Source organism: Microcoleus sp. LAD1_D3 (assembly GCF_036702135.1).
GTDB lineage: Bacteria > Cyanobacteriota > Cyanobacteriia > Cyanobacteriales > Microcoleaceae > Microcoleus.
In genome coordinates this window covers 1-57671 of record NZ_JAUBSB010000032.1, presented here as the reverse complement: position 1 = coordinate 57671, position 57671 = coordinate 1, and the positions used below count along the sequence as shown (strand labels likewise).

47 protein-coding genes and 3 pseudogenes are annotated in these 57671 nt (G+C 46.2%); 23 read left to right on the top strand and 27 right to left on the bottom strand.

What is annotated here, in order from left to right; all coding sequences use genetic code 11:
* The first annotated feature begins 90 nt into the window (after positions 1–90).
* The 5 genes and pseudogenes from QUA74_RS18340 to QUA74_RS18320 all read left to right on the top strand — a co-directional run.
* A complete protein-coding gene (locus tag QUA74_RS18340; RefSeq protein ID WP_333331915.1) occupies positions 91–5583 on the top strand; it encodes an AAA family ATPase in 5493 nt (1830 codons plus the stop codon).
* Between the two features lie 148 nt (positions 5584–5731).
* Entirely contained in the window at positions 5732–7852 is a 2121-nt protein-coding gene (locus tag QUA74_RS18335; RefSeq protein ID WP_333331912.1) for a phosphodiester glycosidase family protein, read from the top strand.
* Between the two features lie 121 nt (positions 7853–7973).
* Positions 7974–8294: pseudogene (locus QUA74_RS18330) on the top strand (IS1 family transposase); the annotation flags it as partial.
* Between the two features lie 222 nt (positions 8295–8516).
* Positions 8517–9389 (top strand): MBL fold metallo-hydrolase, encoded by an 873-nt coding sequence (locus QUA74_RS18325; RefSeq protein WP_333331909.1) that lies wholly within the window; start codon positions 8517–8519, stop codon positions 9387–9389.
* A 120-nt stretch (positions 9390–9509) separates the two neighbouring features.
* A pseudogene (locus tag QUA74_RS18320) lies at positions 9510–9764 on the top strand (IS1 family transposase); the annotation flags it as partial.
* Positions 9765–10000: 236 nt separating this feature from the next.
* Here the strand turns inward: QUA74_RS18320 and QUA74_RS18315 are convergent.
* Positions 10001–11239 carry an HhoA/HhoB/HtrA family serine endopeptidase gene (locus QUA74_RS18315; RefSeq protein WP_445302154.1) on the bottom strand — a complete coding sequence of 413 codons (1239 nt, stop codon included), beginning with the start codon at positions 11237–11239 and terminating at the stop codon, positions 10001–10003.
* A 130-nt stretch (positions 11240–11369) separates the two neighbouring features.
* Here QUA74_RS18315 and QUA74_RS18310 point away from each other — a divergent pair, with 130 nt between their 5' ends.
* The gene (locus QUA74_RS18310) at positions 11370–11498 is read left to right on the top strand and encodes a hypothetical protein (RefSeq protein WP_333331903.1); all 129 of its coding nucleotides are present in this window, start codon (positions 11370–11372) and stop codon (positions 11496–11498) included.
* Between the two features lie 448 nt (positions 11499–11946).
* On the opposite strand, the gene QUA74_RS18305 is transcribed toward QUA74_RS18310, so the two are convergent.
* From QUA74_RS18305 to nfi, 9 genes are all read right to left on the bottom strand, one after another.
* Positions 11947–13029 carry an AI-2E family transporter gene (locus QUA74_RS18305; RefSeq protein ID WP_333331900.1) on the bottom strand — a complete coding sequence of 361 codons (1083 nt, stop codon included), beginning with the start codon at positions 13027–13029 and terminating at the stop codon, positions 11947–11949.
* A gap of 261 nt (positions 13030–13290) precedes the next feature.
* Complete coding sequence (locus tag QUA74_RS18300; protein WP_333331897.1) at positions 13291–14361, bottom strand: D-alanine--D-alanine ligase family protein; 1071 nt, start codon at positions 14359–14361, stop codon at positions 13291–13293.
* 201 nt (positions 14362–14562) lie between these two features.
* Entirely contained in the window at positions 14563–15903 is a 1341-nt protein-coding gene (miaB, locus tag QUA74_RS18295; protein WP_333331894.1) for a tRNA (N6-isopentenyl adenosine(37)-C2)-methylthiotransferase MiaB, read from the bottom strand.
* Between the two features lie 193 nt (positions 15904–16096).
* Positions 16097–17248: a DNA cytosine methyltransferase gene (locus tag QUA74_RS18290; protein ID WP_333331889.1), complete on the bottom strand. Its 1152-nt coding sequence runs from the start codon at positions 17246–17248 to the stop codon at positions 16097–16099.
* Positions 17249–17366: 118 nt separating this feature from the next.
* Positions 17367–17795, bottom strand: a complete 429-nt coding sequence (locus QUA74_RS18285; RefSeq protein ID WP_333331886.1) for a hypothetical protein — start codon at positions 17793–17795, stop codon at positions 17367–17369.
* Positions 17796–17854: 59 nt separating this feature from the next.
* The gene (locus QUA74_RS18280; RefSeq protein ID WP_333331883.1) at positions 17855–19858 is read right to left on the bottom strand and encodes an FHA domain-containing protein; all 2004 of its coding nucleotides are present in this window, start codon (positions 19856–19858) and stop codon (positions 17855–17857) included.
* 104 nt (positions 19859–19962) lie between these two features.
* The gene (locus QUA74_RS18275) at positions 19963–20493 is read right to left on the bottom strand and encodes an FHA domain-containing protein (protein WP_333331880.1); all 531 of its coding nucleotides are present in this window, start codon (positions 20491–20493) and stop codon (positions 19963–19965) included.
* 477 nt (positions 20494–20970) lie between these two features.
* The gene (locus QUA74_RS18270) at positions 20971–21201 is read right to left on the bottom strand and encodes a KGG domain-containing protein (RefSeq protein ID WP_006631632.1); all 231 of its coding nucleotides are present in this window, start codon (positions 21199–21201) and stop codon (positions 20971–20973) included.
* A gap of 451 nt (positions 21202–21652) precedes the next feature.
* Entirely contained in the window at positions 21653–22306 is a 654-nt protein-coding gene (gene nfi / locus QUA74_RS18265; protein WP_333331877.1) for a deoxyribonuclease V, read from the bottom strand.
* A 663-nt stretch (positions 22307–22969) separates the two neighbouring features.
* Between nfi and QUA74_RS18260 the strand changes: the two genes are divergently transcribed.
* The 4 genes from QUA74_RS18260 to QUA74_RS18245 all read left to right on the top strand — a co-directional run bounded on the left by QUA74_RS18260 (position 22970) and on the right by QUA74_RS18245 (position 27926).
* Positions 22970–23125 (top strand): hypothetical protein, encoded by a 156-nt coding sequence (locus QUA74_RS18260; RefSeq protein WP_333331874.1) that lies wholly within the window; start codon positions 22970–22972, stop codon positions 23123–23125.
* Positions 23112–23795 (top strand): prohibitin family protein, encoded by a 684-nt coding sequence (locus QUA74_RS18255; protein ID WP_333331872.1) that lies wholly within the window; start codon positions 23112–23114, stop codon positions 23793–23795. Before QUA74_RS18260 ends, QUA74_RS18255 begins: the two co-directional genes overlap by 14 nt.
* Before the next feature lie 269 nt (positions 23796–24064).
* Positions 24065–27076: an EAL domain-containing protein gene (locus QUA74_RS18250; RefSeq protein WP_333331869.1), complete on the top strand. Its 3012-nt coding sequence runs from the start codon at positions 24065–24067 to the stop codon at positions 27074–27076.
* Between the two features lie 133 nt (positions 27077–27209).
* Entirely contained in the window at positions 27210–27926 is a 717-nt protein-coding gene (locus tag QUA74_RS18245; protein WP_333331866.1) for a Uma2 family endonuclease, read from the top strand.
* A 59-nt stretch (positions 27927–27985) separates the two neighbouring features.
* Here the strand turns inward: QUA74_RS18245 and QUA74_RS18240 are convergent, their stop codons facing one another.
* The 3 genes from QUA74_RS18240 to QUA74_RS18230 are packed head-to-tail and all read right to left on the bottom strand — an operon-like array spanning position 27986 to position 32185.
* Positions 27986–29443 carry a DUF1802 family protein gene (locus QUA74_RS18240; RefSeq protein ID WP_333331863.1) on the bottom strand — a complete coding sequence of 486 codons (1458 nt, stop codon included), beginning with the start codon at positions 29441–29443 and terminating at the stop codon, positions 27986–27988.
* Positions 29444–29485: 42 nt separating this feature from the next.
* Positions 29486–31414, bottom strand: a complete 1929-nt coding sequence (locus tag QUA74_RS18235) for a P-loop NTPase fold protein (protein ID WP_333331860.1) — start codon at positions 31412–31414, stop codon at positions 29486–29488.
* Between the two features lie 48 nt (positions 31415–31462).
* Positions 31463–32185, bottom strand: a complete 723-nt coding sequence (locus QUA74_RS18230) for a hypothetical protein (RefSeq protein WP_333331857.1) — start codon at positions 32183–32185, stop codon at positions 31463–31465.
* Between the two features lie 378 nt (positions 32186–32563).
* Here QUA74_RS18230 and QUA74_RS18225 point away from each other — a divergent pair, with 378 nt between their 5' ends.
* Positions 32564–33076, top strand: a complete 513-nt coding sequence (locus QUA74_RS18225) for a rhodanese-like domain-containing protein (protein ID WP_333331853.1) — start codon at positions 32564–32566, stop codon at positions 33074–33076.
* 260 nt (positions 33077–33336) lie between these two features.
* Here the strand turns inward: QUA74_RS18225 and QUA74_RS18220 are convergent, their stop codons facing one another.
* The 4 genes from QUA74_RS18220 to gpmI form a co-directional block, all read right to left on the bottom strand.
* On the bottom strand, positions 33337–33804 hold the full coding sequence (locus QUA74_RS18220; RefSeq protein WP_333331852.1) for an NUDIX domain-containing protein: 468 nt from the start codon (positions 33802–33804) through the stop codon (positions 33337–33339).
* 89 nt (positions 33805–33893) lie between these two features.
* Positions 33894–34625 carry a peptidase gene (locus tag QUA74_RS18215; RefSeq protein ID WP_333331850.1) on the bottom strand — a complete coding sequence of 244 codons (732 nt, stop codon included), beginning with the start codon at positions 34623–34625 and terminating at the stop codon, positions 33894–33896.
* A 126-nt stretch (positions 34626–34751) separates the two neighbouring features.
* Entirely contained in the window at positions 34752–34991 is a 240-nt protein-coding gene (gene secG / locus QUA74_RS18210; RefSeq protein ID WP_190659521.1) for a preprotein translocase subunit SecG, read from the bottom strand.
* 328 nt (positions 34992–35319) lie between these two features.
* Positions 35320–36918, bottom strand: a complete 1599-nt coding sequence (gene gpmI, locus QUA74_RS18205) for a 2,3-bisphosphoglycerate-independent phosphoglycerate mutase (RefSeq protein WP_333331847.1) — start codon at positions 36916–36918, stop codon at positions 35320–35322.
* A gap of 107 nt (positions 36919–37025) precedes the next feature.
* On the opposite strand from gpmI, the gene QUA74_RS18200 reads away from it, so the two are divergent.
* Entirely contained in the window at positions 37026–37190 is a 165-nt protein-coding gene (locus tag QUA74_RS18200; RefSeq protein ID WP_333331844.1) for a hypothetical protein, read from the top strand.
* A 157-nt stretch (positions 37191–37347) separates the two neighbouring features.
* Here the strand turns inward: QUA74_RS18200 and QUA74_RS18195 are convergent, their stop codons facing one another.
* Both QUA74_RS18195 and QUA74_RS18190 read right to left on the bottom strand, forming a co-directional pair.
* Positions 37348–38019, bottom strand: a complete 672-nt coding sequence (locus QUA74_RS18195; RefSeq protein WP_333331841.1) for a retropepsin-like aspartic protease — start codon at positions 38017–38019, stop codon at positions 37348–37350.
* Between the two features lie 172 nt (positions 38020–38191).
* The gene (locus tag QUA74_RS18190) at positions 38192–39382 is read right to left on the bottom strand and encodes a transposase (protein WP_333331838.1); all 1191 of its coding nucleotides are present in this window, start codon (positions 39380–39382) and stop codon (positions 38192–38194) included.
* 197 nt (positions 39383–39579) lie between these two features.
* Between QUA74_RS18190 and QUA74_RS18185 the strand changes: the two genes are divergently transcribed.
* The 4 genes from QUA74_RS18185 (at position 39580) to QUA74_RS18170 (ending at position 43488) form a co-directional block, all read left to right on the top strand.
* A complete protein-coding gene (locus QUA74_RS18185) occupies positions 39580–40938 on the top strand; it encodes a hypothetical protein (RefSeq protein ID WP_333331835.1) in 1359 nt (452 codons plus the stop codon).
* Positions 40939–41121: 183 nt separating this feature from the next.
* Entirely contained in the window at positions 41122–41874 is a 753-nt protein-coding gene (locus QUA74_RS18180; RefSeq protein WP_333331832.1) for an MORN motif-containing protein, read from the top strand.
* A 102-nt stretch (positions 41875–41976) separates the two neighbouring features.
* Positions 41977–42690 carry an MORN motif-containing protein gene (locus QUA74_RS18175; RefSeq protein WP_333331829.1) on the top strand — a complete coding sequence of 238 codons (714 nt, stop codon included), beginning with the start codon at positions 41977–41979 and terminating at the stop codon, positions 42688–42690.
* Between the two features lie 177 nt (positions 42691–42867).
* Positions 42868–43488 carry a DUF6391 domain-containing protein gene (locus tag QUA74_RS18170; RefSeq protein WP_333331827.1) on the top strand — a complete coding sequence of 207 codons (621 nt, stop codon included), beginning with the start codon at positions 42868–42870 and terminating at the stop codon, positions 43486–43488.
* Between the two features lie 84 nt (positions 43489–43572).
* Here QUA74_RS18170 and QUA74_RS18165 read toward each other — a convergent pair whose 3' ends face one another.
* Positions 43573–44343, bottom strand: a complete 771-nt coding sequence (locus QUA74_RS18165) for a Uma2 family endonuclease (protein ID WP_333331824.1) — start codon at positions 44341–44343, stop codon at positions 43573–43575.
* 194 nt (positions 44344–44537) lie between these two features.
* Between QUA74_RS18165 and cax the strand changes: the two genes are divergently transcribed.
* The gene (cax, locus tag QUA74_RS18160; RefSeq protein WP_333331949.1) at positions 44538–45638 is read left to right on the top strand and encodes a calcium/proton exchanger; all 1101 of its coding nucleotides are present in this window, start codon (positions 44538–44540) and stop codon (positions 45636–45638) included.
* A gap of 103 nt (positions 45639–45741) precedes the next feature.
* On the opposite strand, the gene QUA74_RS18155 is transcribed toward cax, so the two are convergent.
* A complete protein-coding gene (locus QUA74_RS18155; protein ID WP_333331821.1) occupies positions 45742–46458 on the bottom strand; it encodes a Uma2 family endonuclease in 717 nt (238 codons plus the stop codon).
* A gap of 99 nt (positions 46459–46557) precedes the next feature.
* A complete protein-coding gene (locus QUA74_RS18150; protein WP_333331819.1) occupies positions 46558–48222 on the bottom strand; it encodes a DUF655 domain-containing protein in 1665 nt (554 codons plus the stop codon).
* A 191-nt stretch (positions 48223–48413) separates the two neighbouring features.
* On the opposite strand from QUA74_RS18150, the gene QUA74_RS18145 reads away from it, so the two are divergent.
* The 3 genes from QUA74_RS18145 to QUA74_RS18135 all read left to right on the top strand — a co-directional run bounded on the left by QUA74_RS18145 (position 48414) and on the right by QUA74_RS18135 (position 50963).
* A complete protein-coding gene (locus QUA74_RS18145) occupies positions 48414–48815 on the top strand; it encodes a DUF7682 family zinc-binding protein (RefSeq protein WP_333331816.1) in 402 nt (133 codons plus the stop codon).
* A gap of 54 nt (positions 48816–48869) precedes the next feature.
* Complete coding sequence (locus QUA74_RS18140; RefSeq protein ID WP_333331813.1) at positions 48870–50060, top strand: cysteine desulfurase family protein; 1191 nt, start codon at positions 48870–48872, stop codon at positions 50058–50060.
* A gap of 246 nt (positions 50061–50306) precedes the next feature.
* A complete protein-coding gene (locus QUA74_RS18135; RefSeq protein ID WP_333331810.1) occupies positions 50307–50963 on the top strand; it encodes a hypothetical protein in 657 nt (218 codons plus the stop codon).
* A gap of 214 nt (positions 50964–51177) precedes the next feature.
* Here QUA74_RS18135 and thiL read toward each other — a convergent pair whose 3' ends face one another.
* From thiL to QUA74_RS18120, 3 genes are all read right to left on the bottom strand, one after another.
* Positions 51178–52173, bottom strand: a complete 996-nt coding sequence (gene thiL, locus QUA74_RS18130; protein ID WP_333331808.1) for a thiamine-phosphate kinase — start codon at positions 52171–52173, stop codon at positions 51178–51180.
* A gap of 32 nt (positions 52174–52205) precedes the next feature.
* Positions 52206–52520 carry a hypothetical protein gene (locus tag QUA74_RS18125; protein WP_333331805.1) on the bottom strand — a complete coding sequence of 105 codons (315 nt, stop codon included), beginning with the start codon at positions 52518–52520 and terminating at the stop codon, positions 52206–52208.
* Positions 52521–52758: 238 nt separating this feature from the next.
* The gene (locus QUA74_RS18120; RefSeq protein WP_333331802.1) at positions 52759–53883 is read right to left on the bottom strand and encodes a peptidylprolyl isomerase; all 1125 of its coding nucleotides are present in this window, start codon (positions 53881–53883) and stop codon (positions 52759–52761) included.
* Positions 53884–54267: 384 nt separating this feature from the next.
* Between QUA74_RS18120 and efp the strand changes: the two genes are divergently transcribed.
* The 3 genes from efp to QUA74_RS18105 all read left to right on the top strand — a co-directional run bounded on the left by efp (position 54268) and on the right by QUA74_RS18105 (position 56005).
* Positions 54268–54825, top strand: a complete 558-nt coding sequence (gene efp, locus QUA74_RS18115) for an elongation factor P (RefSeq protein WP_242718109.1) — start codon at positions 54268–54270, stop codon at positions 54823–54825.
* Between the two features lie 199 nt (positions 54826–55024).
* Positions 55025–55582 carry an acetyl-CoA carboxylase biotin carboxyl carrier protein gene (gene accB, locus QUA74_RS18110; RefSeq protein WP_333331796.1) on the top strand — a complete coding sequence of 186 codons (558 nt, stop codon included), beginning with the start codon at positions 55025–55027 and terminating at the stop codon, positions 55580–55582.
* A gap of 30 nt (positions 55583–55612) precedes the next feature.
* A complete protein-coding gene (locus QUA74_RS18105) occupies positions 55613–56005 on the top strand; it encodes an ArsR/SmtB family transcription factor (protein WP_006631662.1) in 393 nt (130 codons plus the stop codon).
* Positions 56006–56120: 115 nt separating this feature from the next.
* Here QUA74_RS18105 and QUA74_RS18100 read toward each other — a convergent pair whose 3' ends face one another.
* Both QUA74_RS18100 and QUA74_RS18095 read right to left on the bottom strand, forming a co-directional pair.
* Positions 56121–56861, bottom strand: coding sequence for a GerMN domain-containing protein (locus tag QUA74_RS18100; RefSeq protein ID WP_333331793.1), 741 nt, complete (start codon positions 56859–56861; stop codon positions 56121–56123).
* 438 nt (positions 56862–57299) lie between these two features.
* A pseudogene (locus QUA74_RS18095) lies at positions 57300–57671 on the bottom strand (photosystem II q(b) protein); the annotation flags it as partial.

Here is a 57671-nt window from a genome sequence, read left to right as displayed (position 1 = left end):
GTTAATCAATAGCACGGCCGATAGAGCGAAAATAGTGGATAGTAACTCTAAAAAGCTTCAGCTAGACAGAAGCAGTAGGAATACGTAAGTATGGCTAGTATAACAAATATTTTTCTCGGATATCATATTAACGAACAAATATACGCAGGTAATCGAACTCTAGTTTATCGTGGCCTTCGCTCGGACGATCAGCAGCCAGTCGTGATTAAACTGCTGCGAAATGACTTTCCTCGCTTCAACGAACTGGTTCATTTCCGCAACCAGTACGTCATTGCTAAAAACTTAGAGATCCCCGGCACTGTCAAGGCATACAGCCTGGAGACTTACAATAACCACTATGCTCTGGTGATGGAAGACTTTGGGGGAATTTCCTTAAGTAGCTACCTCGCTAGTTTAGTGTTCGCGAGCAACGAACCCCTCAAAGGCTTGCCTATTAACGAGTTTCTTCCCATTGCCATTCAAATTGCTAACTCGCTCGACGGACTTTATCGCCACCACGTCATCCATAAAGACCTCAAACCTGCCAACATTCTAATTAACCCCGCCAGCAAACAAGTTAAGCTGATTGACTTTAGCATCGCTTCCCTGTTGCCGCGCCAAACCCAAGAAATTCAAAATCCCAACGTCCTCGAAGGCACTTTACCTTACATATCTCCAGAACAAACTGGGCGAATGAACCGAGGCATTGACTACCGAACGGATTTCTACTCTCTGGGAGTCACATTCTACGAACTGCTCACCAGACAGTTGCCTTTCCAAAGCGACGATCCGATAGAGTTAGTACACTGTCACCTTGCCAAGCAGCCTATCCCAGTTCATCACCTCAACAATAGCGTTCCATTGGTGCTGTCGGAAATTGTTAGCAAACTGATGGCGAAGAATGCTGAAGATAGGTATCAAAGTGCGATCGGACTCAAGTACGATTTGGAAACTTGTTTGTACCAGTGGCAAAAAACTGGAGAAATCGCCTCTTTTAAACTAGGGCAGCGAGATTTGTGCGATCGCTTCATCATTCCCGAAAAATTATATGGTAGAGAGAACGAAGTATTCTCCCTACTGGCAGCCTTCGATCGCGTGAGTGCAGGAAGCGCCGAAATGATGCTGGTGGCTGGCTTCTCAGGCATTGGCAAAACCGCCGTAGTCAACGAAGTTCACAAACCGATTGTCGCAGCTAGAGGCTACTTCATCAAAGGCAAATTCGACCAATTTGGGCGCAGCCAACCCTTCTCAGCTTTTGTACAAGCTTTTCGCGATTTAATGAAGCAATTGCTGAGCGAAACAGATGCTAAAGTTGAGCAGTGGAAGACTCAAATCCTGGCAGCATTGGGCGAGAATGCTCAGGTAATCGTTGAGGTAATTCCCGAACTAGAGCGGATTATCGGCGAGCAACCACCGGCACCAGAACTCGTCGGCAGTGCTGCCCAAAATCGCTTCAATCGGTTATTAGAGAAGTTCATTCAACTCTTCACAACCAAAGAACATCCCCTCGTCATCTTCTTAGATGACTTGCAATGGGCGGACTCAGCCTCATTGAACTTGATTCAACTTCTGACGAGCGATCGCGATCGGCGCTATCTCTTATTAATTGGAGCGTATCGAGATAACGAAGTCAGTCCCGTACACCCTTTGGTGCTGACATTATCCGACATTCAACAAACGGGAGCTACGGTAAACACCATTACCCTCGCGCCGCTCGATTGCTTCAATTTAAATTGTTTGATTGCCGATACTTTAGTTTGTTCTAGAGCGTTGGCTCGGCCCTTAACAGAACTGGTCGATCAAAAAACTCAAGGCAATCCATTTTTTAGCACGCAATTTCTCAAATCTTTGCATGAAGATGGGTTAATTACCTTTAATTTTGAGGCGCGGTATTGGCAGTGCGATATTGCCACAGTACGAACCTTAGCCCTAACAGATGATGTTGTCGAGTTCATGGCGCTTCAATTGCAAAAGTTGCCATCCCAGACGCAAGAAGTTTTAAAGTTAGCTGCCTGCATTGGCAACGAATTCGATTTAGCAACGCTGGCGGTAGTTTGTGAAAAATCTTCGTCAGAGACGGCAGCCAACTTGTGGCCTGCTTTGCAAGCAGGGTTGATTCTCCCACTAACTGAAGTTTATAAATTTTTCACTTCAGAGGAGTTTGAATTCATAAATCAGAATTCAGAAGGAGAAAGCAATACTTCTGACTCGTGGTTCCAGAATCCCGACTCGTGTTATTACAAATTTCTGCACGATCGCGTACAGCAAGCAGCTTACGTTTTGATTCCCGAATCCCAGAAACAATCCACTCACCTCAATATTGGTCAACTTTTGTTGATTAATACTCCGAGAACAGAAAGGGAAGAGCAAATTTTTAATATAGTCAACCAGTTGAATTATGGTGTTGATTTAATTGCCGAACCCACCCAGCGTTACGAACTGGCTGAGTTGAATTTGATCGCGGGACGCAAGGCGAAGACTGCTACTGCTTATGCTGCTGCACGCAAATATTTAAGTTTTGGCAGGCAAATCCTAGCTCCCCATAGCTGGCAAACTCACTATGAAACAGCCCTCGATCTCCACGTATTAGGGGCAGAAACTGCATACCTGAGCTATGATTTTCAGGACATGGAGGAATTAGCCGATTTAGTCCTGCACAATGCCAGAACGCTGCTCGATAAGGTGAAAGTGTATGAAATCGAGCTATCTGCCTGTACGGCGCAAGTCAAACCCAAACAAGCCGTTGAAATGGGGTTAGCAGTTCTCAAACTCTTGGGAATCTGCTTCCCAGAAAATCCAACTCCGGCAGATATTCAGCAGGGACTAGAACAAACCGCGTCACTTTTTGCGGGTAAAAAAATCGCGGAGTTTATTGATTTGCCAGAAATGGAAAATCTCCAAAAGCAAGCAGCCTTGCGGATTCTCTCAGCTTTAGTTTCTCCAGCCTACATCACGGCTCCACTTCTCCTGCCGTTGGTTATTGTGGAAATGGTTAATTTATCGGTTAGTTATGGGAATGCTCCCTTATCAGCATTTGCTTACGGCTTGTATGGATTGGTATTAAGCGGTGTAGTTCAAGACATTGAAACAGGGTGTGAATTTGGGCAATTGGCGTTAAATATTGTGGAGCTATTTAATGCCAATTACCTCAAAACCAAAGTCTTTTATACAGTCGGCGTTCACATCATACATGGTAAACATCATGTCAAAGAAACTATCCCTCTTTTAAAAGAGGGTTACGCGATAGGACTGGAAACGGGAGAACTTGAATTGGGATATTCAGCCAAAGAAATCTCTCAATATTCATATTTAATCGGTCGAGAAATCGCGGGGCTAGAAGAGGAAGTAGCGACCTACTGCCATGCGCTGGTTCAATTCAAACAAGAAGCAGCGTTAAATTATACTCAAATCGTTCATCAGGCTTTATTAAATCTGCTCGGGCGATCGGAAAATCCATGTCAATTTGTGGGAGATGCCTACAATGAAGAAACAATGCTCCCCTTTCACATCCAAGCAAACGATCGCAACGGACTCCACTATTTTTACTTTCATAAAATGCTTGTGTGTTACCTGTTTGGAGAAACCGAGCAAGCTTTAGAAAATGCTCGGCAAGCCGAACAGTATTTAGACGCGGTGACGGGTATGCTCAACGTGCCGATGTTCTACTTTTATGACTCTCTAGCACGGCTGGGAGTTTGTAGGGAGGAGGGTTCCTGCGAAGAGAAACAAGAACATCTGGAAAAAGTGAAAAGCAACCAAGAAACCCTTCATAAATGGGCGCATCACGCCCCCATGAATTTCTCGCACAAATTTTCCCTAGTGGAAGCCGAACTGTTCCGAGCGCTGGGTGAAAATGTGTCGGCGATGGAGACTTACGATCGCGCCATTTTTCTTGCTAAAGAAAACGATTATCTCAACGAAGAAGCTCTGGCGAATGAATTGGCTGCTAAATTTTACTTGGCATGGGGGAAAGAAAAAGTGGGCCAGGTATATCTAATAGATGCTTACTATGCTTATGCTCGTTGGGGAGCGAAAGCAAAAATCGACGATCTAGAACAACGCTATCCCCAACTTCTGGCCCCTATCTTACAACAGGAAAAAGCTCGTTCCTTCGGGGAAGGTACTACCTCCAATCAGACTTCATTCATTTCTACTAATCACAAAACAATTACTGGGAGTACCAGCATCGCAGTCCTAGATTTACCCACGGTTATCAAAGCTTATCAAGCTCTGTCTAGCGAAATAAAGCTTGAACAATTGCTCACTACCCTGATGGAAGTGGCGATTCAAAATGCAGGCGCTCAAACAGGAGTATTGATTTTGAAAGAAGAGGACGACTGGAAAATTGCTGTCCACTGTAGCGATCGCCAAGGCTGTCTTCTGCAAGAAACTATTGGGATCGAGGAGAGCCAATCAATTCCCCAGACTGTGATTAATTACGTTAAACGCACCCATAAAACCCTAGTTTTCGATGATGTCAAGACTGAATTAATATTTACTGCTGACCCCTATATCAAGCAGCACCAACCTAAGAGCATCCTCTGTACTCCGATTATCCATCAAGGCAAAATGATGGCAATTCTGTATTTGGAAAATAATCTGACGACAGGGGCATTCACTGGCGATCGCGTCGCCCTCCTCAACATCCTCTGCTCCCAAGCTGCCATCTCGCTGGAAAACGCGCGCTTGTATCAGCAATCTCAACAGCTTTATCAACAATCTCAGGATTACAGTCAAAAACTAGAGCACTCTATCCAGGATCTTAAACAGATGCAGTTGCAATTGGTGCAGGGTGAGAAGATGTCTGCTCTGGGAAATTTAGTCGCAGGGGTAGCCCACGAAATTAACAATCCCGTAGGCTTTATCGCCGGCAACTTGCAACCAGCTCAAGAATACGTGGGGGATTTATTCAATTTGATTGATTTGTATCAAGAAAAGTTTCCTAATCCGGGAGGGGAAATTGAAACAGAAATTAAGGATATGGACTTGGAGTATTTGCGAGAAGATTTGCCCAAATTGATTGGCTCGATGAAAGAGGGGGTCGAGCGCATTCGCAATATCAGTACGAGTCTGAGAACGTTTTCGAGGGCAGATAGCGATCGACCAGTTTCTTTCAATATTCATGATGGACTCGACAGCACTCTGCTGATTCTCAAGCACCGTTTAAAAGCCAGCGAGTTCCGCCCTGCGATTGAAGTTGTGAAAGAGTATGGTAACTTGCCCCTAGTGAAATGCTTTCCCGGACAGTTGAACCAGGTATTTATGAATGTGCTGGCTAATGCCATTGACGCTCTGGAAGAGTCAAATAAGGGGCGGAGTTTTAGTGAAATTAAAGCCCTACCTAATCAAATCACGGTTCAGACTGTTCTAAGCGAATCCAAAAATCAGGTTTTGATTCGCATTAAGGATAATGGAGTGGGGATGTCGGCCCAAGTCAAGGAAAACATCTTTAACCACTTATTCACAACCAAGGCTGTGGGTCAAGGAACCGGATTAGGATTGTCGATCGCCCACCAAATTGTTGTGGAAAAACATGGAGGTACGTTACTCGTGAATTCTTCTGTTGGGCAGGGTTCGGAGTTTGTGATTTCTATTCCGAGGTGAGCATTTCGTAGTACGGCTTTAGCGCCATTAGCGCCGTTTAGTAAGAAGAAACATACGGATATTCCGAGTTTCTAGATACCCATGCGTTTAGGAATGAAATTGTGAGTTGTAAGCTGTGAAATGTAATTTGTCCTGTTGGCGTTCAATATTGTCAGTTTCGATTTTACCCGTACTGGCGATCGCCCCGTCTTTGCTCTGGAATCCACCCGGAAGAGCACAACAGGGGGAGAGGGCTGGGCTGATTCATGCTTCGATCTCCCGCCAGGGAATGAATTCCCTGGCTGATAGCGAAAGTCGGTTGAAACCGACTGAAATATTGAGCGATAGTTCTCTTGAGAAAACTTTAACTATGAGACAGGGGTTGAAACCCCTGTCGGACTCTAGGCTTTTGGCTCAATCTGTACCGGCATCTTCGATAATTAGACAAGGCCGCCAAGTTTCTCTAAACGGCCGCATTCTGCCCCTAGCTTGGACTCAGCAGCCGACAAACAGCACTTCTGCGAATTTCCGAACTTGGATTGCTGATGTTGGATTGATGCAAAGTGCGGGAGTGGATTTGCTCAGCAGCGCCGACAGTGCCAAACAACCAGTGCAGTGGTTTTCCGTATCTTTAATCGGCGCTCAAAGCTTAGCAGCGCGGGCAACAGGCTCGTATCGTTACTTAGATGTTACCGATTTTGCTAGACTTGCGGGCTGGGAGATATCTGCTGATGGGAATATTTTAAAAATTACTTCTCAAACTGCAAGTGTTACCGGAATTCGGCAAGCAGAAATAGAATCGGGCGATCGCATTGTAGTAGATCTCGATCGACCAACTCCCTGGCAAGTCCACTTTGTCGATAAACCAAGCCCGTCGCCGACACCCACACCCAACCCCCCCGACGACCCCACAAAGCCCGCTATCTCACCGAGAACCCCCGCAGCGCCAAACCTTGAAACACCAGACGACCCGACCAAACCCACTCTCCCGCTGCAAATAACGCCATTACAGCCGATCGCCGGTCAAGAATGGTCGATCGCGATCGATGCCAAAGTCGCTCCCGCTTTACTTCAGGGCACTTTTCAAACCAGCAAACAATTGCTATCACTAAAAGTCGAACCTGACGGCGCTCAAACCAAAGTCAAAGTGAAGATTCCTTTAGGTTGGCGGCCACAAGTTTTCAGCCTGGGAAATCCCTATCGATTAGTTATCGACATTCGGCCAGATTCGTTAGTAGAAAAAAACATTGTTTGGGCGCCCGGTGTGCAGTGGCGGCAGCAGTATCAAAATTTAGGAACTGCTCGTTTTCCAGTAGTTTGTTTAGAAGTTAATCCGCGTCAACCCGGTGTAAAGATTCGACCAATTCTCAGCAATCCGCCTGCCGAGCAAGGCACTGCACCTTTATTGCAAACAGCAGAAGTTTCGGGTGCGGTTGCTGCGATTAATGCAGGTTTTTTCAATCGAATTAATCGCTTAGCTTTAGGGGCAATTCGGCGGGACAATAAATGGCTTTCCGGGCCGATATTGAACCGGGGGGCGATCGCCTGGAACGATGGCGGAGAATTTGCGATCGATCGTTTAACTTTGCAAGAAACTTTGATCACTCCGACCAATCAACCTTTGCCCGTTTCTCATCTCAATAGTGCCTACGTACAACCGGGAATAGGTCGCTACACTCCTGATTGGGGAACAACTTATACTCCGTTGTCTGGCAATGAAATAGTTGTGACAGTTGCGGGCGATTCCCTACGGGATAGCTTCGCTTCACGAGTTGTCAGCCAATCCCCCGGAGGTGCGCCAGGAACAACAACTTTTCCCATTCCAGCTAACGGTTATATTTTGGTTTTACGTTCGGATTTTTCTCCTGTACCTCAACTTTCGATCGGCACTTTATTGCGTTTAGAAACTAACACTTTTCCTGATGATTTTAACCGTTTCCCTTACATTCTCGGCGGCGGGCCGGTGTTAGTTCAAAACAGTCGAGTTGTGCTGGATGCGAAGGCGGAAGGGTTTAGTGATGCCTATGTTCGACAGACAGCAATTAGAAGTGCGATCGGGCGAAATGCTGCGGGGAATTTGCTGATTGTAGCGGTGCATAATCGTGCGGGCGGGGCGGGGCCAAATTTCGCAGAACTGGCGCAGATATTGCAGCAAATGGGTGCTGTGGAGGCTTTAAATTTGGATGGGGGAAGTTCGACGAGTTTGTATTTGGGAGGTAGTTTGCTCGATCGACCTCCGTCAACTGCTGCGAGAGTTCATAATGCGATCGGCATTTTCATTCAACCATAAGTAGTTAATCTTCGACATTAATTTTCGGCGGTTAGAAACCCCTACTACACAAACAAAGTCCACCTAAGTAGGTAGGGGGGAAAATTTATCTTTTTAAACTTAAATTTAACACGTTGTGTACCTAGGAAACCATAGTGCCAAAACATTTGAGCCTTTATGCGAGTTAGTTAGTCAATGGCAATGCTATTTTTATGTCACCGATGGCCCGAAAGTTTATCCAATATCGATTTCCGCAGGAAACCAAATTATTTGTAAAATTTACATGACCCGAGTTGAAGGTGAAAACACAAGATTAAGACATGATCTAGCTCGACTGCACCGAAAAACTCTGTGTTATTCTAACTTAGACCACAAGTTGCTCAGATATTCTATCAAGTTATTCATTCATTATCTGAAATTCGAGGATGTGCCGATTCCCTATTCAAGTAATTATTCATTTTAAGCAGTATTCAATCCCCTCTATTTATATGTCATACCTCTATTCAGCAACGCCGAAAATTTATCTTTTGTGGAACGGGTACCAGAACCCGTTAAGCGAGAATGGTGCAAGATGTGAGTTTTAACCGACTTGTGCTGTGAGACGGTTTCAACCCCCGTCGGGATGTCCGCAGTTCTAGTTATAGTAAGTTACCATAATTTATATGGGTTATTAAGAGGTAGAAAAATGGCTAACATTAATCGGAGGCGTGCTGAAAATGTTAACGGTAACTTTTATGTAGACAGTACCTGCATTGACTGTGATACTTGTCGGTGGATGGCACCTGAAGTATTTACTCAAGAGGGAGAACAGTCTGCAGTTTACCACCAACCAACTAACGAGATGGAAGAAAGGCGATCGCTCGCGGCTCTTTTGTCTTGTCCCACAAGTTCGATCGGGACTGTAGAAAAACCCAAAAGCATCAAAGAAGCCCAGCGAATGTTGCCCGCACTCGTAGCAGAAAATGTCTATCACTGTGGCTACCACTCAAAGAAATCCTACGCCGCCGCCAGCTATTTAATTGTCCGCCCCGAAGGAAACATTTTAGTGGATTCTCCCCGTTTTGTGCCGCCGCTAGTTAAAAATATCGAAGCAATGGGTGGCATTCGCTATCTGTACTTGACTCACCGCGACGACGTAGCAGATCATCAACAATACCACGATCATTTTGGGTGCGATCGCATTCTCCATGCGGACGAAGTTAACGCGGGGACTCGCAGTGTAGAAATTCAATTTTCTGGTAGGAAATCGCCTCAAATCGCAGAGGATTTGTTGATTATTTCTGTTCCAGGTCACACGAAAGGTCACACTGTTTTGCTTTACAATAACAAGTTTTTGTTCAGCGGCGATCATCTTGCTTGGTCGGAAAGTTTGCAGCAGCTAGTTGGCTTTCGCGATGTCTGTTGGTATTCTTGGCCGGAACAAATCAAATCTATGCAGAATTTGGCTAATTACTCATTTGAATGGGTGTTGCCGGGACACGGCCGCAGGTATAATGCCGATCGACAAACAATGAGGAATCAAATGCAACAGTGTATTGCTTGGATGCTTGATGCTTAATGCGATCGGGTTCATCACTCCGACTCAGCCAGATTCAGTTGACCCCGGTAGCCTGTGAAAATCAGACTGCCATCTTTCAGAATATGAATCTCCCTCAGATCGCTCGCCGAAGTGAGTGCTAGGAAATTCATAGAATGCTACCAACCCCATAAGGGTTACTCTCAAGGAGTTAAGCATGAATGTCTAAAAATGTATGTCAATGGTATGGGTTTTCGAGCGAGAGAGAGAATCAAAGGTGTTCATCATACGACAATAATTAATTGGGTCAAACAGGTGAAAGAACTTCTACCACAGGCTTACGAAGCAGACACAATTCCCGATGTCGGAGAACTAGATGAATTAGAAACATTTAGTGGCTCAAAAAAAAATATCATACCTGAATTCAGCAACGCCAATTTTTTTTGTGGAACAGGCCGGAAAGCGTGTTCATAAAAGGATTATTGACAATGGTGCAACATAATGAGTTTTAACTCACCTCTTGCACCATTCTCGCTTAACGGGCTCTGGGGCCCGTTCCACAAAAGATAAATTTTCTTGTGGAACAGGCCGAAAAGCCTGTTCATAAAAGAATTATTGACAATGGTGCAAGATATAAGTTTGAATCAACTATTCTACTGCTGCTGATCCGCTGGAAAAGCACCCGCTTTAACCGCCACAGTAACAGGTTGTCCGCCGCGGCTCAATTCAAGCTGCAGATCGCTGCCCACTGTAGTTTTCTCGACAATTTGCTGTACGCTGCCAGCATCACTGACTTCTGTACCGTTGATTTTCTTGATCACATCGGCAAGGCGAACTCCAGCTTGTGCCGCCGGAGAATTTCTCGCAACTCCCAAAACTAACACGCCTTTATCTTCAGTCAGCCTCAATTTGGTGTTGGGATTGTTATTAAATTCTCTCTTGATTGCGGGAGTAATGCTCAACATCCGAACGCCGAGATAAGGATGTTCGGCTTTTCCGGTTGTTACTAATTGGTCGGCAATTTGTTGTGCTCGATCGATCGGAATAGCAAAACCCAATCCTTGAGCACCTTGAATAATCGCCGTATTCATGCCGATAACTTGACCGCGCTGGTTCAGCAGCGGGCCACCGGAATTGCCGGGATTGATCGCAGCATCGGTTTGAATAAAGCTGACGCGCTTGTCAGGAACACCGACATCGGCGCTAGAACGGCCTGTAGCGCTAATAATGCCCACAGTCACAGTATTGTCCAAACCGAGGGGATTACCGATCGCGATCGCCCATTCTCCCGGCTCTAATTCTTCAGATTTGCCCAAACTCACCACAGGCAAATTGTTAGCTTCAATTTTAACAACAGCCACATCAGTAACTGTATCTACGCCTAAAACTTTGCCGACAAATTCGCGGCCATCCTTCAGTTTTACCGTCACCGTATCCGCGCGGTCAACGACGTGAGCGTTAGTCAAAATGCGACCGTCAGAACCAAAAATAAAACCCGAACCAGAACCCCGTTCTACTCGATTTCCCGGTGCAATCGGAGATTCGGAACCGAAGAAGCGGCGGAATTGCTCAGGTATCTCATCAGGAACTTGGTTCGTCACCGTGCGAGAAGAGTTGATCCGCACCACCGCCGGGCCGACTTCCTGCACTACTTTAGTGACAAAATTAGAGTCTTGAGAGGGCAGTATATTTGCAGGCAATGCTGAGATTTGCGCTGTACTTGAAGGTTCAGCTTGAATGGCGTTAGAACTTCCAGGAACTTGAGAAGTTAGGGCGTTGCACCCAACAGTTGCGGTGGAGCCGAGCAAAATGAGGGATAAAAAAGCAAGTTTTTTAGGCAAATAAAAACGGCTAGAACGCTGAGCAGAAGCAGGCATTTTTTGGGTTGACATAGTATTAATTTGGTGAGAGTTAGAGGGAGAGTTATAATTAGGGTTTTGCATTTTTAGCACCTACTGTAATTAAGTTAGAAGTAAAGGCTCTTTAATTTTAATTCAAGCATTTATACTATCTGGTTGACTGGTGGGGTTTACCCTACAAGCTGGGGTAGAAACCGGACAGTCGCAGGCAAATAGTCTGTGGATTCGAGCTTTGGAGTGCGATCGAGCTAGGTCGGCACTGGTGAATTGCTGTCTGAGTGCGATAATATAAACTACGGTAGCCAGCTCGCATATTCCGCATTTCCCGCGAAAATTTCACAGGATTGATATCCGAAGTCAACAACAATCCTGGACTCAAAAAACCCAGGTTTCTACGCAAAATATTCGTTGTGAGCGATCGACGTTAACGTAGAAAGGGGAGCATCTGACTTTTGCAGCCAAGGTAGAAATTGGAGTTGGGAGCCAGCAGCCAGGAGGAAAGAGGAAGAAGGAAAGAGCCAGAAGAAGTGTTTTTACAAATATGAGAGGCTCCCGTAGAAACGAGATTTTTGACCCCGCCTGCATCGAGGAAGGATAGCAGCTAAAGCACCGGAAAGCCTCACCCTAAAGCAGGAAGTAAAAAACCTCTAAAGCCTCAAGCTAAAGTACCAACTAAACCTAAGTCAAAATAGCCTGCAAAAACTCTCTTCAAATCTCAAATTTGAACCTATGGAGGAATTTTATTGCTCCATAGGTTCAATGGAACTAACCGAATCGATTTCCCTCGACTTGTTCCTCGAACTCTCCAAAATATCAACAGTATTCTTAATAAAACCAGCCAGAGGCACAGCCACTAACAAACCTGCTACTCCTGCCACCTTAACCCCCACCAGCAGCGCCACTAAAATCCACACAGGATTGAGACCGATAAAACCGCCTAATAACCGAGGAGCAACGCCGCTTTCAATTATTTGCTCAATTACTGTAGCGACAGCTAAAACTGTGACGCCGAGCCAAAAGTTGTTTAATGTAATCAGCAAACTGACAATGCAAATACTGAAAGGTGCCCCGAAGGGAATTATGGTCATTACACCCACACCCAAACCAAACAGCAGTCCGAAGGGAACTCGCAAAATTAAAAAAGCAACAGTGATAGAGAGTCCCATCAAACCCGCCAAAGTTGCTTGCCCGACGAAGTAGTTGTGGAAGCTGCGCGCCAGCAACTCTCGCAATTGAAGGTTCAGCTTGGAGGGAAACCATTTAAACAATCCTTCCCACACGCGATCGCCATGCAAGAGTAAGTAGAATGTCACGACTATTGTCAGGAGGAAATTCAACAGACTGTCTGCTGCACCCAAGCCAAATTTGAGAATTTCGCCAGTGAGAGACTGCAATTGAGATGAAAGTCGATCGCTCAATTGGGTAGTCAAACCGCTAACATCAATGCGGAGATTGCGATTTTCCGCCCAATTGTGGAATGCTTCAATCTGTTCTGTGCCAGAAACTATCCAAGTCGGCAGTCGGGTGGCGAGTTCAGTAATTTGGGTCAGCAGAATGGGAGCCAGAGTCAGACCTAAAACCACCAATAGCAGTAAAGTCAAAAACAATACCGATAAAACTGCTCGATCGCGCTTCAAGCCGTATCTGTGCAGAAAGCGCACTGGATAATCTAGCAAAAAAGACAGCACTGTAGCCACTACCAAAACTGTAATCAGGGCGCGAAAATATTCAAAGACTAGGAGGACTAACCAGCAGTTGAGTACCGCTAGGGGAAATACCAGTCCGTAAGTCCACCACTGCGGCAGTTGAGTGAAACGTCTCATCTAAGTTAACCGAGTTAAAATTTGAGATGCAAGATGTGAGATTGACACTGCTATTCGCCCTTCTCCGTTAACCATTTTATGTTGCATTTATTTATACCCGACCGCTGAAAATTCCCAGTTGCTCGACCCGCAGCGGAAATTGGGTTGCTGGCAGGCAGTGCCTGCCACAACCATGTTATATCGTTTCCGCTGGTATGGATATATCACCTGCGAAAAAAATATTTTTTGCTGTTGGCAAGGCAGCAGTTTGCAGCGCGCGATTCAACCTTTTTCCCCGTGCCGTTCGAGAGCTAGTTGAATTAAACGATCTACTAATTCAGGGAAAGAAATGCCGTCCGCTGCCCACATTTGCGGATACATACTGGTAGCTGTAAAGCCGGGAAAAGTGTTGATTTCGTTAATCAAAACTTCTCCGGTTGATTCAATGTAGAAAAAGTCTACTCGCGCTAAACCTGCTGCGTCTATAGCCAAAAATGCTTGCACTGCCATTTCTTGGATTTGCGAGACGATCGCACCGCTGACTTTTGCCGGGATTGAGCAGTCGGCTTGTCCCTGGGTATATTTAGTTTCGTAGTCGTAGAAATCGCTTTGAAAAGTAATTTCTCCCACCGTTGAAGCTTGGGGATTATCGTTACCCAAAACTGCACATTCTAATTCTCTAGCAACCACACCCGCTTCGACAATTATCCGCCTATCGTAGCTGGCGGCGCTATCGAGTGCTGCTTCTAACTCAGCGCGCGATCGAGCTTTAGAAATCCCCACAGACGAACCCAAATTAGCGGGTTTTACAAAGCAAGGATAGCCCAAATCCGCTTCAATTTTATCACAAAGTTTGGGGAAAACGCAAGGATTAGACCAGATTTCGGAACGGTTGACAGCGATGTATTTTACCTGCGGCAAACCAGCCTGAGCAAAAGCCATTTTCATGGCAATTTTATCCATTCCCAGCGCCGAACCTAAAACCCCGGAACCGACAAAAGGAACTTGCAATAATTTCAGCAATCCTTGCACCGTACCGTCTTCGCCGTTTGGCCCGTGCAAAACAGGGAACCAAACATCTACAGCATTAAAATTAGGAAACTGTGCAGCGGAAGAGTCGTTTTGTCCTGTTTGTTCCTCTATTTCCAGAGGTTTTCCGGTGGCTAAGATTTCTTGAGGTAATGTTCCCGACAGCCAGCGGCCGTTTTTTTGGATGTAAAAGGGCAGAACTTCGTATTTAGAGGCATTTTCCTCAGCAGCGAGGGCACGGGCGATCGCCCGCGCCGAACTAATTGAGACTTCGTGTTCGCCCGATCGCCCCCCGAACAATAGCCCGATCCGCATCTTTGTCATTTTTCAATACTCCTAGCACTTTTTGACAAATATACACGCAGTTAGCGCAGCCAACGCAGAAACGAACAGCCTTAAAACTACTTATCTCCTCCCTCCCACTCTTCCTCTGTGTTCTCTGCGCTCTCTGCGGTAAAAAAAATTACATCTTCTTTCTTAGAAGAGTTCACCAGTAAGCCGTCCCCTATCTCATTCCGGTGCTATTTAAAGCATTTCCCCTGTCAAACTAAAAGCGCGAATATCTGTAATTTTAACCCGCACAATTTGACCCGCCAATTCCGCAATATCGCCCTTAAAAAATGTGAGACGATTGCCGCGAGTGCGCCCCATCACCTGAGTTGAATCTTTGAGATTTTGAACTTCCACCAAAACCTCTTCAGTGCGTCCGAAATAGCGCTGCGATCGTTCCATCGCCGTTGTTGTGACTACATGATTGATTCGTTGCAGGCGATCGGCTTTCACCTCCTCACTCAACTGATTTTCCCACAAAGCCGCCGGCGTCCCCGGACGAGGCGAATAAGCCGCAGTATTCACCAAATCGAAACCAACATCTTCGATCAACTTCAAAGTCTTCTCAAACTGCGCTTCCGTCTCCCCAGGAAAACCGACAATCGCATCCGCAGTAATCGAAGCATCCGGCATATAACGGCGAATTGTATCAATAATCCGGCGGTATTTTTCTTGAGTATAACCCCGCGACATCGCCTTCAAAATATCATTATCTCCCGACTGAAAAGGAATGTGGAAATGTTCGCAAACCTGCGGTAATTCCGCACAAGCCTTAATCAATCTCTCCGTAAAATAGCGCGGGTGGCTAGTAGCAAATCTGAGGCGATCGACACCAGGCACATCCTGCAAAAAATAAAGCAAATCCGTCAAAGTATGCTGGTTGCTGCCGCCCGGTTTGGTCCCCGGCAAATCCCGTCCATAAGCATCAATATTTTGCCCCAACAAAGTCACCTCCTTGTAACCTTGACGGCCCAAATCCTCCATTTCAGCGCGAATAGCCTCCGGCATTCGCGACTGTTCAACCCCGCGAACATTCGGGACAACACAATAAGTGCAGCGTTCATTGCACCCATAAATTACATTCACCCAAGCAGTCACCTTGCTGTCGCGGCGCGGCTTAGTAATATCCTCCATAATCTCAACAGCTTCAGTCGCGACAACTTGATTGCCCTCAAAAACTTGTTCCAGCAAATCTTCAAGTCGGTTAGCGTGTTGTGGCCCCATTACTAAGTCTAATTCCGGCACTCTCCGCAGCAGCGCTTCACCTTCCTGCTGCGCCACGCATCCAGCTACAATTAAAGTTAAACCCGGTTCTTGGCGCTTGCGATGAGCTTGCCTTCCGAGGTTAGAATAAACTCTTTGTTCGGCATTATCGCGAATCGTGCAAGTATTGTAGAGAATCAAGCTAGCTTCGTTCGGGTCTTCCGAGAACTCAAAGCCCATATTTTCGAGAATGCCGGCCATCCGTTCCGAGTCGGCTTTATTCATCTGGCATCCGAAAGTAGTGATGTGGTAGCGGCGGGGTTTAACGGTCATGGCGAATTGCAGGCAATAAAAAATATAGGTTTTCAACCTTAACAATTTATTATAACACTTCTATGTTAAACGAGATACGTCTGGTAATTGGAATTTTTAGTAATTGTAGGGTGTGCAATGCGTACCTTACCCTACAAATAGCTTTATACCCCAGACAAATTATGCGAAGTCGGTATCTGGCTATTCTGTTTTTTTAGTGAGATAAAAACTGTAAAATTGTTTTGGCAATACCTTGTGCAGCCAAATAAGGAACCCCATTGCCAACAGTTTTAAACATATTAGTCAACGTCATCTTGGCCGGCAGTACAAAATCTTTAGGCAGTGACTGAATAGCCAGTGTTTCTGCAACAGAAAGCCGGCGAAGTTTGTAAGGGTGCAAGTGAACTTCGTTATTGCCGTAACAAGCTGTCGGCGAATAACGCCACCGATGCAAGCGCTTGTAAGATTTTTTTGAATCATCTCCTTCATCAACGGAAGCAAATCGCTTAATGCCAGCTTTGGGTTGAAAATAATGTTGGGCATTGGGATGGTTTACAACATCATTTTTTTGAAACCAAAACTCAACCGTTAAATTTTGGGGCAGGTCATCAGGACAAGGCAAGAAGTTATCGGCTGCAAAGGCATTTCTCTCAGGCCAAGGATGAGAAAAAACTTCTGATTTGGGATATAATATATGACTTAGCCAGGGAAATAATTTTTCCGGTAACATTTGGGTTTTTGGGTCTAGGGAAAAACCTAAATTTTTGATTAGATTGTTTCTAAAGCCAATCAAAATAATTCTGTCTCTATCTTGTGGTACACCGTATTCTATCGCATTAATTAAACGTTCGGCAAAAACGTATCCCGAATCAGCCAACTGATGTTTTAGTTTGTCGTAAAAAGATTTATGTTTTTTGGTTCTCCACAAACCTTTTACATTTTCAACTAAAAAGAAATCTGGCTGCTGCTGACAAATTAATTCAATGTACGAAGCAGAAAGTTGACCTTTATCTCCTTCTTGACCTCGGTTTTTACCACCAATAGAAAAGTCAGGACAAGGCGGCCCCGCGATAAATCCCACAATATCGTGATGCTTGCGGGCATCCTGCATCAATTCCCGCAGGCGAAAAGCTGGTTCTCCCCCTACAAGTCGAGTTACATCTGCTTCCTCTCCTTCGCAATATCCGTATTCTGGTAGCGGCAAATTCAGGCACTGCCGAGAATAACGATATGCTTGCATGAAAGGTGGGAAAATTTCATTGACATAGGCTACATTAAAGCCGATCGACTCAAAACCCAGATCGAGCAAGCCAGAACCCGAAAAAAATGAGAAAATACAGGGGATGGGGAATTGGGAATTGGGCATGGGGAATTGGTAATTGGTAATTGACCGGGGCGGGGCGGGTTTATGAGATTATTAATTTGAGGCGATTATTATTGGTAAAACCCGCCCCTACAGGCATCACAAAAATCACACAATATTATTACAACCATTGCCCGCCTCGGAAACGCCAGTGGGGAAACAAAATCCGCATCAGTGTTTGGGATGCCAGATAAATAGCCAGCCACACTAAACTATAATGCAATGCAAAAGCTCCCAAATCAAAATCTTGTGCAGGTATCCCCGGCAAACCGATAATTTTGATTAAAAATAACACAAAAAGTGCTTCCCAAATTCCAGCGAGTAATTGAAACGCGCCGGGCCAATCTCGATCCCAGCGAAACTGCTGGATGTAGATATATAAAGCATCCCAGCCAATGCCAAAAATCGCTACATACCCTAAAATCCCGAAAAAGATCGAGCCTGATTTACCAGCGATTAAACCTAGAAAAAATGGCAGTGTTACTAAAACGCCTACAGTTGCAAATAATAATATTCGAGTTTGCCATCGGCCAAATAAGGTGGGAGTCATTCGATTTTGGATTTTAGATTTTGGATTTTAGATTGAATGCGAAACGGTTTTGTTTCTAATCAATCAGGAGATTTATTTAAAATCCACTTCCACCACTGCACAAACGATCGCCAAACGCTCAATTTCCGCACACCCGGAACTCGGTTGGCGGCCAGACTTTCAACCGAACGCAAGGCGGCGTATTGCAAGCCCAAAAAACTGTCTACCGGCGCGTAAGCCCCCCCCAAAGTAATCGCGCCGGCTGCGTATACCCGGCCTTCTGTGTTGTTAGCAGAAGAATTACGCAATTCGGGCACTTCAAAATCGTTGTTAACACTCAGCCGGCCCAAACCGTTGAGGGGAAGATTGTATTGAACTACCAAATCGTTTAACAGGGGACTGGTTTTTACCTTAGCGTCCAAACCCGTAGCATCAATAATAAAATCAGCTTCTAACTTAATTTGCCCCTTGAGTTCCTTCTCCTGAATGTACGTCACCGTGCGGTTTTGACTGTCGCGCTCGACTCGCTCGACTTCCCCGAAGGTAATTTGATACCATCCTTGACTTAAACCTTCTTTGACAATTCGCCGCCAGTCGCTGCGCTGGGCTGTGGTAGTTCCGCCCCAGTCGGTGAGCAACTGCGGCCGAAATTCCGGGGCAGCTTTTTCCAAAAGTACGCGGAGTTCCCCGCCCCAGCAAGCTTTCGGCCAGTTGAAAGGTTGAAATTCGTAGTGATTTTCGACGCTACGCTCAGCGAGCTTAAATTTGTTACCTTGAGGTTTGGGCGATCGCATCAAATGCAATACTTGAATATTACTGTTCCGCTGTCGCGCTTCGTAAATTCGCTGCACAACGCGCGAAGCCACAATTCCCCGGCCTCTAATTAACACGCTGCCGCCGCTGGCCTCCAATTTTTCGTAAACGCCGTCGTGGCTTTCGTAAGCGTTGACAACTGACTCAAAATCCTGGGTTTTTTCGCGGTAAGCTTGCAAGTCCGGCAGAAATTGAATGGCGGGATAGCCGGTGGCTAAGTGTACGTATTGCGCGATTAAAAAAGCGTGGTCGCGGTGATCCGCATCCGATCGAGAATAAGCGATCGCGTACCTGCCGTCATCTGTCTTGCGAATTCCCCGCACTCTACCGTAGCGAAACATCTGATTCCACCCAATTCGATCGACTTCCCGGTCAATAGAATCAAACACATTCCCCGCGCGAGGGGTATAAGTTTCGGCAAAAGTCGGTTCACCAAACACCTGCCACATCAACTTCAACGACATCCCCAAACGCCCTTTGAGCAATTCCTGCCAAGCTTCCCGCAAAGCATAGGGAGGCCAGCCCCAAATGTTGTCTGGACAAGAGTCAGAATTCGATCGCAGGCGTTCCCGCAGCGGAATTTGAGAATTCAGGCACAAACGCAGATAGCGGGCGTAAGGCTGGTTTTCCATGCCCAAAACCGCAATTCGATCTGTTTTCACGCCGCAAATTCTCAGCAAATCCACCCAAATAAAGCTGCCCAAACCGCCGCCCACGGCAGCCCAATCAACTTCTGTCATAAGGAGTCCCATAGATTCGAGCGATCGCATTGACACTTGAGAAGCTTGCAAAAATGCGATCGGCGGAAATTCTCCCCTACTACCTGTTTGAGGAAGCTGCTGCACGATTTGTGGCTTCAATGCGGGGTCTGGCCCATTGGTCTGTGGATTAAAGAAAATGTGAGAATTGACCGACGGCGTTTCTGGGGAATTCACAGCAAAAGAAATGCCGATCGCGTAGGGCCCAACTTGCAGCATATCCCCGTTTGCCAGCACGCACCGGGTTTGGCCAATGCCGTTCACAAAAGTACCGTTGCGGCTGCCCGTGTCAGTGAGTACAATACTGTTACCTTCGGTGCCAATCACTGCGTGAAAGCGAGAAACTTGACTACTGCTGAGGGCAATTCGAGAAACTCGTTCCCCGTTGATTGTGGCAGGCATAGCTTCAAAAATTCGTCCCAAAGCGATGGGTAAGTCGAGTATCGGAGATCGACAATCCCCCGTAGCTGTATCTGTCCAAGTCAGTCGCAGGCGCAAGGGTGGAGAATTCATGATTATTTTTTAAACATCAGCCGTCGGCTTTGAGCTTTCTGCAAAAAAGATTTTTGAATTTGAGAGTGTTTAGCGGATAGGCCGATTTTGCCTTTTTCCAACTTTCACGGAGACAGCATTACACTCGCTGCCGCCGCCAAAGAAGTACCGCACCACGGACACCCCGCATTCAACTGTGCGTAAGGCGAAATTCGGCTGCACTTCGGACACTGCAAACCATATTTTGAAGGCCCCGTCGAGTGAAAGTTACCAGGTGCGGGAGGCCCAGACAGCAAAACTGTCTGGGGCGCGGCTACCTCCACCTCCGTCACATTCACCACCTCAATTTGCACTTGGCCTAAATGGATGTGGCTTCCCGAGTTCAATTTTGCTTCGCCTCGGGCGAGAATTTGTCCATCTACCAGTGGCGGATTGCTTTCGCGCAAATTCCGCACTGCATACTCCTGCAATTCCTGATTAAAAAATATTTCAACGTGCAGCCCCGATACGCTGGGATGCGAAAATACTATATCGCACTTCGCCGGATCGCGCCCGATCCTCACGGTTCCCGGATTTTTGCTCGGCTGTCCGTTTTGAATTGTCTGAGTTTGACGCACCCCAGCTTCTGTCCATGCTAAAGTGAGCTGGTTTGTCATGATTTTATAATTAGCTCAAAAATATAAAAAAATATTAGCTGATTTATTTTGAGGACGGACTTCCTCACCAAAAAACTTAATTAGAATTATTGACGCCGACTCGATCGAAGTTCTAAAAATATTATGTGCAGCTAAACAAAAAAGCCCTGATTTCGGGGCTTTTAGTGCTCGTATTGGCTTTTTTTGAGAGACTGACTCGCGCTTTGCCAGCTTTTCTTTCCCGCAAAATTATTGACCGCAGTGCAGCTTGGTTAAAAAATTGCCGTTCAAGATTGGCCAACTATTACTAAAAACTCATTCCTGGGGGGTTTTTACATTTACGAAGCTTTGGTGGGCTAGTGACGAATTTTGGAGGTTGGGCGATCGAACTACCTTTGGAAATTTGATCGCCCCACCTCCTCAAGCGCTGACTGTCCTAGTCCTATCTCTCACGCTGCAACTGTGCAATCTTTCATTACAGGGTCAGCCTTGAGAGACTTAAGCTTCGCTCTTGCGGCTTTTCCGGCCACCTTCGCGACCAATTTGAGCCATGTGTTCGCGATTTCTGCTGACAGCTTCGCCGCCTTTTTGACCAGCTTGTCTGGCTTCTTCAGGGGTGAATTCGTGTGCAGTTCCTTTCTCGTGTGCAGCTTTTCCGCCTTTGCTAGCAATTGCGCGCTGTTTTTCTGCATCCATAGAAGCGAATCCGCGTTTGCTTTTCTCAGCCATGACTGTCTCCTTGTTTGTTTCTGATTTTTTAGCTCGATCGCGCCTTCGCCTCCCACTGTCGTGGTTACTCCCAGTCAGTGGTGAGATATCCGACGGTAAATTATGAAACCTCATCAGACGAATCTCAGCTTTTGGTTTAACTCGCAGGATGACTCTTTCATAATTTACTAATGTGAACTAAAAATAGTTCACACCCGGCACTATAGTTAGAGCCGCCAATGTTTTAAGCTGGTTACTGTCTTTTAATCATTCTATAAACCTCCCCAACTTTTATACCTCTTTCTCAGGTATAGTCATTCTTTAGTTCGCTGGAAGGATGGAACCCAAAGCTGATTGGCAGTAGACTCAGAGGATTTTTCGACTTAACCGCGCCACCTCAAAAATTAAAAGTCCAAAGACGGATGCTTTTTTGGTCTTTTTACTTTTTTTTGCTGCCTTCGGCGCTTGCCAGTTATCCCGATGTTAGGTGGTCTGCCGATCGAGTTGTTTCTGGTAAGCGATATTTTGGCGCGCAGCGCAGGACGTACTCGATCGCACTTATCAAGTTTACCTTATGACCGATCGAAACATAAATCGGTTTTATCCCTGTTTGCGTCCTTAGCGCTGCGCCTACCGTTGATCCCTCCAGCAGCAAGGGTTGCCAACTGCCGCGGTCGAGTCCGACTTCTAAATGTTCTCCCATAAATCGATTTTTGGCAACTCCGATCGTAGGAATCCCTGTCAAAACCCCCAAATGGCACGCCAGACCGAATCTGCGGGGATGCGCTAGTCCTTGACCGTCGCACAATATCAAGTCTGGCCTCAAACTGATATTTTCCAAGGCCTCCAGGACTGCCGGCACTTCTCGAAAAGACAGAAAACCGGGAATATAAGGAAAAGTTGTAGGACTGCGAACCACAGCTTGCTGCTGCAACTGTAAGTCGGGAAAGCTCAGAACTGTTACAGCGGCCCGCGATACGTCGTTTGCACTGTCGTAGCCGACATCTACGCCTGCGACGTACCGAACTGGCGACCATTGATTTTCGGTAATAACCTCTGACCGAAGCTGTTCTTGAATGGCGATCGCCTCTTCAATTGTCTGCGGCCAAGGGTGTCGCTGCAACATTAGACTTCTATTTAACCGTTCTCATCTAAGCGTAACTTGTTTTCGGGCATTTTTAAACTCGGATTTTTATCCTTTTTCGCTATAAATTCCCAACTTGCCCAAGGAGTCTTTTTTTCTACTCAGGAGGGTTGAGCAAGGCGGGCCGAACCCAATTCTACATATAAAGTCTGTACGTCGTAGACAGAAATTTTCTCTTTCGCTTGTGCTTGCACCAACCCGCAAAGGTTTTACCGGCACGCACCTGTCATTTACCATTAAAATTTACCCAAAAATTAGCTGTTCAATTCTGAGCTTTTCGCTCTCTAGAAAGCTTTCTCTTTGCGATCGCCATTTTATTCCTTGTCGGAGAGCGAGCGAGCTATCTATTTACTTCTTCTTTATCTAAAATACTCTTCCTTGTCAAGATGATTGCAACATTTATTCATCAACAATCTCAGCAAGGTACAAGTGCCATTGTTCATACCAGAGCATCAATGTAAGGGCAATCTAACAGTTTTTTAATTTAAGAGGCTCTCCGACTATCAAACATATATGACTTTTATGAAAAAAATAAATGAATTTATAAGTTGTTATACCATGAACATGAAGTTAGAATTTTAGATAATAGCCCAGATAAAACTAACATCCAGTAACACAACCTAGCTGAGTTAACATATGAAAACCATGCAAAGTGTTCGGTACAACCTAGCTCTCTACAACGTCGGTGGCATCGTCTTCATCATCGCCGCCTTAATTTTAAGACCTTTTGCCCTCGTCGGCCCAGGGGAACGCGGCGTTATGATGCGATCTAGGCAAAGTTCAAGACGTGATTTTAGATGAAGGCATCCACCCGATTTTACCGATCGTCACCTCTGTAAAAACTCTCAGCGTCCGGGTACAAAAAACAGATCTGAAAGCAGATGCAGCCTCCAAAGATTTGCAAAGCATTACTACAGATTTGGCAGTCGACTGGAATGTTGACCCCGCCAAAGTTAATCAAGTTTTTCAACAAGTGGGAGACGAAGAACAAATTGTTACCAGCATTCTGAGTCCGGCAATTTCGGAAGTTCTCAAAGCAGCAACTTCTAAAAAAACCGCAGAAGAAATTATCACTAAGCGCACCGAACTCAAAACAGAAATCGACAACAGCCTCAAAAAGCGCTTGGAACCTTACGGCGTCATTGTCAGAGATGTTTCTTTAATAAATTTTGGCTTTTCTCCAGAATTTAGCAAAGCCATCGAATCCAAACAAATAGCAGAACAAGAAGCTAAACAAGCAGAATTTACAGTTCAAAAAGCCACCCAAGATGCTCAAGCTGAAATTAACCGTGCTAAGGGTAAAGCTGAAGCTCAACGCTTGCAGCGGCAAACTTTAACTGCCGAAATTTTGCAGCAGCAAGCGATTGAAAAATGGAACGGCCAGTTTCCGACAGTAATGGGAGGAGGGGGAACTTTGCCATTAATTAATATTGCGCCGCCGACTTCTCAAGCTGCAACTCCTGCTAAATAAGCTGCTGCGGATCGTGATGGCCAGGGCGCGGGGAGAAGGGGAGAGGGGGACAGAGTCTGAGGGGGAGAAGAATAGAGGGTTTTTCAGTGGGGAAGTGAAGAGGTGCTTTTTTAAATGCCCAACAGCAAGGGTAGAAAATACAACTAACCACTAAGGTGAAATCCCGCTTACTTAAATGCGGAGATACAATTTACGTTGCGCGAATCCTGAAAAACGTTAAAGTAAGAAGCAACTCGGAAATTGTAAAGGTTTGCTTGAAAGTTCGGCTGATGGGAGATCGGGAGAACCAGTCAATTTCTAATTTAGGTGAAGTGGGGGGTATCGGCGATCGCCATACTGGGTCAGAAGCCCTGTGCCTATGCGATCGAGCTTTGGCCGCTACTAGCAGCGGCATTGTGATTGCTGACGCCAATGCACCCGACTGTCCCATAGTTTATTGCAATCCGGCCTTTGAACGGATGACAGGTTACTGCGCCCGTGAAGTCTTGGGCCGCAATTGCCGATTTTTGCAAGGCCCGGATACCGATCGAACTACTGTAGCTAAGATCCGCGACGCCTTGCGCCAAGGTCTAGAAATCCAGACAGCGATCAAAAATTACCGCAAAGACGGCACTCCTTTTTGGAGCAAATTATCGCTATCTCCGGTGCGAGACGACAACGCTAATTTGACTCACTTTGTAGGAGTTCAGTCCGACTTGTCGGAACCAATATGTGAAGTGCAGCAAGCATTGCAGCAAGCTAACGACCAACTGCAAACGATTTTGGAAGCAGTTCCGGGAACAGTATCTTGGATTAGCTCGGATTTGCGCTATTTAGGGGTTAACCAGCACTTAGCCAAACTGCATGGTTTGCGGCCGTCGGCTTTTGTCGGTCAAGATATTGGTTTTCTGGGCGCTAGCTCGGATTTTAACTCTTTTGTGGTGGAGTTTTTTGCCGGCGACGCTACGGAAGCGGTTAAAGAACTCAACGTTAAGGTACAAACCGACGGGGGAGAGTCGGAGGGATACTATTTGATTGTGGCTCAAAAGTACGATCTGGGCAAAGCAGCTTGTTTGGTAGGGATTGACATTACCGAGCGCAAGCGGGCAGAAGAAGCTCTGGTGCTGACTCGCAAGGCGGTGGAAAGTTCGAGTGACGCGATCGGGATCAGCGATGCGAACGGCACTCACATTTATCAAAATCAAGCGTTTTCTCAGCTATTTGAATGGGACACCGCAGAGGAACTTAAGTTAGCTGGAGGTATAGCGACAGTTTTTGCTGACTCTGCAGTCGCCAGCGAGGTACTCGATACGATCGCCCAGGGTTATTCTTGGTTGGGTGAAGTTACTAACCGCACTAAAAGTGGCCAAATTTTGCCAATGCTGCTGCGGGCCGATGCTATTAAAGACCCTACAGGGAAAATTGTCGGTCTGATTTACATGAATACCGATATTACCGATCGCAAGCGCACGGAACAAGAGCTGCGGCAAAGCGAGAAGCGCTTTCGATCGTTGATTGAAAATGCTAGAGACATTATTGTGATTCTCGACGAGAAAGGCTTTTGTCGCTATGTATCTCCTTCCCTAGAGCGGATTTTGGGCTACCCGACGGCGGAAGTCCTCGGCCGGTCTATATTTGACTTGATTCACCCTGACGAATTGCCTATGGTGGATCAAGTGTTCAAAGGTGTCATGCAAATGCCGAGAGTTAGCCTGGGAATGGCGGAATACCGAGTGCAGCACAAGGAAGGTTTCTGGTGCGTGTTGGAAGCGGTGGCGACGAATTTGCTCGACGAACCTTCGGTGCGGGGAATTGTGGTCAACTGTCACGACGTGACTGAGCGCAAGGTGGCTGAAGACCAATTGTTGCACGATGCTTTGCACGATGCGCTGACGGAGTTGCCGAACCGCGCTTTGTTGACTGACAGGTTGGGGCAAGCTTTTGCCCGCGCGCAACGGCATCCTAGCTATCAGTTTGCGGTGCTGTTTCTGGATTTGGACAGGTTTAAGGTGATTAATGACAGCCAGGGACACCGCACGGGCGATCGGCTGTTGGTGGCTGTGGCTCGCCGTCTCTTGACTTGTTTGCGGCCAGGCGATACGGTGGCTCGTCTGGGGGGAGATGAGTTTGTGATTTTGCTAGAAGAAATTCACGGTGTGGATGAGGCGATCGCCCAAGCAAAGGAAATTCTCAAAACGATCGAACGACCGCTTTATTTGGAAGGTAATAAAGTTTTAATTACTGCTAGCATCGGCATTGCTTTGAGTACCGACAAATATCAGTGGTCAGGAGATATTTTGCGCGATGCTGATATTGCGATGTACCGGGCAAAAGCTCTGGGTAAAGCTCGCTACGAAGTATTCACCAGTGCGATGCACACTCAGGCGGTGGCTTTGATGCACTTGGAACACGATTTGCGGGAGTCGGTTGAAGAACTAAATTTGAAATATTCGATACTGGATTTCGGATGTGTGGCGGTGGAGGACAACTCGCCGATGAGCGAAATCGATCGCAAGTTGGAGCGTCCGAAGTCGCAATTTGCTCCTTTTAAATTGGAATGTCCTTTTACTGTTTATTATCAGCCGATCGTTTGTTTAAAAAGCGGCTCAGTTATCGGATTTGAGGCGCTGGTGCGCTGGCTGCACCCGGAAAGGGGTTTAGTTTCCCCGATGGAATTTATTGCGATGGCGGAGGAAACAGGGTTAATTACGCCTTTGGGTTTGTGGGTTTTGAACGAAAGCTGCCGCCAAATTATTAAGTGGCAGAGTTTGAATTTACCTGTGGGAAATTCGCCGCTGACAGTCGCAGTAAATCTTTCCGGGAGGCAGTTTGCTGAACCGGAGTCGATCGAGCAAATTAAGCAAGTTTTGCTGGAAACAGGTGTTGACGCTCGCTGTTTGAAGTTGGAGATTACTGAGAGTGTGGTGATGGAAGATGGAGAAGCGGCGGCGGCGATGCTTTCGCAGTTGAGAGACTTGGGTATCGGGCTGTGTATTGATGATTTCGGCACTGGTTATTCGTCTCTAAGTTATTTGCACAAGTTCCCCATTAATATTTTGAAGGTCGATCGCTCTTTTGTTACCCGCATCGGGGAAATGGGCGAAAATTTGGAAATCGTGCGGGCGATCGTCATGCTGGCGCGCAGTTTGGGGATGGAGGTAGTGGCAGAAGGGGTCGAAACCGCCGTCCAATTGGCTCAAATGCGGGCGATCGGCTGCGAGTACGGTCAGGGGTTCTTTTTCTCTAAACCTCTCGACAGTGAGGCAGCTACAGCGTTGTTGAGGCGATCGCCCCAATGGTGAACTGAACTAAATATTTAACCGGATCAAATTGCTTGATTGTCAATAAGGGCGATCGATCTTTTCGTCCTCAATGCCTTGAGTGTTAAAATCAAAATTGAGTATAATAGAAAACTATCGAGATAGGTAAAAATATATGTCTCAATCTGTTGTGCCAGCAGTCGAAGAAAAACAGCTCGATACTTCGCCGACATTAACTTTTGAAGAATACCGATTTTATCAAGGAGAATCGGATGTAAAATATGAACTGTACAAAGGCAAATTAATCCCGATGCCAACAGCAACAGTTTTACACATCAAAATTTGCGAATATTTAGTTTACCAGTTGCAGCGTTACCTAGCTGAACACAATCTCGACTTAGTAGTAAAAACGGGTCTGGGAGTGAGAACAGATGAAGATAAATCTCGGATTCCCGATGTAGTTGTCTGCACTCAAAGTCTTTTGGAACAAGCTGCTGCTAGACCCGGTGCAGGTATCCTCGATTTTGAGGAAAAGCCACTGTTAGTGGTAGAGGTGGTGAGCGAAAATCGCCGTGCAGATTACGTGATTAAACGCGGAGAGTACGAATTAGCGAATGTGCCAGAATATTGCATTGTTGACCCTAAAACGGGCAAGCAAAAAATCCGGCTTTTTGCATTGATTGAAGGTGAAGATGGTTACACGTATACAGATTTCTTGCCGGGTGAGGAAATGGAATCTGTAGTATTTCCCAATTTGAGATTATCAGTCAATGAAATTTTAGATCCGCCATTGGTGGAAGGGTTAATTAAGGCTGAACAAGCTCAATTGCAGAAAGCTGAAAGGTTGGCGGCGAGATTACGGGAATTGGGCGTAGATCCTGATGCTGTGTAGGAAATTGGATGAAGTACGTGAAGCGAAGCTATCCCAAAGGGAATCGCCCTTAAGGTATCTCAATCATCTAGCGGCAAATCGCGCAGGAAATAAAAGCGATCGCGCCCTAAATCTTCGCCTTTAATTCGCCCTAAGAAACCCGTCAAAGGTGAGGAAAGTTCTATTAAAATTTCGTGCATTTCTTCATATTTTAAAGGTTGGGGCGACATAGAAAAGGCATAAGCACCGTGAAGCTGATTAAATTCAACACTTGTTGATTTTGTTCTTTCCAAAAAGTCTTTGACTAGCTGAACTATGTGCGATCGCACTTTAAGCTTTTCCCGCACCTCGTCAATATAGCGATTAACCTTAGCATCGGCTTCCTCACCAAACGGCTGTTGTTCCAAACAAGGTTTTAACTGCATTAAATCGATCGAACCTGGTTGCTTAGCTTTCAGTTCAACCAGCTTTTGCAATGTTTCAGGGCGAATTACGTTCATGTGGTTTCCGATAGCAGTTTTTTTAGCGTGTCCATTTAGCTGACCAGCGGCCATAATTATCTTAATACAGCAGTTGTATTGTTCCTGAAGATGCTTATGGCCTAACTTGATAAGTTGCGCTGGCGTTCCATCAGCTACGGTTTCACTTTTGGTAGCTTTGCATTCTCCCACTACCTGATAGGGAGTTTCACAGTAGAAATCTAATCCGCCAGCACCGCCTGTTGATTCTGGATCGAGGCTAGCTTCGGGTTTATTGTTAGAATTGGCAAATCCTAGCTTGATAAAACTTTTGCGGACTAACTTTTCAAATGTATTACCATCGCTAGAGTTTCCGATTTGTGCGATCGCACTTATCCATGCTAAATCAGGATCTGGTTTTGCTGTAGGTGAATTTTCTGACCAACCTAGAAATATTTTGATTTCTGCGTCTAGTTGTTTGGCTTTTGGGTTGGTGGTGGATAAATGCACTAATGCACTTTGCAACTCTTCCAATTCAGGATGTTCTGGCGGCTCTAGTTTTTCCAGCTTTTGACGGCGTTTGGCAAAGATAGACTCGCTCAACACTGGCGTTGAATCAGTAACATTTAGGGATTTTGGCAAAGATACAAAATTGCCGCTGGGATGCACTGGCATTTCCAGCGGCTGAGGTAGCAGATAAACCCGCAGGTAAGCTACAAAAATAAAAGGACGCTGCTGGAGAATTTGCTGTAAGGCTTCTGTTTTCCAGACTGTTAACCGCGACACAGCCTCTAATGATTCAGAATCCCGCATTTGCCACCCTTCGCACCTAGCCCAAGCTTTGATCGAAACTTTATCTGAATCTAACTGAGCAAGTGCCTTTTGAGCAGCGGGTAAAAAATGCGATCGATAATATTGATCGTAGGGCAAGTTACCTGAAACATTGCCAGGATAGAGTGCATATTGTTCTCCCGGCTCAAACGTTCGCCACACTATAGCTGCAATCATTCGCCCTTGGATTAAACCTTCTACGTCTGGAGCCGGCAAACGGATAGCCCTGTCAATATTGACTAACGACATGAGAGTATTTGTCCCAATATGAAGTTGATAATTTATGAAGCCTTAATTAAACTCGCTCAGTAAATTATCGCACGACTTATCTAATTCTTCTGACTCCGATAAGTCATCCATAATAGACTCCGCTACAGCTACGGGTTCATCTTCTATTAGATCGGTAGGAACCTGATAGGAGGGATCGCTAAGAATCTCTGTAAGTAACGGGTTACTAGCCCCTAGCATTTTCTCAGCACCTTTTTCTGCAATAAAATTGAAAATTTCCTCCTCACTCACCCCATAATCTACTTCGCGCTTCTGATAAACAGCCCGAATAGCTAACAGCGGTTTAATTTCATCTTCTTTCAGTTCGACATACTCTCCACCTTGCTGTTTAATGAGCGGGACAAGATACTGTTGCTCCAGGTAGGAAGTAATCTTTTTGCTCTGGGAACGAACCAAACAACCGCGAGTCAGATTAAAAGCTTCGTAATCATTTAACCTTCTTAAACCCGCTCCTAACCCTTTGCCACCAGCATACTGAAGCACTGCTACTCCAATGATTACATCTTTTCCGTTGTCTTTGCCAATTACTTTGAAATTGATGTAATCATCCTTGCCTCCACGTTTCTTAACTTTATCTGTGGCTGACTGAACTGTTACCCTTTCCACCGTCTGACCAATCAAACTCTGAAATCCAAATAAAATAGCATCCGCAAGCAGATAATTATCTTCTAAATAAGTTCCTATGTCTTCCTCTAGTTCTTTGACAAAAGCAAGTTCAACGGGATTAGAAATATCGGGATTTTTAGTGCCTTCACCCGTAGAAATAGGAGGCTTACAATTTTCTTTACACCACTTTAAAACCTCTCTAACAGTGGGTTTTCCTTTGCCCAGATCGCTGAGTTGAATGTGAGTAAATGGATAAATTGGATGAGGAGAAATTAAGTTTTGACGTTCATAATATTTGTCTAACCAAAAGGTAGCTAAGTTAACAATTGATTCTGCATCCATGTATTTTAAGTCAATCGGATTTCCCTGAACCGAAACCTTAGTGAACACTCCACCAGGTAGCTGCTTTATTTTATTGCTCCATTGAGCAGGCATCATTACACTCAGTATCAAACCCCGGTTTAGATTTTGGAACAAATCTTTGATTAGTCCTGCAACAATCTGACTGATGTGTAAGCCACTAATATCGTCGTAGGCATCAGGCGTGTCTAACTCATCAAAGCAAATGACCAGTTCCTTGTACTCACTAATCAAATCTAATATCTGCAAAACCGCCTCAAAAGATTGGCATTGAGTTGGTAGTTCTAACTCATCGGCTTTGTATTTAGCAAGTTCTTGACCCTCTAACCATTTGATTGCATAAAGTGATTGCTCGTCGGAGAGTGTCAAAAAAATTGCCTTGACAATATCAGGATCGTTAACAATTTTCGCTTGCAGAAATGCTTTTGTTAGCTCCTTAACCCACTTCTTTAGTTGCTTGGGCGTGCCTGCCTTAAATTTTCCCAATAATTCTTGAGGATAAAAAACTTTAGCATTTGGTTTGGAAACCTTTAAAGCATTGTTAGCCATTGCCGTTGCTAGTTCTTGCCACTGTCTCACCCCATCTGTACCAATCTTTCCCAGGCTCTCAGCCAATATTCGCTGAAATCCTTGCTTAATTTGATTGATATTACCATATTTATTAGCGTAGACAAACAAGCCCCCGCCATGCTCCTGTAGGCGATGGCGAATGCGGCTAATAATGTGAGTTTTGCCGGTTCCATCCTGAGCAGTTATAGCGATGGAAGTTGTCTTGTAGTGACCAGCACGAATTTGAGCGAGTGCCTGAAATACAGCATCAGAGGCGTGGGCATTTATTGTCTCAACATCGAAGAATTCCTGACCCCAAACATCACCAGCATTGAGAAAAGGAGGTTTAGCAAAGGGATTTTGAATTAAAAGAGCCGCGTTCAGGTCTTCAATGGAAGAAAAAGAAGAATTAGTCATGGTTTTTTGTGTGAGGTTAACGAATTTACAAAAGGATTTAGGTCACTTTTAGGAATTTAGCCGTTTGACATAGTAACGGAGTGCACCAAGTGCAGTTTTTATGGAATCTTCAGCTTTATCGGCCGTGATGTCTGTCATCTCGCCACCTATTAGCTGAAAAATATCAGTAGCCTGCATTTCCAACAGCCACTCATTGAACTCCGATCGCCCTACCATTTCCCCGATCGCCCGTCGCATCCGATAAATCGGCACTAAATCGTCTAAGTTATAATCCCGGTTCAAGCTGTCATACACATCAAGCGCCACAGCCTTAAAATCGTCATAGGATGCGATCGTCCCTACATCCCCCTTCCCTTTCTCAACCGCAACACTCGCCGCACCATCCTGATGCCGAATCCACTTCAACAAAGAATTTCCCAGCCGAGTACCAATTTGAGAACCATCAAACTCAAACAAAGAATCCCGACTTTTGAGCCCCTGCGCTAAAACTTCTTTCCCCTTAGCGCTCAATTCCACCAGCGTCACCCGATTTACCAGCGAATACTCGATCGCCCCAGTCGCCTGCAACTCGCTGAGCACTCCCAGATATCTTTGACTCGTCTCATTAGTCCGCACAATCCGCTTAGTCAAATCCCCTTTTTTCACCATCATTTTGCCGCCGCCCAAATCCCACAAATTCAGCAGTACCCGAACTTTTGCCTTCGCATCCCACACCGCTTGATCTTCGGCTGTCAAAGTCTTAGGCACCGCACTTTCATCTTTCTCAGACATATTCATACCTTTAAATACTTGTTCTTAGTATCAAATTTTATCATAAATCTTGCTGACAAACATCTCAACTTTTCAGCAAAATCCCGCCCGATGCTGTACACAACTTAGGCAAATTTTATTTTAAAATAATTGTGATTGACTAAAAGGAAATCGTTTGATAGAATACTTGATCTAACGAGCGATCGCACTTCAAATTCTCCACAGCAAATGCGATGAAACAATCTGAAGCACAGCCCGCTTTCCTCTAGCAAACTCAACAAATCTAGCGATCCCAACCTTAATCAACCACCTGCAACCCAGCTTAACTGCGACTTTAGTTCAATGCCAGATTCAGCCTTTAGAAAGACGAATTCAACCTAAACATCTTGTTACATTGCAATGGCAATCAAAACATTGAACAACATTTTACCCATGAAAAATATTCCCGACCAAATTTCCGACATCAAAGAAAAACTTCCCGATTTGACTCCCACCCCTCCTGGTTTAAAAGCTCAAGCATCTAGCCACGACCTCAAAGCCCGTTTAGATTGGGGCGAACCCGGACTCACAATCATCGACGCTCGTAATTTTGAAAGCTTCGCAAAAAGCCACATTACTGGCGCCGCAATGATGCCAATGGAAGACTTAGTAGAGCGAGCAAAAGCCAGCCTAGAACCCGTCCGCGACATCTACATCTACGGCGAAAACGACCAACAAACTGCCGAAGCAGCCAATCTTCTCCGCGCTGCAGGCTTTCAAAAAGTAGCCGAACTAAAAGGCGGAATTCCTGCTTGGAAAGCCATTGACGGCCCCATGGACGGCTCTGGCGAACAGGATACTCCCGGCCCCGACGCCTACAACGTTTTTTCTCGCTTGCAACACCACGCCGAAGCTCAGAAAATCAACAAATAATCACACAGAATACCTAGAGCCCCGACTTATTGAAGAAGTTGGGTATCTAACCAAATAATTTGTTTGTAGTAAGGAATCGAGCTCTCTGTTAAAGCTTGCAGTCACTAAGCACTAAAGTCCTTACTACAAACTTAATTGCGATCGTATAACCGGACTAGATATTAACAGTCGCGGACGCAAAAAGTGCTTTGACAGGCTACTTATAGCCTAAAGTGAACAATGCACATCCTACATAAACAAGTGTGTGTGTCCAAGACTGATTAACACTCATCCCTCGCGTCCAAAAATGCTTTGACTTCCCTTAAAACTTGCCGATTCCCATCAAAAGTAATCAGCTTGACTGCATCCTCAAAGGAAGTCCAGACCGAATTTTGAACTTCCTCTACTTGCAACTTAACCTCCATTGAATTTACAAAAGCCAAAAAGTAAGTAACAGTCTTTTCAATTGATTCTCCTTCCTTTGCAGAGGAATAATGTTCCACAGAACTAGGCTTCCCTTCCTTAACAAAGGAATAACGTTCCACAAAACTAGGCTCCTCAAGCACTTCACAATCGCGGATGCCAGTTTCCTCCTCAAACTCCCGCTTCGCCGTTTCTAGCGCCGATTCCCCCGGATTCGCGTGACCTTTTGGAAACGCCCAATGTCCGGCTTGATGTTGAATTAACAAAAATAAACTATCAGTTTCAGTCGCAAAAACTGGCACAATCCCAAAAGCTTCATCTTTCATCTTTCTTCTCTTTCCTATTAAGTATCGTATTCTTATAGTCCGCGAAGGCGGACTTGGTTTGTGTAGAAGCCAACTCCATTCGCTCGTAACTACAATTCCCACCCTAATCGAGTCTGCTGTTCATAAACCCGCTTCAAAGTATTAACATCCCTCGCTGAAATAGGCGAAGGATTTCTCACCTGAGAAAAATAAAGCACATCAGTTTCCATCAAACTGTGGCCCCAAATTCCCAAAGCGTGACCCAACTCGTGCCGCGCCGTCGCCGGAATATACTTACCCACTTGAGTCGGATTCAAATAAACCGAAAACCGATGTGATAAAACTGTTTTATCCTCCTCGCGACGGGCGTACAATTCATAGGTAGCCTCTCCAGAACGCGATCGCAAAACCCCTTGACGCAAAGGCGGAGCCCGACGTAAAATCCTAATATCAGCCACCTCCGAACTATCCACCACTTCCAAAGGCAAATAAACCCCCCATTCCCGGACAACATCCAACACAGCCGCCACCCATTCTTCAGACTTATTAGCATCAACTGGACGCTCAACATAAACCTGAATCGGAAACTTCGACCACAGCAAATGACCGAAATTCGGTGGCTTAACCTGGTCAAAATAATCACCGCTATCGGTGGAATCTTGCCAATTAGCCAGCGTTGGTGGCAAAGGATGAACCTGTGGATTCGGAAAACTATTCGGGAGAGAAGAAAGACTCGCGGCCGGAGTATTAACCTGAGTAAAAATTATCAGGCTAAAACAGCATACAGCAAATCCCAAACGACACAGCAATCGAGGTTTTACTGTCACTTTCCACAACTGCATTTTTCTGACTGCACTTAAATTTCATCTTTAGGGTGGGCTAGAAGCCCAACCCCTACTCCCCACAATATTTATTTATGTGGCACGGGCGTCTCGCCCGTGAGCTATCTGCGGTTAAAAATCCCAATCTTATAACTTAGGCGCCAACCAACCAGCACTCAAAATCACAGTCAAACCCATAAAAACAATAGACAAGCCCCAAGTAATCCGGTTCAGACTCGTTTCTGCACTCTTGGCGCTGGTAAACAATTGAGCTTGTCCGCCAATCCCTCCAATACCATCGCCTTTAGGACTGTGCAGCAACACAAAAATCACAAGTCCTAAAGCAGACAAAGACCAGATAACTTGTAACACAGAAACAATATTCATAATCGGGAGTAATTGGTAATTAGTAATCGGTAATTTATTATTATATCAAATTCGGTCGATCGCCCGCAATTTATCCAGGGACACGGTGCTGTGTCCATAGGTGTCAACAATCGCCTGAAAGCCTTGATAAATCTCGTTTTTACCTGAGTCCAGATCCCCCTAAATCCCCCTTAAAAAGGGGGACTTTGATCCATGTCCGGTTCCCCCCTTCTGAAGGGGGGCTAGGGGGGATCTAGGCTTAATAGTCAAACACCATTCTGTGACTGGGTTTGACGTTAAATTGACACGAAGAAGGCCCAAAGCCTTTGTCCCTACTGCTGCGTCCCTACTACAATCGGACTCGCACCGGAGTGCGATTGGCGCGAACTTCAAACTCAGCCGATCGAATCATAGAACGTCCCGTCATCTCCGGGGGCTGAGGCAACCTCAACAGCTCCAGAATCGTCGGCGCAATATCCGCCAAACAACCATCCGCCCTCAGAGGAACATCCGTTCCGTGACCCGGAATCTTCCGCCCTTCGCCTTCTACCAGAATAAACGGAACCGGGTTAGTAGTGTGAGCCGTCCAGGGATTCCCGTCCTCGTCAAACATCTGCTCAGCATTTCCGTGGTCAGCAATAATAATTGCCGTACCTCCAGCTTTACTAATGGCGCTCAACAGCCGCCCCAAACATTTATCCACAGTTTCGATCGCAATTATCGTCGCATCCATCATCCCCGTATGACCAACCATATCCGGGTTAGCGTAGTTAATCACCATAAACGAATAAATCCCCTTTTCCAAAGCCGTCACCACCCCATCCGTCACCATGTCCGCCGACATCTGGGGCGCCTCATCGTAAGTCCCCACCATCGGGCTCTGCACCAACTCCCGGTGTTCCCCGATAAAAGGCTCTTCCAGACCCCCATTAAAAAAATAAGTCACATGAGCGTACTTTTCAGTTTCCGCCGTCCGCAACTGCTGCAAACCGTGCTTAGAAATTACCTCGCCCAGAATATTGTTCAAATTCTGCGGTTCAAAAGCCACCATGACCGAAAGTTTCGGGTCGTACTGAGTAAAAGTCGCAAACGCCAGCGGCTCAATTAACTGCCGTTCAAACCCCTTAAAATCGGGAGATACAAAAGCCTGAGTCAATTCTCTAGCCCTGTCCGGGCGAAAATTGAAGAAAATTACCCCATCCCCCGATGCCACGGCCCCGCGCGAAATCCGAGTCGGAACTGCAAACTCGTCGGTCACTCCGACCGCATAGGAGGCCTGCAACACATCAACAGCCGATCGACCGTCAGGAGCACCCTCAGTCGTCATCACCTCGTAAGCGCGGTGCACCCGATCCCAGCGCTTGTCCCTGTCCATCGCGTAGTAGCGGCCGCTGATGGTCGCAATCCGACCGACCCCTACCTCTGCGATATAACTTTCAATTTTGCCTAAAGCTTCGACACCTTCTTTCGGAGTAGTATCACGGCCGTCTGTAATCGCGTGAATGCAAACATCAGAAATTCCCTGTGCCTTTGCTAATTGCAGCAAACCCTTAATATGACTGAGATGGGAATGAACCCCACCTTCCGAACAAAGACCAGTTAGGTGCAACTTGCCGCCCGTGGCGCGGACTTTCTCGCAAAGCCCAACCAGCGCGCGGTTGTTGAGCAAAGAACCATCTTCCACTGCATCCGAGATCCGCACCAACTCTTGAGGAACCACGCGGCCTGCGCCCAGATTCAAGTGACCCACTTCTGAGTTACCCATTTGCCCGTCAGGAAGACCTACCGCCCGACCCGATGTTTTAATCAGAGTTCTGGGATAAGCGGCCCAGAGACTGTCCATCACGGGTGTTTTTGCAGCGGCGATCGCATTTCCGTCTTTTTCTTCACGATAACCCCAGCCGTCTAGAATAATCAGCACTACAGGAGATACAGACGCTTGTGCCATGTGAATACCTTATTTACAATAATTAATTTCTCGATCGTCATGATTGCCGATTTGGCGGAACATCTGCCGCTAATCAGTTTACATATTTTCTAGGCTCCGGCTGAACAATGCCAACTAAAATTCCCTCAACCACCGCATTTTGGGAACTTATTTCGATCGGCTTGGCGAATTGTTTAATTGATTGCCTTGGCTTGTACTGTGAATCGTTGTCGGAGACTGTTACCGATCTCACCAACACCAGCCGTGCTTTTGTGGCCGGATTTCACGGATAGTTTAACCGTAGGTGGCTCTTGAAACACTAAGAACAATACCACACTTGGTTGCATTTTGCTACCGCCTCAACCAATAAATTTAAAAGCCTGGAGCGGGCGGCGAATAACTTTATAGGACACGAGTTGAGCAAAAATCGCTTGCCGACTCCGCTCACTTTCAGCGGACATAAAATTCTACAACATCTTTTTTAATTTTGACATCGTAATTGCCAAAGAAATCGTGACCGAGCAGACCTATTGGCATTTGTTTGGCGATCGCCACTTCGACATTTTGGATCACAGCACCCCCAACCCGAATCGATCGCACTAGACCGATCGGGAACTCGACAACGCTACCGTCAGCGATCCCCGCTCTTATGGTACGCACCGGCCTCACTCCCAGTGCAGTAGCCATTCGCTGAGAAATCAAAGTGCCACTCGCCCCGGTATCGAGAATCATCTCAAAAGTCTTGTTGCCGTTAAATACCACATCAATCACCGGCGTCCCGCCAGCGCGACGCTTGATTTTAGCTTGAAATACCTGTGGATTCCCCCGTGGCTTAGCCGGTTGATTTGCTGGGGGTTTAGCAGCAGGATTGGATGGGTTCCAAAACTGAGAGTACAATTGGCCAGTTGTGAATCCCGATCCCGTTATAGTGCGATTCCCTTCGGGATAGCTGCGCCGCGCGTGCTGCTGGGAACTCACATCGGACACCAATGTCATCACCTGGGTTTCGGGCTGATGTGAACGAGAATGTACCTCGGCACCCCCCACTGATCCCACACCCACCAAAACGGTCGCAAAAACAAAGCCCGATCGCCAAATCCGCTTGAGAATCACTTTTGCCATGATCTAAATACCTTAATTGATTCAATGATGTCGAACAACGACCGCCACTGATATCCTAACCCGCTCCCAAAAACCGCTCGCCCGATCCTCAGATCAGATCATGAGAAAAACTTGGCAATTTTCAAGCGATCACTTGACACTCCCCAGCCTGAAGGCGTGGGGATTCTTTGATCTACGAGCCAGTTTGCTGAGGCAGGATTTCTCCAGCAACAGTAGAGACTAATTCTCCCAAAGAGTTGCTTGGTTCAAGACCAAAGGTTCCGGTATGCCCTACCGTACCTAATCCTCGACTAAGGATATTTCTAGCTGCGTTTTCGTCCCGATCCAAGACACAACCACATTGACAAACATGAGTTCTTGTAGATAGCGTTTTTTTCACGATTTTACCGCAGCTAGAGCATTCTTGACTGGTGTATTGGGGATTCACCGCAACCGTGATTTTCTCAAACACTTTCCCAAAGTATTCAAGCCAAACACGAAATTGATACCAAGATGCGTCATTAATGGACTTAGCCAGACAATGATTCTTCACCATGTTTTTGATTCTCAAATCTTCGTAGACGACTACATCGTTTGATGAGATTACGCACCTTGCTAATTTCACAGCATGGTCTTTACGTTGTCTACTTATTTTGAGATGGCGCTTACCTAGAATCTGCCGAGCTTTGCCCCTGTTTATTGAACCTTTAACTTTCCTGGATACGCGACGCCCATAGCGTTTGAGGACTTTCTCACCTTTTCTTAAAAACCTCGGATTTTCAACCGTAGTTCCGTTTGAATCGGTGTAATATTCCTTCAATCCCACGTCTAATCCGATCGTAGTACCAGATGGTTCTGTGTTTTCTTTCCTATCCACATCCACACAGAATTGAACGTACACGCCATCAGCACGTTTGACCAATCTCACCCTTTTTATTTGGCTAATTTGGTAAAAATGTAGATCGCGTGTGCCTTTTAGTTTTAATCGTCCAATTCCTTTTTTATCGGTAAAGTTGATTGATTTCCGATCGTCAGCAAGTTTCCATCCAGTGGTTTTGTATTCCACCGAACGGCCATCTCTTTGAAATTGTGGATACCCTTTTTTACCAGGAATATTTTTCTTGCAGTTATCGTAAAATCGGGAGATAGAAGACCATGCCCGTTCTGCACTAGCTTGTCTTGCCATTGAGTTGAGTTCGTCGGCAAAGGGAAAATCGCGAGCTAGTACGGCGCAGTATTTATTTAAGTCGTTTTTGCCAACCTTCTTGTTGTCCATCCAATAACGCAAACAGCTATTGCGGACAAACTTAGCGGTACGAATTGCTTCGTCTACCGCTTTGAACTGATTCGATTTTCCGTATGCCTTAAACTCAAAAACTAACATGACTTTACCTCCCATCTTATACTATAGGTCCTAGCATAAAATGTTCGGCAAGTTATTATTAATACGTTACAATTAAAGCCGTCCTAAAAGGACGGGGTTGAAAATCCAAATTTTTGATAAACTTATAAACGGCAACAGGCTGTAATTGCAGAGCCTTGTTGGATATCTTGAAATTAAGCATTTGGGGGCGATCGGCAATGCACAAACTTTTATATTTTGCGACTATAGGACTACTAGCTTTCTCGATCGGAGGATGCGGTGGCGACGAGGCCAGCAACACAGCCAGCCCCAGCCCCACCCCCAGTCCAGCCTCTCCATCTCCGGCCACCTCTGCCAGCCCCACCCCAGCAGCTCAGACTTTCCAGTCTCCAATAGTAGCCGCCCAGCCTCCAGGGTTAATTCGATCGACCAACCCAGACGAACGAGCAAGACAGGCTCAAACAAATATCGGCGACAACAAGGATAGGAATCCAACGCTTCCGCTTCAGCCGGTGCCCCAAGGCCCTGTGACAGCTAATCCTTCTCAGTTAGACCCCTTTGGGCCGCTGCCGCCGATCGTATTACAAATCCCTGCAGGAGCCAACGGAGCGGGTGGGATTACCTCAGAAATCCCCAAACTGCCACAGCGACAAGTTGCCGTGCTACCCGATCTTCCCGAGTTATTGGCTCCCCCCCCAATTAACAGGCCTGGTCAGACGGTTGCTATCCCCAGGGCACCCAGGGACGGTCAAGGAGGCACTCAGCAAATACGAGGTCCGGGAGGCTCTTTACTTCCCGGAGGTGATGGGGTGCAAATTGGCTCGCCGCCGCTAGTTCCAGGGCTAACTGCTCCTCGGTTAGGTGGCGGTGGCAGAAATGGTTCCTTACCCGGAGGCACCGGGGGACAAATTGGCTTGCCGCCCCTAGTTCCGGGGCTAAATGCTCCTCAGTTAGGTCGTACTCGTACATCTCCGCCTGGACTCGAACCAATAGCAGCGAGACCCATAGGAGTCCCGGATCTGCCGGAACTGCCAGTAGACAAGCGTCCCCCCCGGTGGAGAGATCGCAATGCCATTGCAGCTAGACCCCAAGATGCGCGGAATCCCCAGACTCGCCGTCCCGGACCCCCGCGCCCGCCCCAACCAATAGCAGCGAGACCCATAGGAGTGCCGGATCTGCCGGAACTGCCAGTAGACCAGCGCCCGCCTCAGTGGGTAGACCCAAATCCCCCGCCTCCTCCCGTGATCCCAGTAGTTCCGCCACCGCCTTCTACTGACCTCGCTACGGGCACTGAAGTCAGCGGGGTGGTAAAAGTCGGGAACGAGACGCAAGTGATTGTCAAAGTACCGAATGAACCAACCAGCCGATATGTCAAAGTCGGGCAGCGGCTGTCTAATGGGCAAGTGTTGGTGAAGCGGGTCGATCTCAAGCAAGGAGCCGATCCGATCGTGATTCTGGAGGAAAACGGCGTTGAGGTAGCCAAAGGTGTTGGCGAAAAACCCGCCAGTCGCCAAACACAACCAGCCAATGCAGTTATTAGCCGTCTCCCAAATCCGAATAGCTCAGCGCGACGCTGAAAATTGACAGTAAAGCAGGAAAAATGCTAAAGGCAAAAATTAGAGTTTTTGCCTTTTTGCATTTAGGGCAGATCTCAAACCTGAAGGTAAAATTAGTACAGGGATTAAAAAATAGAGGACTTTTCAGCGAGTATTAGCTTCTAGAAAATCCCTATTAGTAATTGAAGTTAAAGGAGATTGATCATGCTCGGTTCAATTCAAAAAGTAGGGATGGTGATATTAGTTGCTTGTTCTATCGGCAGCGCTACTAATCTCTTGAATCCCCAGCCATCAATGGCTCAACCAACACCACAGCCAAAACCAGAAGAAGGACAACGCTCTCCCTTCTGCCAAGGAAACCCTCCTACGGGAAGAGTGAAATGCAATTACGAGGGAGGCGATAACTACGAGGGAAATTTCGTCAACGGCCTACCCGATGGCAGTGGAGTCTACGTGTACGCTAATGGCGATCGCTACGAAGGAAATTTTCGGAATGGAGTGCCAAATGGCAGAGGGACATTCATTTTTAAAGATGATGCCCGCTACATAGGCGTGTTCCAAGACGGCACGATGAGATCCGGGACGGTCGTTTTTGCCAACGGCGAGCGCTACGTCGGAGAGTTCGCAGTCGTCAGGAACGTTCAGACTGATGCCATTAGCAGCCAACCTGCTGGGCGGGGTCAATTTTTTTATACCAATGGCGATCGCTATGAAGGACAATTCTTTGCAGGCTCACCCTTTGGCCCTGGGGTATTGGTGCGGGTAGATGGCACTCGCTGTTCCGGCAGATTTTTTAATCAAGAACTTGACGCTAGTGTCTCCTGCACTTTCCCCAACGGTACGCGCTATGAAGGAGAATTGCGAAAGGGAGTACCTCACGGTGTCGGGACGATGATCGATGCTAGGGGTAGGCGCTTTCCGGGGGTATTTCGCAACGGCAAGCCCGGAGTTTCGTAAAGGATAAATTGAGGTTTTCAGCCAACTTTTGACAACAAATGGGACAAAAGACAAAGGACAGAAGAAGATAATATCTAACAGCGCATAGGAGAAAGTTGATTGATGATTTCCCGTTCTTGGACCAGTGGAATCGCTTTATTAGTTGCATCAGTGTTGGGAATTGGTAGTTACGCGACTTATCCCTTGCCCTCAATGGCGCAAGGAACAGAAGCTAGAACCGGTCGCTGCGTGCCAGCTATCGCTACAGGTAGAGTTAGGTGCGATTATGACAGCGGTGATAGCTACATCGGACAGTTCGTCAACGGTTTGCCCAGTGGCACTGGGGTATACATATATTCCAACGGCGATCGCTATGAGGGGCAGTTCCGTCTGGGCAAACCAAATGGTCGAGGACAATTTATATTTAAGGACGACGCCCGCGTCGAGGGTATATTCCGAGATGGCAAAGTTAGTTCCGGGACAGCTATTTTTACTAATGGCGATCGCTATGTGGGGTCGTTTTCTCTCGATCAAAAAGTAGGAGTACCCACTGGACAAGGGCAATTCATTTTTGCCAATGGCGATCGCTTTGTGGGTCAATTTTTAGGGGGCAAGCCTTTAGGTACGGGAGCGTTCACCCGCGCTGACGGCAGTCGGTGTTCGGGACAGTTCTATACTCAAGAACTTGATGGCAGGGGTAACTGTTCGTTTTCCAACGGTATCCGCTATGAGGGAGAGTTACGCAAGGGATTGCCTCACGGCAAGGGCACAATTATCGATACCAGAGGCCGGCGACTTCCGGGAGTATTCCGTGAGGGCCAGCGGCTAGAACGATAAACTGGGAATAAGTGCGATCTGTTACTAAGGGCAGGTAGATGGCTAATAATTTTTGCACAAAACCTGCCCTTGCTAGGTTTTAAAGTCAAAACTATTGAGAATTTATGATCGGCTTTTTCTCAACCCAATTGCTAATCTTAAATATCCACTTAATGGAGTTAATGGAGGCGTTTTGATATGACAACTACTGCTTCTGCTTCCGGGAACACCGGCCAATTTCCCTTCGACTTTGCCCCGCAGCGGACTCAAGATGCTGATTTGTTGCGACAACTCAATTTTGTGCCCGGCTTGAAGGAAGTCTTGACTTTGCGCCAAGTTCATGCTTTGGAACACGCTACGGTTTGGGTACTAAGTCAATCGTTTGCTGCGACGACAGCAAGAACCGATAATGAGTTATTGGGCGGGATGTCCACAGACCAAGGGTTTTATCTTTACGGTCGCGTTAACATTGCACAGTTGCGTCAGGCAGTGCGCGAAGCTTTGCAGCGGATTGGCAGCGGAGAGTGGGATTTAGCTGTACATCCTCGCTGTGGCACGAATTTGTCGGTGGCAATGTTGCTGACGGCTGGACTTGCTGTTGGCATCAATTTAGCCTTACCGCGAGGGCCCATTCTGCAACTTTTCGGTTTGGGTGCCGCTGCTGCTGCGGCGGCTCAGTTAGCTCCTGATGTGGGAGCTCTGGCTCAGCGGTACGTCACAACGGCTATTCCGTTTAATTTGAGTGTTGTTGATATTTCTGTAAGTCACGACTTTTGGGGACGCGAAGCTCATTTTGTGCGGGTGCGTTGGGTTGAATAGTTGCACAGTATCAAGCCCACCTCAAACAACAGAATACCCAGATCCACGACTTTTTTAAGAATTCGGGGATCTGACAGAAAGCTCCTAAATATGATCGGGATCTACTCCTAATTCTCGCAACCTCGCCGCCAATCTTTCAGCCCGTTGGCGCTGCTCATCAGCCCGTTGGCGCTCCACCGCAGCTTGCTGCTCAAGTTCCTGGAACCGAGATTGTTCTGTTTTAATCAACCCTTCAACTAATGGCGGAGACAGTATTTCATTCACTGATAATGTCAGATTAGGAAATACTACAGACACCATTTGTTGCCCCGGCACAAAATCAGTCTGGGTATAGATGTCTTCACCTTCAGGAAATGCTAAAACTCGCACCAGTTCCTTGTTAGGTGTAGGGTCAACAATTACATATTCTGGCACGTTAGCTAGTTCGTACTCAGCTCGTTTAATCACATAATCGGCGCGCCGATTTTGACTCACTACCTCTATCACTAACAGCGGCTTTTCTTCAAAATCGAGGATACCAGAACCAGCTCTAGCAGCAGCTTGTTCCAAAAGACTTTGAGTACAAACAACTACATCAGGAATCCGAGAGGTATCTTCTTCTGTTCTTACTGCCAGGCCTGTTTTTGCTACTAAGTCAAGATTGTGTTCCGCTAGGTAACGCTGCAATTGGTAAACTAAATATTCGCAAATTTTTATATATAAAACTGTTGCGGTTGGCATCGGAATTAATTTGCCTTTGTACAGTTCATATTGTAGATCGGAATCCGTTTGATAAAATCGGTATTCTTCAAAGGTCAAGGTGGGTGAAGTATCAATTTGCTTTGATTCAACAACTGGCACTACAGATTGAGACATATCTTTTCACCGATGTCGATATAATTCTATTATATTTAATCTGCCTCGATCTGCGTGCATTTGCGGTTAAAAATTCCCAATTATCGATCGCACTCGCCACCAGAATTGTCAGAGAATAGTTGAATAGTGTAAAATCAACTTTGCGATCGCCCCGACAACTCGACCTCACCCTTCTTTACACCATCCGAGTTCCTATGTCAATCAAAAAGATTCTTTCCATAGCGCTGTTAATTTTCATCCCCCTTTCCATCGCCGCTGAGTATTTGCACTGGGGTTCCCTCGCAGTTTTCATCACATCCGCTTTAGGCATTATACCTCTGGCGATTTGGTTGAGCACAGCAACAGAAGAAGTGGCGATCGTTACAGGCCCCTCCATAGGCGGCTTATTAAATGCAGTCTTCGGCAATGCTACGGAATTAATTATTGCCATAGTTGCCCTGAAAGCCGGCTTAATTGACATTGTGAAAGCCAGCATAACCGGTACAATTATCAGCAACTTGCTCTTAGTCATGGGATTTTCCATGCTGCTAGGAGGAATCCGCTACAAAGAACAAGAATTTAAACCGATTATCGCGCGGGTGAACGGTTCCACAATGACTCTAGCAGTGATTGCAATTCTACTGCCGACAATGGTAATTTATACGTCCAATGGAGTCGAACCCGCAGCGATTCAGAATCTTTCCTTAATAACTGCGATCGTCCTAATTGCAGTTTACGCTCTAACTCTGCTATTTTCCTTAAAAACTCACAGCTATCTTTACGAAGTCGGCTTACTAGAACTAGAGTCCGAAAATCCTCAAAATACCAAAGAGGAATCTAGTACACACAAACCGAATTTGTGGCTGTGGATAGGAGTGCTAGTTGCCTCAACTGTTGCCGTTGCTTTTGAATCAGAAATTTTCGTTGGTGTTGTGGAAGAAACTACCAAAGGATTGGGATTAACGCCGCTGTTTACAGGGGTAATTCTATTGCCAATTGTTGGCGGCGCGGCGGAATATGTAACTGCGGTGGGAGTGGCGATGAAAAACAATATGGATTTGTCAGTTTCTGTCGCGATGGGTTCTAGTTTGCTAGTTGCTTTGCTGGTAGCACCAGTGTTGGTAATTATCGGATTAGTGATTCACCAGCCCATGGATTTAAACTTCAATCCGTTTGAAGTAGTTGCAGTTGCTATTGCCGTGACAATTGCTAATCTAATTAGTCTCGACGGGCGCTCTAATTGGCTCGAAGGAGTGCTGCTTTTAGCGACATATATCGTGTTAGCCGCAGCATTTTACTTTCACCCCATTACTTGATTTCTCGTTGAACAGGCAAGATGCCTGTTCCACAAAAACTCAATTTTGTTAACTAATTCCCACGCAGAAGTGCGCTGCGCTTTCGGCGCAATGCACTTTACTGCTAAATAGCATCCGGGTCTATTCCCATCTCCCGCAAGCGCGCCGCCAGTCTGTCAGCTTGCTGCAATCGAGATTGTTCTTGTCTGATTAAATCTTCGACAAGTGGGGGAGATAGAATTTGATCCACTGATAAAACTAAATCGGGAAACTGCAAAGACACGATGTTTTGCCCTGGCACAAAATTCGTTTGTTCGTAAGCAGTCTCATTTTCTGGTAAAGTTACAACCCTGACCCTAGTCCGGTTAGGTTTCGGGTCTGCCATCCAATATTCCGGCACTCCAGCATTTTCGTATTCGGCTCTTTTTGTCACGTAATCTTGACGCTCGTTTTGGCTGACAACTTCAACAATTAACACTGGCGTTTCATCCAAATCGAAAACACCAGCACCGGGTCTGGCAAGCAGTTGTTCCCAAAGACTTTGAGTGCAAACAATCACATCAGGAATGCGCGAGGAATTCTCTTCCGTTCTCACTCCCACATTAGTTTTTGCCACCAAATCGAGATTGTGTTCAGCTAAGTAACGCTGCAATATATAAACTAAGAATTTGCAGATGCTTGCGTGTAAAGCCGTTGCTGCGGCTATCGGTATTAATTTTCCCCTGTGAAGTTCGTAGAGAACGTCAGGTTCTCCCTCATAGACAAGATATTGTTCAAAAGTTAAAGTTGGCGAAGCATCAACTCGATCGTTTTCCGAAACTGGTAAAACAGACTGAGACATATTTATCTGCGCTCCGATTTGAGTTCTCTTAATTAATTTTACACTTTCTAATATAGAGTTTGATAAGAAAGGACTGAAGTCCGATGCTGCGAACTTAGCTTAAAAGGTTACTCGATCGCGCCACCTCTCTAAAAGCTTGTCCCCAATGCCCTGAACCCGCGCCACGTCGTCCAAAGAGGTAAAAGGTTGCTGTTGACGCGCTGCAATAATTCTGTCGGCTAACTTCGGGCCAACTCCAGGCAAAGTTTCTAATTCTTCCTGACTCGCTGCATTTAAATTAACTAACTTTTTACCCGCAGCAATTTGAGGTTTAGCACTCGCCGATTTTGATGCGGCTTGTAGTGAATCACACTCTTTTTTCTTAGCGTCAATTCTCTGTTTGATTCGGGCGGGAATTCCCAAGGTTGCACCTTTGTAAAGCCGATCGAACTCCCGCTCAAAATGGGCTGCAACTGTGGGACTCTCGATCGCCAGCAGCGTCTCGTCATTCCCGTGATTTGCAGCTTCACTCCAGTTGTGAGAACCTGTAAGCACCGTTTTGCCGTCTACAACGCCGAATTTGTGGTGCAGGCGATCGCCTATTGGTAACAGCGGCACTCCCACGGTAGTCAGCGGCTTTCTCCAAGGGCGATTGTCAGTTTCTAACCCGCAATCTTGCATCAAAGTCGCCCCCATCATATCCAACCCTTCACTATAAGAGCGATAAATAAAATTAGAGTCAATTAAAGCTCGCACCGCAACTCCCCGGCTAGCTTCAATTTCCAAAGTATTTGACAACCGCTGAGCCGAAAATACAAACAATGCCAAATCAACCGACTTTTTCGCACTACCCAAAGTTCGATTTATCAAACTGTTAACGCTTTTTTCCCAAGGCAAAGTCTGGGAAGTCGGCGAAAATTGCACCGCAACTGTCGAATTCCCTACTCTTACTTTTTGCACTTGACGAAAGGGCTTTTTGATACCAAACTTGCTGTCCGGTTTGCCTCCGAGCCCGTCGCCCCACATGATGTTAAATTCGTGAGTAAATAGTTGCGCTACTTGAGCATTTTCAATTTTCAGTAAATTGTTCGCATTGCCACGACTTGCTGCTGTCTTGAAATCGCCGTGTATATCGCTTGTGGTAAAATTAGCAGAAGTGACTATTACGGTTTTGCCGTCAATTACCACAAATTTGTGGTGCATCAAACCGCTGCCTTTACTGCCGTCAGCAGTATCATCAATTATAGGAATCCCCGCATCCTTGACAATTACCAAAGCATCATTTTGCTTGATTTCATCGACCGTTAATTTACCGTCTTTATTGGTATCGGCAAGTTGCACAAATTCGCTATAACGATCGCGCTCTCTTTCCGGTAATTTCGCTAACTCCTGCGCTGTAAAATCGCTCCAAGGGCGACTATACATATGTTCTACAATTAATCTCACTTTAATTCCCGATCGCTGCCGATCGGCCAAAACCCTCGCAATACCGGGCAAGCGAAACTCCTGAACCGCTACATCTACCGTCGATCCAGCATTAGCGATCGCAACAGCGATCAAGTTTTCTAAATCATCTCCAGGTCTAGTTTGCTGGCGGTAAGGCTCTGTATAACTCGAAGCGATCGACTGATTGAAGTATACTTGCAACAAGGGGTCTTGAGGCAGTGGAGGCAGACTCAGAGGTAAATTCTGCACGTCTTGCTTTGTTTGTCCGCAGCCCACCAGATTGAGCGCCATCAGCCCAGCACAACAGAAACCGAGTAAATGATAATACAATACAGTCACAAAATTTTAAAAAATATAGAGGTTATTAGCCTTCCCAAAGTTCAAATCTATTGGATCAAGTAAAGTTACAACCTATTAAATTTATGCAAGGGAATAGATTTTGCGTCTTGTAGAACTGCCTCGATGCCGGAAGCATCACTGGTAGGGTAGCAGCATTCAGGGGCGTGGGTCAAACCCTATACCGCTGCTTTATGGCTAAAAGAAAAAGAATTTTTCCGTGCGGTCACAAAGGATATGGTAAAGCGTGCCATCGCTGCACGCAAGAGTTGGTGGCGCAGCAGCATTACGTTGAAGTGCTGACACAAAAACAAACCAAAAAACAGGAGAGGGAAGCATCATTTGCTAGAGATATCATCGATCTCAGAGGTCTGCCCGACCAAGTAGTTACTAAAGCCCGCGCAATTATAGCAGCTTTGGGCGAAAATAAGAATTACAGAGATTTCGGCGGCAAACGCCTGCGTCACAACCGTTTGATAATCAGTATTCCTGTAACTCGCAACTACAGAATGCTTTGTGAAGATTGCGGCACTTTCTTACTTCCCCAAAAAGTTTTGTCGCACGAAGATTACAACGTCTGCAAACCAGGAAGTTAGTCATCAGTCATCAGTCATTAGTCATTAGTCATTAGTCATTAGTTATTTAAAATCATGCAAATTTACCTCGACTATAGCGCCACAACACCCGCACGCCCAGAAGCGATTCAAGCCATGCACAAAGCCCTGACTCAGCAGTGGGGGAATCCTTCCAGTTTGCACGAGTGGGGACAAAGGGCGGCGACAGCTTTAGAATTAGCAAGAATGCAGGTTGCTAGCTTAATTAACGCGCTACCGGAATCGATGATTTTTACCAGTGGCGGCACTGAAGCGGACAATTTGGCAATAATGGGAATTGCCCGTCTTTATACAAAGCCGCAGCATATTATTATCTCCAGCGTAGAGCATTCCGCAGTAGCAGAACCGGCGCGACAACTCGAACAGTTGGGATGGGAAGTGACGCGCCTACCCGTGGATAAATTTGGGCGAATTCACCCTTTGGATTTGCAAGAGTCGCTGCGATCGAATACAGTGTTAATTTCAATCATTTACGGACAAAGCGAAGTTGGCACGCTGCAACCAATCGAGGCATTGGGACAAATTGCGCGCGATCGCAATATCATGTTTCATACCGATGCAGTTCAAGTAGCCGGCAAGCTGCAAGTTGACGTGCAGAAACTGCCCGTAGACTTGCTTTCCCTTTCGAGTCACAAACTTTACGGGCCGCAAGGTGCGGGGGCGCTTTACGTGCGTCCGGGAGTAGAATTAGTGCCAATGTTAGGCGGTGGTGGCCAAGAATTGAAACTGCGTTCCGGGACACAAGCGCTGCCGACAATTGTCGGTTTTGGGGTGGCGGCGGAGTTAGCATTGCAGGAAATAGAGGTGGAAACTGCGAGGTTAATTGGATTGCGCGATCGACTTTTTGACCGATTAGCTCATGTACCCAGTTTAGTACCAACTGGCGATCGATATTGTCGGTTGCCGCACCACGTCAGTTTTTGCATAGTCTCCCCTTCTTCCCGCCCTTATCAACAGAGAGATACAGGGCGAATCACAGGCAAAACTATGGTGCGGCAGCTAAATTTAGCAGGAATTGGCATTAGTTCCGGTTCTGCTTGTAGCAGCGGCAAACTAACTCCTAGTCCAATATTATTAGCAATGGGATATGACGAAATCGGCGCAGTTGGTGGAATTCGATTGACTCTAGGGCGAGAAACCACAGAAGCTGATATTGATTGGACAGTAATTGCGATCGAGCAAATTTTGGATAGATTAATGCCCAAGGTAGCATTATCTAGACGTTAGCCGACACATCTGCGGTTAAAAATCAAATAAACCGCGTTGTTTCCCATTTCTTCGCACAGTAACGAAGTATTCTCATAAAAACCCGGTTTCGACGCACCCATGTGTCCCAGACTAAACGAAATTCATCTGCGTCCATCCGCGTACATCCGCCGACATCTGCGGTTAAACTTCCCAAGTGAAGTAACTCAGAAAACCCACCCCCAAGCATGATAAAATAAATCCCGGTGTTATTCACAACTCCCCACAATGGAAGAAAACCGCGCCCAAGCCTATCTGCAATTAATTCACACCCTGCTGAATGCCCCCAAAGGAGACGAACCGCAAATATTACAGGATAACTCAGAATTACTCGATCGCGGATTTCTGGAAACTTGCGAGTTAGTAGCATCAACCTTGGCAGAACAAGGAGGGGAAAATGGCGCTAAATTCCTCCGACATCTAGCCCGTTACCTAGCGCCCCTCATCGATATGAACGATGACGTAGATAGCAATAACTCTGCCAGTGAAAATTTCCAAGAGTATGCAAATTTTTTCCTAGAATTATTGCAAGCAGAACAAGATAGCAACGGGGATATAGCAGTAATTTACCCCATGCTGGAAGGGCGACAACATCTCCTTAATGCCAGTTTTGCCGAGACTTTACAGCAAGTGGCGCAGAAGTTAATTGCCGGCGAAAACTCAGAAACCATTAGCTCAATTATCGGTATTATTGAAAATTTGAGTGTTCATATTAGTGATTTTCCTAGTGGTAATAGATCGAATAATATTGAAATTGCAATTACGGGTTATCAAATAGTTTTAAATAATCGCGAACCCGGTAGTGAAAAATGGACGCAAACCCAGAATAATCTGGCTACTGCCTACAATAACAGAATCAAGGGTTCGGTGGCGGAAAAGATGTAACGGGCGATCGGCTTTTTTGAGGAAACTTTAACAATCTATACTCTAGAGGCTTTCCGGTTCAATAACGTAGGAACCTTAAATAAGCTGGGCTGATTTAAAAAAACTTGACCAAATCAACCTAGAAAAACCCCAAGAGACCAACCGAAAGCAGAAACCAGGGGGTTGAAACCGCCTCTACACAAACCAAGTCCGCCTATGCGGACTAAGAGATAATTCAGAAGTGTTGAAATCCTTGATCGAGCTTTAATCCAGCATCAGGATAAATACCGCTGCTATCAGTCAACCAGATATCGGTGCTCTCCGTAGTGATTCCCACAATCGCGGCTCCATTTCCTATTTTTTCTACCAATAACTCAGCATTTGCGATCGGCAAAAACAGCACTAACTCGAAGTCTTCCCCGCCGTATAATGCCCAATCTAGAGCTTTTTCGGTGGATACGATTTCGCTGAAAATATCGGGAATTGGTATTTTTGTGCGATCGACTTTTGCGCCAACACCGCTAGCCCGACAAATTTGAATAATCGCATCAGCTAAACCGTCGCTGCTGTCCATTCCGGCGATGGAAAACTCACCCGCAGAATCTAAAATTTCCCTAATAATCGGCAAAACATCCAGTCTCGGTTTAGGGCGCTGGTGAGCGAGAATTAAGGAAGCTCGATCGACTTCTGTAAGATTTTGCCCGAATTCTGGATTTAACAGCAATTCTAATCCCGCGCGGGAGGCTCCGTGAACCCCAGTAGCAACAATCGCCCAGCCCGATCGCGCATTCGATCGACTAATGGTACGATCGCACTCAACCTCCCCAAAAGCAGTAATCGCCACAGTCACCACGGGCGATCGCACAACATCGCCACCGACGATCGGCGTATCATATTCTTGCAAGCAAGCCGTCATCCCCCGATAAAACTCTTCAACCCATTCCACAGCCGTATCCGCCGCCACAGCGAGGGCTACAGTCACCGCCAGAGGCTTTGCTCCCATAGCCGCGAGATCCGACAAATTCGCTGCTGCGGCGCGCCATCCTGCGTAATAAGGCCCCGTAGTGCGATCGCTGAAATGCACTCCATCCACCAACATATCTGTAGTGATAGCGAGAGATTGGTTGGGAGTTGTAGCCATGACAGCGCAATCATCACCAACTATCTCTGCGGGGCAGAATTTTTGTAATCTTCTTAAAAGACCTTGTTCACCGATATCTTTAACTTGCATAATTTTGAATTAGTCGATCGCACTTTCTCACTTCACCATTCCTTACCCGAACTCGGCGGCAAGCGCAACCTAGGAAACCTATAAAAAGTATCCCCTTCATCATCTACCTCTAAAATCGCCGAAAAAATCTTCACTTGCCGAGTTAAATACTGCTGAGCAACTTCAGCCTCAACCCTAGCATTAGCCGCCAGTTGAATCAACGAAATTTGACTGTTTTGAGTTTCCAACAACTCATAAAAAGCCTCATCCAACCGCTGCTTTTGCTTGTTTTCATTCACATTTTTTATAATCAACAATCCTGTGAATCCACCCAAACCTATTACCAATAAAAATTGTAAAATAGCCATATTCTCGATTTAATTCCTAATTTCAATAAGGAAAGTATAAAAATTATCTCTTCTTCCACCCCGCTGATGCGGGATTAATCTGTGCAGAAGTGATTTCAATCTCCCTCACCATCTAGAAACGATTTCAATTGCAGTCGCTATTGATTTTTTTAGCCCGCCCAGGCGGGCTTTGTTTGTGTAAAAGCGATTGAAATCACCGTCACTTTGGTGTAAAAGCGATTTCAATCGCCGTCATTAATTAAACTTGAGGTCGCACCAAATTTTCGATTCCTTTAACTACCTTAGCAGATACAATCTTGTCTCCCTGCTTCAGTTGCTCCAAAACTTCTTTTCCTTCAATCATGTAACCAAAAACAGCATAGCGGCCGTCCAACAGATTTAGACCGGCGGGCGTGAGTTCAGGTTCAAACAAGAAAAAGAAAAACTGAGAAGAAGCGCTATCAGGGTCAGTTTCGGTACGGGCCATGGCCACTGTACCGAAAGCAGAAAAAGGCAAAACAGGCTCGTCGCGATAACGCCCCGCATCTTCTAGAGTAATCCCGTAAATAGGTTCTTTTTCGTCCCTGACGAGCACTTCTAGCGGCACATTCCGGTATTTACCAGTAGCTGGGTCAATAAAACCGACTTCCTTGCCTTCGGGGTCTCCTGTTTGCAAAACGTAGGATTCTTCCGATCGAATAAACGGCAAACCGTCATAAAAACCTCGATCGACCAAATCTACAAAATTACCAGCCGTAACCGGGGCGCTGTAGCCGTCAACCACAACAGTAATTTCCCCTTTTTCAGTTTGTACAGCGACAGTAGCGCGCCCTTTGAGTTGAGGCAGATTAGCATACTTGGCAGGCACTTCAAAGGGAAACTTTGTCACCATCAACTCTTCGATTTCGCCTAGCGAACCTAGGATTGTGGCTTTCAAGTCAATCACTTGTTCCTTGTCTTTAGCCTCAACAGCCTTTTCCAGTTGAGCAATTTTCTCCTTGACTCCTGCAACTAGAGTTTCAGCTTCCGGCTTTTTGGCGTCGGGAATACTCTCTAAAAGATCAGATTCCCGAAGGTTGAGAATCCTGGAAGCCTTGCTGACATCACTGCTAATCGGCCCCCAACGTTTAGACCGTATGTGGTTGCCAATGTCTTCGAGACTGATTTGCAACTCTCGCACAGTCTGATTGTCAATAGGTAAAGCGAAGCGCAGCAGCGCCCGCCCATCCGTAATCGCATTCCCTGCAGGCATACTGCTGCTGGGGCGTTTGGCATGGGAGACTGCACTGAAACTCAGAGAGAGAGTGAACAGCAAGAGCGCTAAAGCGACGGTTTTGACCCAGCGCTTGCACGTATCGATCGAGAAATTAGGCCAATGCAACATAACTTTAACTTTTATTGCCTCTATTATCTTCCCACAGCGCTGTCGGCCTTCTATCCCTTAAATGCCCTACACAATTCGTTGCCGAACTTCCTTCCCTTGAGAGGTTTTTAGCTTTCAGTACAGCACTTGCTCCCTTTGAACGGTAAAATAAAATGCCAATTGCTTTTTGATGCCGTCAGCTAGACTGCAGCTTTAACCTGACCCGCTCAAAAACGGATACAATCCCCAGACTCCTGTCGTGGAGAGATCAAAATTTTAGACCAAGGTTCAATCTCCCAAATTCATCTGTGGAGTAAATCTAAAATCTAAAATCTAAAATCTAAAATCGACTGACTGTAGTTCCCCCGTGCCCGCAAGGCGACGGGATTGCCCGCAAAAATTTATATGATCTCTAGTAACGACTTTCGACCAGGTGTTTCAATTGAATGGAATAACGGCGTGTGGCGGGTTATCGAATTCCTCCACGTCAAGCCAGGAAAAGGCTCGGCTTTCGTGCGGACAAAATTAAAAAACGTCCAAACCGGAAACGTAGTAGAACAAACCTTCCGGGCGGGCGAGACTATGCCTCAAGCTAACCTGGAAAAGAGTGTGATGCAGCATACCTATAAAGAGGGCGACGAGTTCGTCTTTATGGATATGGAAACTTACGAGGAGAGTCGCCTCAATGCTAAGCAAATAGGCGATCGAGTCAAGTACCTCAGTGAAGGGATGGAAGTCAACCTCCTTCGGTGGAACGACCAAATCCTGGAAGTGGAACTGCCCAACTCTGTTGTCTTGGAAGTGTTGCAAACCGATCCGGGAGTCAAAGGAGATACTGCCACCGGTGGCAGCAAACCAGCGATCGTCTCCACCGGAGCTCAGGTTATGGTGCCTCTATTTATTTCCATTGGAGAACGGATTCGGATTGATACTCGTGAAGACAAGTACCTCGGCCGAGAGTAGAAACGAGGAAGGAAAAGGGAGTTTTTAGTTTTTAGTTCTGAGTTATGAGTTAAAGAAGTCCAAATTCAATACTCATTGCTCACAGCTTAAAAACTATCCCTTTTGCCTTCAAAGGCGTTGATGCTCCTAGCTTCGCCTGATTCTGAATTTTCAATTTTCAATTCTCAATTTTCAATTCTCAATTACCCTTGAATCTGCTGTGCAACTAGACTTAAACCAGCTTTGCGAACTGCTAACTGTATTAGACAAAACTGGCATTTCGGAACTGACCTTAAAAAGTGGGGATATTGAACTGACAGTACGCAAAGGCAGTCTGGCAAGTTCATCAAACACCGATGCTGCGCTCCCTGCTGCCGTGGCTACAGTCGCTCCGATCGCGTTGGGCGCTGTTGCTAGCCCCACCTTAGCGTCACCTCCTGCTGTTGACCAAAATTTAGCAGCGGATATGGCTGTCCCTGTACCCGTCGCCCCTGTCGCCGTACCTGCTGCCGTAACTGCTTCTGTCGATACGAAATGGGTGCCAATTATCTCGCCGATGGTAGGAACCTTTTATCGCGCTGCTGCTCCTGACGAGCCGCCTTTTGTCAATGTGGGCGATCGCATCAAGGTCAGCCAGACAGTCTGTATTATAGAAGCGATGAAGCTGATGAACGAGATCGATGCTGATGAAGTGTCCGGTCAAGTGATGGAAATTTTAGTTCAAAATGGCGAACCTGTCGAATACGGTCAAGTGTTGATGCGAATTAATCCGGATTGAAGGATTACTTTATTGTTATGGACAGAATAAATGCTAATATTTCCCGATCACTTCTCTCCGGTGAGTTTGATGAAGTCATCCCAGCCTGTCCCGCAAGAGGTTGTGCAACAAGTTGCTGAGTATTTCAGTATTTTGAGCGAACCCATGCGTTTACGAATCTTGAACTTGCTTCGCGACGGCGAAAAATGCGTGCAAGAATTGGTGGAAGCTACTCAAACGAGTCAAGCCAATGTTTCTAAGCACCTAAAACTCATGCTCCAAGCTGGTATCCTCACTCGCCGGAGTGAAGGGACTTCAGCTTATTATAAGGTGCAAGACGAGTTAATTTTTGAGCTGTGTAATATGGTGTGCGATCGGCTTGCCAGCCGCATCGAACAGCAAGCCCTACACTTTCGGGCATTTAGCCTAACTACGAAGCACTGAAAATTAGTTGCCAGTCCTCAGTCCTCAATCCTCTGTCATGAGTCATCAGTTATCAATTCCTATTCTCGGCCTTCAGACCGATGACTAATCACTTGTAACTAATGACTCATAATTACTAAAGGGGAAAATTTTTGTCAAAACTTTGGCGGGTACTCGGCTGAGCCACCTCCAAACCTTCGCCACCTAAAAGTTCTAAAGGCTTGCCTTCCACCGAAATCCAAACCTTGGTATTCGGTTGTAAACTCGTAGCCGTATAGATAACTTGCCCTAACCGGCCAGTCATCGAATTGCTCCCTCCCCCCGAAGTAAATTCTGCCGACAAATCGACATAAACTCCGTCATTCTGAACACTCAAACCCCTGAGTTTTGTCCCATTAGGAATTTCGCTAGAAACATTTCCATCCTTCGGCCCAGCCAACAAACTGTTAAAAGCAGCTTGTAAAGCTGCATCAGGCTGGTCAGCTTGTTTGACAGCTACTTTCGTAGGAACTCCCTCAAATTTGCCGCTCGCATCTTTAACCCAGTAGACTTGCACTATCTGGACATCGGTTTTCTGCAAAGGCTTTGGCTGTGGCGACTTGGGAACCAGAGCGTTAGGCGTCTGAGCATTAGGCGTCTGAGCAGTAGGCGCTGGGACAGGAGTTGGAGGGGGCACCGGGATAATTACAACAGGGGATTCCGCAGGACTTGGGGACAGCGGCGGAGCGGTAGTCTGAGCAGAAGACGGCGTATCTGTGGGGGTTGGCGAACGGTTCGCGGTCCACCAGGCAATGCCCCCTCCCGTCAGTAAAGCCAACCCGCAAACACCGGCAATGACGGCTGTGGAGACGCGGCGTACTTCTTGTCCATCTTTCATAATACAAATTCTCCTTACAGATAGAGCGCTTGGGACGGTGAGGAGCGACTCCTGATCAGCTACATTTGTCTATGGTTAGATTCTGGAATTGACACAATTGCATTGCTGCTAGCGAACACTTTATAGCAAGCCCAACATATTCTGAATCCGACTATTGGAATCCTAGACCATAATATAAGATTTCGCCCGTGGAGTATGTCACAGTATCTCGATCGACCTAGTGGCTATATTCTATAGTAATCATAAAAAATTAAAGAATAAAGAAAGAAAAAATAAGTAAAAAGCAAGAAGGAAGGCCACGGATGGATGTAACGGAGGTAAGGGGGGTAACGGATTTAAGGGATTTAACGGATAGAAACAGTGCGAGAAAAATATTTTTCCCCAAACAAAAAGCGCCCCTATTTCTAGGAGCGCTTTTTGTCAATCTCAAGTTAAAAATTAACCGTTGATAGAAGGAGCAACCAAAGCTACGGGAGTTGTCTCACCAGCAGCCAAATCAAGCGGGAAGTTGTGAGCATTGCGCTCGTGCATCACTTCCATACCCAAGTTAGCGCGGTTGATCACATCAGCCCAAGTATTGATCACACGACCTTGAGAGTCGATAATCGATTGGTTGAAGTTGAAACCGTTCAAGTTGAAAGCCATCGTGGAGATACCCAAAGCGGTAAACCAGATACCTACTACTGGCCATGCACCTAACAAGAAGTGCAAGGAACGGCTGTTGTTGAATGAAGCGTATTGGAAAATCAAACGACCGAAGTAGCCGTGGGCTGCAACGATGTTGTAGGTTTCTTCTTCTTGACCGAATTT

Bases quoted from the DNA above. Each gene is read 5' to 3' on its own strand.
- QUA74_RS18340 (WP_333331915.1), top strand. From the start codon at position 91: ATGGCTAGTATAACAAATATTTTTCTCGGATATCATATTAACGAACAA.
- QUA74_RS18325 (WP_333331909.1), top strand. From the start codon at position 8,517: ATGGCTAACATTAATCGGAGGCGTGCTGAAAATGTTAACGGTAACTTT.
- QUA74_RS18315 (WP_445302154.1), bottom strand. From the start codon at position 11,239: ATGTCAACCCAAAAAATGCCTGCTTCTGCTCAGCGTTCTAGCCGTTTT.
- QUA74_RS18305 (WP_333331900.1), bottom strand. From the start codon at position 13,029: ATGAGACGTTTCACTCAACTGCCGCAGTGGTGGACTTACGGACTGGTA.
- QUA74_RS18300 (WP_333331897.1), bottom strand. From the start codon at position 14,361: ATGACAAAGATGCGGATCGGGCTATTGTTCGGGGGGCGATCGGGCGAA.
- miaB (WP_333331894.1), bottom strand. From the start codon at position 15,903: ATGACCGTTAAACCCCGCCGCTACCACATCACTACTTTCGGATGCCAG.
- QUA74_RS18290 (WP_333331889.1), bottom strand. From the start codon at position 17,248: ATGCCCAATTCCCAATTCCCCATCCCCTGTATTTTCTCATTTTTTTCG.
- QUA74_RS18285 (WP_333331886.1), bottom strand. From the start codon at position 17,795: ATGACTCCCACCTTATTTGGCCGATGGCAAACTCGAATATTATTATTT.
- QUA74_RS18280 (WP_333331883.1), bottom strand. From the start codon at position 19,858: ATGAATTCTCCACCCTTGCGCCTGCGACTGACTTGGACAGATACAGCT.
- QUA74_RS18275 (WP_333331880.1), bottom strand. From the start codon at position 20,493: ATGACAAACCAGCTCACTTTAGCATGGACAGAAGCTGGGGTGCGTCAA.
- QUA74_RS18270 (WP_006631632.1), bottom strand. From the start codon at position 21,201: ATGGCTGAGAAAAGCAAACGCGGATTCGCTTCTATGGATGCAGAAAAA.
- nfi (WP_333331877.1), bottom strand. From the start codon at position 22,306: ATGTTGCAGCGACACCCTTGGCCGCAGACAATTGAAGAGGCGATCGCC.
- QUA74_RS18260 (WP_333331874.1), top strand. From the start codon at position 22,970: ATGCAAAGTGTTCGGTACAACCTAGCTCTCTACAACGTCGGTGGCATC.
- QUA74_RS18250 (WP_333331869.1), top strand. From the start codon at position 24,065: ATGGGAGATCGGGAGAACCAGTCAATTTCTAATTTAGGTGAAGTGGGG.
- QUA74_RS18245 (WP_333331866.1), top strand. From the start codon at position 27,210: ATGTCTCAATCTGTTGTGCCAGCAGTCGAAGAAAAACAGCTCGATACT.
- QUA74_RS18240 (WP_333331863.1), bottom strand. From the start codon at position 29,443: ATGTCGTTAGTCAATATTGACAGGGCTATCCGTTTGCCGGCTCCAGAC.
- QUA74_RS18235 (WP_333331860.1), bottom strand. From the start codon at position 31,414: ATGACTAATTCTTCTTTTTCTTCCATTGAAGACCTGAACGCGGCTCTT.
- QUA74_RS18230 (WP_333331857.1), bottom strand. From the start codon at position 32,185: ATGTCTGAGAAAGATGAAAGTGCGGTGCCTAAGACTTTGACAGCCGAA.
- QUA74_RS18225 (WP_333331853.1), top strand. From the start codon at position 32,564: ATGGCAATCAAAACATTGAACAACATTTTACCCATGAAAAATATTCCC.
- QUA74_RS18220 (WP_333331852.1), bottom strand. From the start codon at position 33,804: ATGAAAGATGAAGCTTTTGGGATTGTGCCAGTTTTTGCGACTGAAACT.
- QUA74_RS18215 (WP_333331850.1), bottom strand. From the start codon at position 34,625: ATGCAGTTGTGGAAAGTGACAGTAAAACCTCGATTGCTGTGTCGTTTG.
- secG (WP_190659521.1), bottom strand. From the start codon at position 34,991: ATGAATATTGTTTCTGTGTTACAAGTTATCTGGTCTTTGTCTGCTTTA.
- gpmI (WP_333331847.1), bottom strand. From the start codon at position 36,918: ATGGCACAAGCGTCTGTATCTCCTGTAGTGCTGATTATTCTAGACGGC.
- QUA74_RS18200 (WP_333331844.1), top strand. From the start codon at position 37,026: ATGCCAACTAAAATTCCCTCAACCACCGCATTTTGGGAACTTATTTCG.
- QUA74_RS18195 (WP_333331841.1), bottom strand. From the start codon at position 38,019: ATGGCAAAAGTGATTCTCAAGCGGATTTGGCGATCGGGCTTTGTTTTT.
- QUA74_RS18190 (WP_333331838.1), bottom strand. From the start codon at position 39,382: ATGTTAGTTTTTGAGTTTAAGGCATACGGAAAATCGAATCAGTTCAAA.
- QUA74_RS18185 (WP_333331835.1), top strand. From the start codon at position 39,580: ATGCACAAACTTTTATATTTTGCGACTATAGGACTACTAGCTTTCTCG.
- QUA74_RS18180 (WP_333331832.1), top strand. From the start codon at position 41,122: ATGCTCGGTTCAATTCAAAAAGTAGGGATGGTGATATTAGTTGCTTGT.
- QUA74_RS18175 (WP_333331829.1), top strand. From the start codon at position 41,977: ATGATTTCCCGTTCTTGGACCAGTGGAATCGCTTTATTAGTTGCATCA.
- QUA74_RS18170 (WP_333331827.1), top strand. From the start codon at position 42,868: ATGACAACTACTGCTTCTGCTTCCGGGAACACCGGCCAATTTCCCTTC.
- QUA74_RS18165 (WP_333331824.1), bottom strand. From the start codon at position 44,343: ATGTCTCAATCTGTAGTGCCAGTTGTTGAATCAAAGCAAATTGATACT.
- cax (WP_333331949.1), top strand. From the start codon at position 44,538: ATGTCAATCAAAAAGATTCTTTCCATAGCGCTGTTAATTTTCATCCCC.
- QUA74_RS18155 (WP_333331821.1), bottom strand. From the start codon at position 46,458: ATGTCTCAGTCTGTTTTACCAGTTTCGGAAAACGATCGAGTTGATGCT.
- QUA74_RS18145 (WP_333331816.1), top strand. From the start codon at position 48,414: ATGGCTAAAAGAAAAAGAATTTTTCCGTGCGGTCACAAAGGATATGGT.
- QUA74_RS18140 (WP_333331813.1), top strand. From the start codon at position 48,870: ATGCAAATTTACCTCGACTATAGCGCCACAACACCCGCACGCCCAGAA.
- QUA74_RS18135 (WP_333331810.1), top strand. From the start codon at position 50,307: ATGGAAGAAAACCGCGCCCAAGCCTATCTGCAATTAATTCACACCCTG.
- thiL (WP_333331808.1), bottom strand. From the start codon at position 52,173: ATGCAAGTTAAAGATATCGGTGAACAAGGTCTTTTAAGAAGATTACAA.
- QUA74_RS18125 (WP_333331805.1), bottom strand. From the start codon at position 52,520: ATGGCTATTTTACAATTTTTATTGGTAATAGGTTTGGGTGGATTCACA.
- QUA74_RS18120 (WP_333331802.1), bottom strand. From the start codon at position 53,883: ATGTTGCATTGGCCTAATTTCTCGATCGATACGTGCAAGCGCTGGGTC.
- efp (WP_242718109.1), top strand. From the start codon at position 54,268: ATGATCTCTAGTAACGACTTTCGACCAGGTGTTTCAATTGAATGGAAT.
- QUA74_RS18105 (WP_006631662.1), top strand. From the start codon at position 55,613: ATGCTAATATTTCCCGATCACTTCTCTCCGGTGAGTTTGATGAAGTCA.
- QUA74_RS18100 (WP_333331793.1), bottom strand. From the start codon at position 56,861: ATGAAAGATGGACAAGAAGTACGCCGCGTCTCCACAGCCGTCATTGCC.